This window comes from Stenotrophomonas sp. YJH_SMC_120, assembly GCF_059368675.1.
The window spans coordinates 169,482-227,152 of record NZ_JCAFRY010000003.1; the positions used below are offsets into that span (position 1 = coordinate 169,482).

Annotated in this window: 40 protein-coding genes and 3 pseudogenes (2 of these 43 cut by a window edge); 20 read left to right on the forward strand and 23 right to left on the reverse strand. The window is 66.6% G+C overall.

All coding sequences use genetic code 11. The features are described from left to right. Positions 1-277, forward strand: the final stretch of a protein-coding gene (locus tag AC5P60_RS06825) for a glutathionylspermidine synthase family protein (RefSeq protein ID WP_012481554.1). 902 nt of this gene lie to the left of the window's left edge; only the last 277 of its 1,179 coding nucleotides appear in the window; its start codon lies beyond the left edge, outside the window; the stop codon is at positions 275-277. Continuing rightward, positions 277-924, forward strand: coding sequence for a hypothetical protein (locus tag AC5P60_RS06830; protein WP_049403677.1), 648 nt, complete (start codon positions 277-279; stop codon positions 922-924). The genes AC5P60_RS06825 and AC5P60_RS06830 overlap by 1 nt, the downstream gene beginning before the upstream one ends. A gap of 153 nt (positions 925-1,077) precedes the next feature. On the opposite strand, the gene AC5P60_RS06835 is transcribed toward AC5P60_RS06830, so the two are convergent. The 10 genes from AC5P60_RS06835 to baeS all read right to left on the reverse strand — a co-directional run bounded on the left by AC5P60_RS06835 (position 1,078) and on the right by baeS (position 11,690). Further along, positions 1,078-2,376, reverse strand: coding sequence for a DUF58 domain-containing protein (locus AC5P60_RS06835; protein ID WP_483693386.1), 1,299 nt, complete (start codon positions 2,374-2,376; stop codon positions 1,078-1,080). Then, the gene (locus AC5P60_RS06840; RefSeq protein WP_483693385.1) at positions 2,373-3,359 is read right to left on the reverse strand and encodes an AAA family ATPase; all 987 of its coding nucleotides are present in this window, start codon (positions 3,357-3,359) and stop codon (positions 2,373-2,375) included. Before AC5P60_RS06840 ends, AC5P60_RS06835 begins: the two co-directional genes overlap by 4 nt. Then, positions 3,356-4,540: a DUF4350 domain-containing protein gene (locus AC5P60_RS06845; RefSeq protein ID WP_483693384.1), complete on the reverse strand. Its 1,185-nt coding sequence runs from the start codon at positions 4,538-4,540 to the stop codon at positions 3,356-3,358. The genes AC5P60_RS06840 and AC5P60_RS06845 overlap by 4 nt, the downstream gene beginning before the upstream one ends. Continuing rightward, positions 4,537-6,159, reverse strand: coding sequence for a DUF4129 domain-containing protein (locus AC5P60_RS06850; protein ID WP_483693383.1), 1,623 nt, complete (start codon positions 6,157-6,159; stop codon positions 4,537-4,539). The genes AC5P60_RS06845 and AC5P60_RS06850 overlap by 4 nt, the downstream gene beginning before the upstream one ends. Then, positions 6,149-7,141, reverse strand: coding sequence for a stage II sporulation protein M (locus tag AC5P60_RS06855; RefSeq protein ID WP_049403679.1), 993 nt, complete (start codon positions 7,139-7,141; stop codon positions 6,149-6,151). Before AC5P60_RS06855 ends, AC5P60_RS06850 begins: the two co-directional genes overlap by 11 nt. Beyond that, a complete protein-coding gene (locus AC5P60_RS06860; protein ID WP_005414811.1) occupies positions 7,138-7,827 on the reverse strand; it encodes an RDD family protein in 690 nt (229 codons plus the stop codon). The genes AC5P60_RS06855 and AC5P60_RS06860 overlap by 4 nt, the downstream gene beginning before the upstream one ends. A 123-nt stretch (positions 7,828-7,950) precedes the next feature. After that, positions 7,951-8,481, reverse strand: a complete 531-nt coding sequence (locus AC5P60_RS06865; protein WP_033833769.1) for a gamma carbonic anhydrase family protein — start codon at positions 8,479-8,481, stop codon at positions 7,951-7,953. Positions 8,482-8,647: 166 nt separating this feature from the next. After that, the gene (locus AC5P60_RS06870; RefSeq protein WP_483693382.1) at positions 8,648-9,469 is read right to left on the reverse strand and encodes a nucleotidyltransferase domain-containing protein; all 822 of its coding nucleotides are present in this window, start codon (positions 9,467-9,469) and stop codon (positions 8,648-8,650) included. Between the two features lie 131 nt (positions 9,470-9,600). Then, on the reverse strand, positions 9,601-10,290 hold the full coding sequence (locus AC5P60_RS06875) for a response regulator (protein ID WP_005414809.1): 690 nt from the start codon (positions 10,288-10,290) through the stop codon (positions 9,601-9,603). Further along, positions 10,287-11,690, reverse strand: coding sequence for a sensor histidine kinase efflux regulator BaeS (gene baeS / locus AC5P60_RS06880; protein WP_033833768.1), 1,404 nt, complete (start codon positions 11,688-11,690; stop codon positions 10,287-10,289). The genes AC5P60_RS06875 and baeS overlap by 4 nt, the downstream gene beginning before the upstream one ends. 117 nt (positions 11,691-11,807) lie before the next feature. Between baeS and smeA the strand changes: the two genes are divergently transcribed. Genes smeA through smeC form a run of 3 tightly spaced genes read left to right on the forward strand, consistent with a single transcriptional unit; the run spans position 11,808 to position 17,578 of the window. Beyond that, positions 11,808-13,004, forward strand: coding sequence for a multidrug efflux RND transporter periplasmic adaptor subunit SmeA (gene smeA, locus AC5P60_RS06885; protein ID WP_049403680.1), 1,197 nt, complete (start codon positions 11,808-11,810; stop codon positions 13,002-13,004). A 12-nt stretch (positions 13,005-13,016) separates the two neighbouring features. Further along, positions 13,017-16,166 carry a multidrug efflux RND transporter permease subunit SmeB gene (smeB, locus tag AC5P60_RS06890; RefSeq protein WP_088470439.1) on the forward strand — a complete coding sequence of 1,050 codons (3,150 nt, stop codon included), beginning with the start codon at positions 13,017-13,019 and terminating at the stop codon, positions 16,164-16,166. Continuing rightward, positions 16,163-17,578 carry a multidrug efflux transporter outer membrane subunit SmeC gene (gene smeC, locus AC5P60_RS06895; protein WP_495201718.1) on the forward strand — a complete coding sequence of 472 codons (1,416 nt, stop codon included), beginning with the start codon at positions 16,163-16,165 and terminating at the stop codon, positions 17,576-17,578. The genes smeB and smeC overlap by 4 nt, the downstream gene beginning before the upstream one ends. A gap of 170 nt (positions 17,579-17,748) precedes the next feature. Here smeC and mnmG read toward each other — a convergent pair whose 3' ends face one another. Both mnmG and AC5P60_RS06905 read right to left on the reverse strand, forming a co-directional pair. Continuing rightward, a complete protein-coding gene (gene mnmG / locus AC5P60_RS06900; RefSeq protein WP_483693380.1) occupies positions 17,749-19,638 on the reverse strand; it encodes a tRNA uridine-5-carboxymethylaminomethyl(34) synthesis enzyme MnmG in 1,890 nt (629 codons plus the stop codon). 548 nt (positions 19,639-20,186) lie between these two features. After that, positions 20,187-20,678 (reverse strand): hypothetical protein, encoded by a 492-nt coding sequence (locus tag AC5P60_RS06905; protein ID WP_483693379.1) that lies wholly within the window; start codon positions 20,676-20,678, stop codon positions 20,187-20,189. Between the two features lie 159 nt (positions 20,679-20,837). On the opposite strand from AC5P60_RS06905, the gene AC5P60_RS06910 reads away from it, so the two are divergent. Together AC5P60_RS06910 and AC5P60_RS06915 are read left to right on the forward strand one after the other, a co-directional pair. Then, on the forward strand, positions 20,838-21,800 hold the full coding sequence (locus AC5P60_RS06910) for a pyridoxal-phosphate dependent enzyme (protein ID WP_033833763.1): 963 nt from the start codon (positions 20,838-20,840) through the stop codon (positions 21,798-21,800). Then, positions 21,785-22,429 carry a YdcF family protein gene (locus tag AC5P60_RS06915; protein WP_024958800.1) on the forward strand — a complete coding sequence of 215 codons (645 nt, stop codon included), beginning with the start codon at positions 21,785-21,787 and terminating at the stop codon, positions 22,427-22,429. Before AC5P60_RS06910 ends, AC5P60_RS06915 begins: the two co-directional genes overlap by 16 nt. Positions 22,430-22,799: 370 nt before the next feature. On the opposite strand, the gene bioC is transcribed toward AC5P60_RS06915, so the two are convergent. From bioC to bioB, 5 genes are all read right to left on the reverse strand, one after another. Further along, positions 22,800-23,684 carry a malonyl-ACP O-methyltransferase BioC gene (gene bioC / locus AC5P60_RS06920; protein ID WP_005414800.1) on the reverse strand — a complete coding sequence of 295 codons (885 nt, stop codon included), beginning with the start codon at positions 23,682-23,684 and terminating at the stop codon, positions 22,800-22,802. 12 nt (positions 23,685-23,696) lie between these two features. After that, complete coding sequence (locus AC5P60_RS06925) at positions 23,697-24,476, reverse strand: SDR family oxidoreductase (RefSeq protein ID WP_049453741.1); 780 nt, start codon at positions 24,474-24,476, stop codon at positions 23,697-23,699. A gap of 29 nt (positions 24,477-24,505) precedes the next feature. Further along, a complete protein-coding gene (gene bioH, locus AC5P60_RS06930) occupies positions 24,506-25,285 on the reverse strand; it encodes a pimeloyl-ACP methyl ester esterase BioH (protein WP_033833757.1) in 780 nt (259 codons plus the stop codon). 17 nt (positions 25,286-25,302) lie between these two features. Further along, entirely contained in the window at positions 25,303-26,526 is a 1,224-nt protein-coding gene (gene bioF, locus AC5P60_RS06935) for an 8-amino-7-oxononanoate synthase (RefSeq protein ID WP_483693378.1), read from the reverse strand. Between the two features lie 67 nt (positions 26,527-26,593). Continuing rightward, entirely contained in the window at positions 26,594-27,637 is a 1,044-nt protein-coding gene (gene bioB / locus AC5P60_RS06940) for a biotin synthase BioB (RefSeq protein WP_049404388.1), read from the reverse strand. A 204-nt stretch (positions 27,638-27,841) separates the two neighbouring features. Between bioB and AC5P60_RS06945 the strand changes: the two genes are divergently transcribed. The 6 genes from AC5P60_RS06945 (at position 27,842) to AC5P60_RS06970 (ending at position 32,963) form a co-directional block, all read left to right on the forward strand. Beyond that, positions 27,842-29,212 carry a chloride channel protein gene (locus AC5P60_RS06945; RefSeq protein ID WP_111173393.1) on the forward strand — a complete coding sequence of 457 codons (1,371 nt, stop codon included), beginning with the start codon at positions 27,842-27,844 and terminating at the stop codon, positions 29,210-29,212. Positions 29,213-29,280: 68 nt separating this feature from the next. Beyond that, on the forward strand, positions 29,281-29,736 hold the full coding sequence (locus AC5P60_RS06950; protein WP_483693377.1) for a hypothetical protein: 456 nt from the start codon (positions 29,281-29,283) through the stop codon (positions 29,734-29,736). Positions 29,737-29,930: 194 nt separating this feature from the next. After that, positions 29,931-31,100, forward strand: coding sequence for an L-dopachrome tautomerase-related protein (locus tag AC5P60_RS06955; RefSeq protein ID WP_033833762.1), 1,170 nt, complete (start codon positions 29,931-29,933; stop codon positions 31,098-31,100). A 96-nt stretch (positions 31,101-31,196) separates the two neighbouring features. Beyond that, on the forward strand, positions 31,197-31,886 hold the full coding sequence (locus AC5P60_RS06960) for a ComF family protein (RefSeq protein WP_033833761.1): 690 nt from the start codon (positions 31,197-31,199) through the stop codon (positions 31,884-31,886). Between the two features lie 58 nt (positions 31,887-31,944). Beyond that, positions 31,945-32,496 carry an HdeD family acid-resistance protein gene (locus AC5P60_RS06965; protein WP_033833753.1) on the forward strand — a complete coding sequence of 184 codons (552 nt, stop codon included), beginning with the start codon at positions 31,945-31,947 and terminating at the stop codon, positions 32,494-32,496. Beyond that, a complete protein-coding gene (locus AC5P60_RS06970) occupies positions 32,493-32,963 on the forward strand; it encodes a SecDF P1 head subdomain-containing protein (protein WP_483693376.1) in 471 nt (156 codons plus the stop codon). Before AC5P60_RS06965 ends, AC5P60_RS06970 begins: the two co-directional genes overlap by 4 nt. 52 nt (positions 32,964-33,015) lie before the next feature. On the opposite strand, the gene AC5P60_RS06975 is transcribed toward AC5P60_RS06970, so the two are convergent. From AC5P60_RS06975 to AC5P60_RS07000, 6 genes are all read right to left on the reverse strand, one after another. After that, positions 33,016-34,794, reverse strand: a complete 1,779-nt coding sequence (locus AC5P60_RS06975; RefSeq protein ID WP_483693375.1) for an MFS transporter — start codon at positions 34,792-34,794, stop codon at positions 33,016-33,018. Between the two features lie 123 nt (positions 34,795-34,917). Beyond that, entirely contained in the window at positions 34,918-36,045 is a 1,128-nt protein-coding gene (nagA, locus tag AC5P60_RS06980) for an N-acetylglucosamine-6-phosphate deacetylase (protein WP_483693374.1), read from the reverse strand. After that, complete coding sequence (locus tag AC5P60_RS06985; RefSeq protein WP_005414783.1) at positions 36,042-36,818, reverse strand: DeoR family transcriptional regulator; 777 nt, start codon at positions 36,816-36,818, stop codon at positions 36,042-36,044. The genes nagA and AC5P60_RS06985 overlap by 4 nt, the downstream gene beginning before the upstream one ends. 33 nt (positions 36,819-36,851) lie before the next feature. After that, on the reverse strand, positions 36,852-38,186 hold the full coding sequence (locus tag AC5P60_RS06990) for a D-tagatose-bisphosphate aldolase, class II, non-catalytic subunit (RefSeq protein WP_483693373.1): 1,335 nt from the start codon (positions 38,184-38,186) through the stop codon (positions 36,852-36,854). 16 nt (positions 38,187-38,202) lie between these two features. Beyond that, positions 38,203-39,141 carry an ROK family protein gene (locus AC5P60_RS06995; protein WP_024958683.1) on the reverse strand — a complete coding sequence of 313 codons (939 nt, stop codon included), beginning with the start codon at positions 39,139-39,141 and terminating at the stop codon, positions 38,203-38,205. Continuing rightward, positions 39,134-40,288 carry an SIS domain-containing protein gene (locus AC5P60_RS07000; protein WP_483693372.1) on the reverse strand — a complete coding sequence of 385 codons (1,155 nt, stop codon included), beginning with the start codon at positions 40,286-40,288 and terminating at the stop codon, positions 39,134-39,136. The genes AC5P60_RS06995 and AC5P60_RS07000 overlap by 8 nt, the downstream gene beginning before the upstream one ends. A gap of 322 nt (positions 40,289-40,610) precedes the next feature. On the opposite strand from AC5P60_RS07000, the gene AC5P60_RS07005 reads away from it, so the two are divergent. From AC5P60_RS07005 to AC5P60_RS07035, 7 genes and pseudogenes are all read left to right on the forward strand, one after another. Next, complete coding sequence (locus tag AC5P60_RS07005) at positions 40,611-43,970, forward strand: TIM-barrel domain-containing protein (protein WP_483693370.1); 3,360 nt, start codon at positions 40,611-40,613, stop codon at positions 43,968-43,970. Between the two features lie 133 nt (positions 43,971-44,103). After that, entirely contained in the window at positions 44,104-47,079 is a 2,976-nt protein-coding gene (locus AC5P60_RS07010; RefSeq protein ID WP_483693369.1) for a TonB-dependent receptor, read from the forward strand. 65 nt (positions 47,080-47,144) lie between these two features. Next, positions 47,145-48,500, forward strand: a complete 1,356-nt coding sequence (locus AC5P60_RS07015; protein WP_005411496.1) for a Gfo/Idh/MocA family protein — start codon at positions 47,145-47,147, stop codon at positions 48,498-48,500. A 316-nt stretch (positions 48,501-48,816) separates the two neighbouring features. Further along, a pseudogene (locus tag AC5P60_RS07020) lies at positions 48,817-53,487 on the forward strand (RHS repeat-associated core domain-containing protein). A 23-nt stretch (positions 53,488-53,510) separates the two neighbouring features. Beyond that, the gene (locus tag AC5P60_RS07025) at positions 53,511-53,786 is read left to right on the forward strand and encodes a hypothetical protein (protein ID WP_049418016.1); all 276 of its coding nucleotides are present in this window, start codon (positions 53,511-53,513) and stop codon (positions 53,784-53,786) included. 62 nt (positions 53,787-53,848) lie between these two features. After that, positions 53,849-55,084: pseudogene (locus tag AC5P60_RS07030) on the forward strand (RHS repeat-associated core domain-containing protein); the annotation flags it as partial. Between the two features lie 1,279 nt (positions 55,085-56,363). Continuing rightward, positions 56,364-57,671, forward strand: a pseudogene (locus tag AC5P60_RS07035) (RHS repeat domain-containing protein) (its annotated part continues 9 nt past the right edge of the window); the annotation flags it as partial.

Sequence of the window (57,671 nt, forward strand, 5' to 3'; positions counted from 1 at the left end):
GCCGCTGTTCTCGCGCGAAGGCGCGAACATCGAGATGCATCTGGCCGATGGCAGCACCCAGCGCAGCGACGGTCCCTACGATGGCCCGGCGATCATCCAGCGCGCCCATCCGCTCACCCGCTTCGAAGGCGGCTATCCGCTGATCGGCAGCTGGGTGGTGGGTGACCACGCCTGCGGCATTGGCATCCGCGAGGACGACAGCGCGATCACCCGTGACAGTGCGCGCTTCGTGCCGCATGCGATCGTTGACGAGGCGCCGACGCGGATCTACGTCTGATGACGGTGCGGCGTTGGCCTGGCCGGCATGGGCGTCCCACGCCCGTGCCGGGCCGGCATTTCGATGACGGGCGCAGCCTGCAGGCCTTCGCGGACCGCGTCGCGGTGCGTTGCCATCGCTGCGATACCCCCGGCTGGGTGGTCGCCAGCTGGAAACCCTACCGGTGGACCGCGCGATTCCGCTGCACCGGCTGCAGTTCTGCACTGGACAGTGGTGACTGGGTCGGTGCGGTCTACATGCTGGGCCGCCAACCTTGTGGATTCTGTGGGCATCAGTGGCTGCACGTGCGTCGTCGGGTTCCCGCTGGCATCCCTGCGCCGGCGTCCTTCGCTGCTCGATGTGCGCAATGTGATCGCAGTACCGATGTTTCGGTCTCGGTGCGTCCGTTGCGTGATGCCGAGCCTGCCGATCCGCACTTCGGATTGCCGCTGTGCCTGGTCGAACCGACCCGCGCAGGCCTGCTCTGGGCCTATAACGCTGAACATCTGCAGGCATTGCACGAGTACGCGAGCGCGACATTGCGCGAAAGCCGCGGCCATCACCGATCCATGTTCTCGCGCCTGCCGCAGTGGATGAAGCTGGCCCGCAATCGGGTGTTGCTGCAGCGCGCGGTGGAGCGATTGCAGCGGCGATTGTTGCAGGGGTAGTGCCGGCCGCTGGCCGGCAACCGCCGTTGGTAGATGCCGACCCTGGTCGGCGCCGTGAGTTTCGTGCCAACCAAGGTAGGCACCCACCAGGGCGATGTGGCGGTTGTTACAGGGGGGGTAGTGCCGGCCGCTGGCCGGCAATCGTTCCTGGTATCAGAGCAACCCTTCGCGCTTCACCGCCAGATAGCGCTCCACCAGTGCACCGGGCAGGGCGTCGGCGGTCACGTCCAGAACCATCACCTTCTCGCTGCGCAGCGCTTCATGCGCTTTCGCGCGCTGCTGCAGGTACAGCGCCGCGGCGCCGGCCTGTGCCGCGTCCTCCAGCGACTGCACCTCATCATCGAGGACAGCATCCAGTTCGCGCTCGCGCAGGCTGGCCACGCACACCAGGTGGCGTTTCTGCAGCAGGCGCACCGCCGCCAGCAGGTCTTCGATGTCCTCATCGCGTACGTTGCTGACCAGCATCACCAGCGCGCGCCGGCGCTGGCGCAGCGACACTTCGGTGGCGGCGGCCAGGTAGTCGGTGGCCACCGCGCGCGGCTGCAGGTCGTAGCTGGCACGCAGCAGGTGCTCGACCGTGCCCATGCCACGCTGCGGTGCCACCCAGCGGCGCTCGCCACCGGTGGCGAACAGGCCGGCAGCATCGCCCTGGCGCAGCGCCAGGTAGGCCACCACCAGAGAGGCGTTCAATGCATGATCGAAGTGCGAGAGCCCGCCTTCGCTGGCCAGCATGCGGCGGCCACTGTCGAGCATCAGCAGCAGCTGCTGGTTCTTCTCGTCCTGGTACTCGCGCGAGACCAGCTTGCGCGCACGCGCGGTGGCCTTCCAGTCCAGCTGGCGCAGGCTGTCGCCGATGCGGTACTCGCGCATCTGGTGGAAGTCGGTGCCTTCACCGCGGCGGCGCTTCACGTGTGCACCGACCAGCCGCGAGGCCTGGTCGGCACTGAACAGGGCGAAGCGGGTGAGCGGTACGAAGTTCGGATAGACCCGCACGTCCAGCGCGGGAGGCAGCGTGCGTTGCTGCCACCACAGGCGCCATGGCGAGCGCATGCGCAGATGCACGCCGTCGAAGCGGAAGCGCCCACGCTGCAGCGGCTGCAGGTGGTAGTGCAGGGTGGAGGCGCTGCCGGGCTTCAGGCGCACGCGCTGCGGCAGCGATTCCAGCGGCCAGCCGCCGGGGACCAGGTCCAACACCTGCACCGTCATCGATGCGTCCGCCTGCAGCCGCAGCGCGGCCTCGCGGCGCACGCCCAGTGCCAGTGCTTCGGGCAGCTCACGCTGGATCTGCGGCGATGGACGCCGCGTCTGCCGCCACAGATCCATCAACGCTGGCACGGCAATCGCCACCGCGGCCAGCGCCCAGCTCCAGCGCGGCAGCATGCCGCCCAGCACCAGGCCACCCAGGGCGGCCCAGGCCAGCAGCAGCGCCAGCAGCAGCGGGGCCGGCCTCATCGGCGCGGTGCTTCCACCTTGGCCAGCAGTGCACCCAGCACGTCGTCGGCGTCCTGGCCTTCGATCTGCAGTTCCGGTGCCAGCGCGATGCGATGGCGCAGCGCGGGGCGCGCGATGTCGCGCACGTCGTCGGGGGTGACGAAGTCACGGCCGGCCAACACCGCCTGCGCGCGCGAGGCACGTACCAGCGCGATGCTGCCACGCGGGCCAGCGCCGACCGCGATACCCGGCCACTGCCTCGTGGCCGCCACAATCCGCACCGCGTAGTCGATCACTTCGTCATCGACGGTGATCGCCGCCGTGGCGCGCTGCAGTTCCAGCAGCTCACCGGCGCCGAGCACGCGCGGCACCTGGCTCAGGTCGAAATCGCTGGCGGCGCGGCCGCTGGTGATCGCGGTCACCATGCGCTTCTCGTCCTCCAGCTGCGGGTAGTCGATCAGCAACTTCAGCAGGAAGCGGTCCAGCTGCGCTTCCGGCAGCGGGTAGGTGCCTTCCTGTTCCAGCGGGTTCTGCGTGGCCAGCGCCATGAACGGCGGCGCCAGGGTGAAGGCCTTGCCTTCGATGGTCACCTGGCCTTCCTGCATCACTTCCAGCAGCGCCGACTGTGTCTTGGCCGGTGCGCGGTTGATCTCGTCGGCCAGCAGCAGGTTGGTGAACACCGGGCCACGACGGATCTTGAAGCTCTCGGTCTTCGGGTCGTACACCGCGTGGCCGCTGACGTCGCTGGGCATCAGGTCGGGGGTGAACTGCACGCGACCGTAGTCCAGCTCAAGTGCCTGGGCCAGCGCGCGCACCAGCAGGGTCTTGCCCAGCCCGGGCACGCCCTCGATCAGCACGTGGCCACCGGCCAGCAGGGCCACCAGGATCTGGTCCAGCACATCAGCCTGGCCGATGAAGGCGTGGCCGACGGCATCGCGGATGGCATCGACGCGTTCGATCAGGCGGGCGTTGGCGGCCGCCGGCAGCTCGGGGACTTCGGTCATAGCAGGGATCTCATCTGGAGCAGCAAGCGGATGCGCTCGCGCAGGGCGGAGGAATCGTGCGGCGGAGGGGGCGTGAGCGCGCTGGCAACGCGGCCTTGCGGCCACTTCAGCAGCTCGGCGATGGCCTGATCGCGCGGCGCGCCATCGAGTGCGGCGGCAACCGGTGCGCGCAGGCGCAGGCGGTGCAGGAACAGGGCGAGTACGGCCTCGTACAGGCGCGCGCCGTGGCCGAAACGCAGCAGCAGTTCGCCACTGGCGCGCACGTGCTCCAGCAGCGAACGGCGTTCCAGAACCGGCGACGGCAGCAGGCTGCCGAAGCGCTGCGAGCGGCCCCACAGCCAACCCAGCAGGGCCAGCAGCAACGGTGCCCACAGCGGCCAACCCTGATAGAACATGCGCGACCACAGCGACGGCGGGCGGCTGGCATAGACCAGCCAGACCGCACCCTTGCCGTAGTTCGGATCGAGCAGGTAGCGGGTCAGGTCGCGATGCGACGCGTCGTGCAGGCCGTCGCTGGCCTTGCCCCCTGCGGAGGCCAGGCGCGCCGCCGGTGAGTCCACCTCGCTGCGCATGAACTCCATGTCGGCCAGCACGCTCACCTTGCCCTGGCCATGGCGCAGGCGCGCGAACACCAGGTCGCGATCCGTGCCCCAGCGACGTTCGGCCTGCGCACTGGCGGCAAAACCCAGGGTGAAGCGACGGCCACCGCAGAATTCGACGTGGCGAGGATCGTCGTCGACATGGAACGGCTGGCAGTCGCTGCGCTGGAACAGGCTGTCCACGCCCAGCCGGTCCAGCAAGGGGCCCTGCGTGCTGCCGGCATCGTCCTCGGCCGGCGGCGGTGTACGTACCAGCAGGTGGCCGCCACCTTCGACCCAGTCCAGCAGCGCGCTGGCAACGGGCGGCGGCAGTTCGCTGCTGTCCTGCAGCAGCACCACCGTATCGTTCGGCCCCAGTGCCATCTGCTGCAGTTCCAGCCGTGGCCGCGAGTGCACGTCAATGCCATCGGCGCGCAGGGCCTGGCCGAGTACGTACAGCGGGTTGTAGGCGGCTTCGCCCTGTGGCGGCAGCCGGATCGTCTCGGTCACCCGTTCGTGCGTGCGCAGGTAGAGGATGGTCAGCGGTACACCGAACAGCACCAATGCACCGAGCAGCAGCGACCAGAACAGGCGCGGACTCATGCCTGCCACCCGTACTGCTGGCGCAGGGTATCGGCCAATGCATCGAAATCGGCGCGGCTGGGCAGGCGGCCACCGTAGGCGGCGTACTGCCACATGCGCACGATGCGCGCGAACAGGTCACGATCGGTGGCATCAGGCATGCGCCGCGACGCGCGCAGGCATTGCGCTTCGGTGGCACCAGGTGGAAGCGCGATACCGCTGCGCTCGCCCACCGTGCGCACACTGGCGCGGTACAGCAGGGCCAGCGCCTGCCGCGGCCGGCCCTGGTCCCAGAGCAGGCCAGCCTGGGTGGCCACGTCCGGCGGCAGCACCACCGGCAACTCCACCTGTTCCTCCAGCACCTTCGGTGCAGCGTCGGCCTTGCGCCGGCCACTGCCACGCAGCCATGGCAGCCACAGCCGCGCGGTCAGCAGCAGCACCAGCAGCAGGATGCCGAGCAGGCCCCACAGGCCCCATTCGGCCAGCCGTGCCAGCCAGGCGATGCCGTCCCTGCGCGCTTTGCGTTCACCTTTGCTGTTGGTGTCACGCTGCAGCTGCTTGTCTTCCTTCTTTTTTTCCTCGGCCTGCTCGATCGGCTTCCAGCGGGTGACCTCGCGGGTCGGGCGCTGCAGCGGGTCCTCATAGGCGCGGTTAACCGCTTGACGGAAACCGGCGGTGTCCACCGGCGTGCCACCGAAGATGGTGGCCGGCGTGTTGGCCGGGTCGATGGTCGGTTCATCGTCGTCGTCTTCGGCGGCGATGTTACTGGCGTTGGGCTTGCCCATTGCGCGCCCGGGCTCGGCATCTGCGTCCTGCGCATCCACCGGGGCGGAGACCAGCGGCAGTGCCAGGCACAGCAGCAGCGCCAGCGTCGATGCCGCCGGCAGCAGGCGATCGCGCAGGCGGCGCAGGGCGATTTCGACGTCCCAGGCTTCCATCTGCGTACGCCGGTTCAAGTACAGGCCAAAGCCCGCACCGACGAAGAACGGGCCGATCAGCGCCGAGGCCAGCCAGCAGGCCAGATTGAAACCGAAGCGTGCCCATGCCGGCGTGTCCTTGCCGATCATGTCCCACGCCGCACGCCAGGATTCGGACATCAGGTCCAGTGGCATGAACATGAACACTGCACCGATGGCACCAGATACCAGCACCGCTTCGAACGCCATGCAGGTCACGGTCAGCACTGTCGCCGCACCTGCGGCGCCGGCAGCCACCGCACGGCGGCGTGGACCGCGCTGGCCCGGTGCGTTGCCTTCCAGCAGGTTCACCGGCAGGCACAGGCTGCGCAGCACGCTGAAGCGACGCCAGCCCAGGTAGCCCCAGGAACCAGTGTTGCCCCAGTGGCGCTGCGCACGCAGGGCCGAAAGTGTGCTGACCGGTTCGCCGAAGATGCCGCGCGACAGCACATACAGCGGCGCACGCTCGAACAGTGGCTTGCACCACCACATCGCCAGCCAGGCCCAGCCGAAGGCATCCAGCCACCATCCCAGCGCGTTGAAGATCACGAACAACGGAGCACTGGCCAGCAGCCAGCTGCCCCACACGGCGCGCGCATGGCGGCGGGCGAGGGCACTGCCCAGCTCCATCGCTTCCCAGCCGCTGCGTGCACGCAGCACTACGTCCAGACGGTCAATGCGCATGGCCGCCTCCACGCCCGCCACGCCATAGCCACAGCAGCACGCCGGCCCAGAGCACTCCGGCGACGCCGAACTTGGTCCATGCGGGGACTTCCGCGATCGACGACCAGAACGCTTCGATGAAGGCTGCGACCAGCAGCATGAACGCCACGCCCAGGCACAGCCGCGCACCGATGCGGCCACCGTCGACCAGCGCGTCCAGGCGGCTGCGCCGGCCCGGTGCCAGCAGCTTCATGCCCAGCTGCAGGCCGGCACCGCCGGCGATCACGATCGCGGTCAGCTCGAACGCGCCATGGCCGGCCACGAAGCGCCAGAATGGTCCACCGTGTCCGATGTGCTGCAGGTGGCCGGCCACCGCGCCGATGGTGACGCCGTTGAACAGCAGCACCAGCAGCGTACCCAGCCCGGCCAGCAGGCCGCTGGCGAAGGTGCGCAGGGCAATGCTGATGTTGTTGAGGATGTAGTGGCCGAACATCATCCAGTCGGTACCGCTGTCGCGGCCCAGTCGTTCGGCGGCAGGGTCGTACATGCGCTCCATCGCGGCGATCTGGCGGTTGTCCATCAACGTGTGGATCAGGTCCGGGTAGACCTGTACAAGCACGAAGCAGGCGATTGCCGGCAGCGCGAACATCGCCAGCGCCACCCACATGCTGCGTGCCTGGCTGCGCACGAGCAGCGGGAAGTCGGCCACGAGGAATTCCAGCGCGGCGCGCCAGCGCGTCGGCCGTGTGCGGTACAGCACACTGTGGCCCTGCTGCATCAGCTGCTGCAGGCGCTGGAGCAGCTGCGGGCTGTAACCGCGCTCGCGGGCCAGCGCCAGCTGCTGGCACAGGCGCCGGTAGCGCTGCGGGACGGCGGTATCGTCCAGTGCCAGGCCGCTGGCCTTGCGGCGCGCGCGGCGCGAGGCGCCGGCACGCAGCAGCAGCCACTGTTCCAGCTCCTGCCATTCCTGCTGGTAGCGGGCGACGAACTGTTCCTGTTTCATCGCCGCCCCAGCAGCCAGTTGGCCATGGCGTACAGGCGCAGCACGGCGACCTGGCCGTGGGTACCGGTCAGGGGCTCGGCAATGCCGGCCAGCTCCTGCTGGCGAGCCGCCGACAGCCGTGGCGCGCGCTCGGCGAAGGCCATCAGCGCGGCCTGTTCCTCCGGCCGCAGTGGCTGCGGCGGGGCCAGCACGCTGTCGATGGTAGGTGGCGGCGGCAGGTACAGCACAGGCGCGTGCACCACCACGGTGCCGGCCACCAGGTCGCCGAGGCGGCGGCCGTGCGGATCGAACAGGCTGCTGACCAGGCCCAGTGCATAGCCGAACGGCAGCATGTCCACCGTGCGCAGCAGGTTGCGGGTGATCGCCGCCATCCAGCCCACGGGCGCGCCATCGCGGGACAGCACGCGCAGGCCCAGCGCGCGCTTGCCCAGTGTGCGGCCCCACAGTGCCTCGCACACGATCGGGTAGACCCAGTAGACCAGGAACATCAGCACCAGGTTGAGGCCGGAGCCGAATTCGTCCAGCACCGCCAGCGGAATCGCCATCAGCACCAGTACCGCGATGCGCACGCCAAGATCGACCAGCCAGGCCATGGCCCGCGGCAGCGGTCCGGCTACCGGCAACTGAAGCAGCACACCCTCTGGCGTCACCACCTCACGGTAGGTATCGAGCATCGGTGCGGCCATCAGCGCGGTGGCCTTCGTTGTGGGCGCCGGAGTCCTCTCCGGCTGGCAACCACAGGCATGGGGGTCTCGACAGATCCTGGTCGGGCCCAGACTTTAGCAGAGCCGCGCGGCAGCGTTGGCTGCTCAGCCCCGGTATTCGTCCTTCAGCCGCACGTAGTGGTCGGCCGAGTACTGCAGCGACTCGATCTCCTTGTCGCTCAGCGTGCGTGCCGGCCGGGCAGGGTTGCCGACCCACAGCTCGCCTTCGCCCACCACCTTGCCGGGGCCGATCACCGCACCGGCGCCGACGAAGCCATGGCGCTCCACGCGGGCACCGTCGAGGATGCAGGCGCCCATGCCGATCAGGCTGTAATCGCCGATCGTGCAGGCGTGGATGATGCAGCCGTGGCCGACGGTCACGCCTTCGCCGATCAGGGTCGGGTAGCCGGCCTTGTTGTACGGGCTGTGGTGGCTGACGTGGATGATGGTGCCGTCCTGCACGTTGGTGCGTGCACCGATGCGTACGTAATTGACGTCACCGCGGATGACCGTGCCCGGCCACACCGACACGTCGTCGCCCAGTTCCACGTCGCCGATGATCGTGCACGACGGGTCGATGTACACGCGCTCGCCGAGGACGGGCATCTTGTCGCGGAAGGGGCGCAGCGGGTTCATCGGGGTCTCCGGAAATCAGGGCGTTCGCGACGATGATACCCGCGTGGTCCGCACGCCGCGTGCCTGCCGCGGGTAGTGCCGGCCGCTGGCCGGCAACCACGGAAATCCAGGCGTGCCGCGCGGTTGCCGGCCAGCGGCCGGCACTACCAGAGGCAGGTGCGGCTCTTCATTCAGGCGCGTGCTCGGCCAGCATCTGCCGGAACAGCTCATCCAGCCACGCAGCATCACCTCGTCCGGCGGGCAGCTGTGGCGCCTGCGCAGTCCGGATGGCCAGTTCACGATCGATGTAGTCGCTGATCGCCGCAATGCGCGGCCCGGCGGCGACCTCGGCGCTGGCCCGCTTGACCGCCAGCAGGGCATCGATGACTTCACGCACCGCACCGTCTGGCAGCAGCCGGTCCAGCAGATCCTCGAAGGCCATCGGCGGGGGTGTCTGTTCGTGCTCTATCCACTGGCAGGCCAGCAGTGGGCGCAGCACGTACAGGTACTTCTTGGTGCGCACCGTTTCGCCACGCAGGTAGCCGCGATGGTTCGAGCGCGCCATGTTGAAGTAGTGCCACCAGGTGCCCAGCGGTGAATGGAACGCTTTCGCTGCTTCCCACAACTGTGACACCGCCGCCTGATCCTGCTGGTAGACGATCGGCGAGCGCAGCCACTCGATCAGTGTCGGATTGGATTCTGAAACCAGTCGCAGTGCCTTGCGCAGGTCCCAGCCGCTCACGTCGAGCTCATCGTCGATCGGCAGTTCGATCACATCGCGCTGCGCTTCGCCGGGACCGGTGCTCTCGTTGACGCTGAGATACCAAGGCTGGCGATGCACGTAGATGAAGCGCGCGTCGTAGTCGCTGTCGGGCGAGGAAAAGCCCCAGCCGCGGCTGCCCGACTCGCACGCCAGCAGCACGCGTACGTCGTAGCGCTGTTCGATGTCAGCCAGGGTGGAAAGGATGGCGGCGCGCTTGTCCGGCGCGATCGGGTGGATGTCGTCCATGCAGTTGTGTTCGTAATGTCGAGCGTGCTCGACTGTAACGCAGGTGCGCACCGGTAGTGCCGGCCGCTGGCCGGCAACCACGGAAATCCAGGCGTACCGCGCGGTTGCCGGCCAGCGGCCGGCACTACCGGCTAGGGTTCGTAGCTGTAGCCCATGCCGTACACCGAACGGATCGGCTCGCCTTCCATGCCGGCGTCGGCCAGCTTGCGGCGCAGGTTGCGCACATGGCTGTCGACGGTGCGGTCGACCACCACGCGATGGTCCAGGTACAGCCGGTCGAGCAGTTCATCGCGCGCCCAGATCCGGCCCGGGGTGGCCAGCAGCGTGCGCAGCAGGCGGTACTCCACCGGCGTCAGGTCCAGGCCCTTGCCGTTCCAGGTGGCGCGTGCGGCCGGCTCGTCGATGTGCAGGCCACCGTTGGCGCGCGCACCCGGGTCCGGGCGATAGCGGCGCAGCACCGCCATTACCCGCGCGACCACTTCGCGCGGACTGAACGGCTTGCAGATGTAGTCGTCGGCGCCGATCTCCAGGCCCAGCAGGCGGTCGATCTCTTCCACCCGTGCGGTGACCATGATGACCGGTACATCGCTGCTGGCACGCAGTTCGCGGCACAGGTCCACACCGTCGCGCTGCGGCAGCATCAGGTCCAGCAGCACCAGGTCGGGCTGGTAGCGCGCGAATGCGTCGATCACCTGGCCACCGTCGTCCACCCACTCGCTGGCCATGCCGGCGGCGGCCAGGTAGTCGCGCAGTACCGAGGCCAGGCGCGGCTCGTCCTCGACGATCAGGATCTTCGTGGACGTGGCGGGCGACGTGCTCATGCAGGCTCCGGCAGGCTGATGACCACGCGCAGCCCGCCCAGCGGCGAGGGCGCGGCGTGGATGACGCCGTGGTGGGCGAGGATGATGTTGTGGCTGATGGCCAGGCCCAGCCCGCTGCCGCCACTGGCGCGGTTGCGCGAACTTTCCACGCGGTAGAAGCGTTCGAACAGCAGTGCACACTTGTCGGGCGGAACGCCCGGCGCGGTGTCTTCCACGACCAGCTGCACGCCGGCAGGCACGCGCGCTGCCTGCACGCGTACGCGGCCACCGGCATGGGTGTAGCGCAGTGCGTTTTCCAGCAGGTTGGCCAGCACCTGCTGCAGGCGCCGTTCGTCACCGGACACCTGCAACGGCGTGGCGGGCAGGTCTTCTTCCAACGCCAGGCCTGCATTGGCGAAGCGCACGCGCATGCCATTGAGTTCGCTGCGCAGCAGCGCCACCAGGTCCAGTGGCGCGAAGCGGTACGCCAGGCCGCCGGACTGGGTCATCGACAGGTCGTGCAGGTCGTCGATCAGCTTGCCCAGCTGGCGGATCTCGCCCTGCAGGCCCACCAGGTTGGCCCGGTCCAGCGGACGGATGCCATCTTCGATCGCCTCCAGCTCGGCGCGCACCACGGCCAATGGCGTGCGCAGCTCATGCGAGATGTCGGCAATGAAGGCGCGGCGGTTGCGTTCGGTATCGTCCAGCGCCTGCGCCATCCGGTTGAAGTCGTTGACCAGCGCGTCCAGCTCATCGTCACTGGTGCGCTCGATGCGGGTGGCGTAGTCACCGGCGGCTAACCGGTGGGTGGCAGCGGCCAGCTTGGCAAGGCGCTGGCGCAGCGCACGCGATACCAGCCAGGCCAGCAGTACCGTCACCAGCAGTAGCGCGATGCCGATCACCCACCAGGCGCGCACCTGGGTGTTGTAGAAATTCAGGTCGTTGGTGGCGATGACGGTCTGGAACGGCACCATGCCCAGCCAACCGACGGTCTGCCCGTCCACCTGCACCGCATGCGGCTCGTCATCGCTGGTGGCGTCGGGGTTGCCGGCCACGAAACGGTGCTGCGCGTCGAACAGGCCCAGGCGCGACGGCACGCCGGTCTGGTCGGACAGCGACGGCACCGGTCCTTCGTGCCCATGGGCCAGGTCCGGGCGCAGCAGCCGCGCCCAGCGGTCGCCATCACCGTGCAGATGCTCCCAGCCACCGTGCTCGCGGTACTCGCGCTGCAGGTGTGGCATCAGCCGCTGCATGCGCAGGTCGCCCTGGTCGTTGAGGTAGTCCAGGAAGCCGGTCTGGAAGGCCACGCGGCTGGCAACACCGTTCACTGCCAGCACCAGCAGGCAGGCGGTGAAGATCGCGAGGAAGGTCTTCGCGGTCAGGCCGAATTTGAGTTGGAACTTCGCCATCGCGAAGGCCATTAGCGGCGCATGCGGCGCCGAAAGCAAGCGCCAGCTGAGCCCGTCGCACAATCTCCATATTCTCTTCACAGTTTCACGGCAGCGTGCACGGGTCAACGCAAGGCCCCCACGCCCCCCATGTCCCTCCTGCGCCCGCTGTCCCGTTCCCCGCGTCCCCTGCTGTTGCCCCTGCTGCTGGCCCTGGCGGCCTGTTCGGCGGGCAGGACCGATGCCCCGGCCATGCCCGAAGTGGGCGTCATCATCGCCCGCGCGCAGCCGCTGGCACTCCAGCAGACCTTGCCCGGCCGTGCCGTGCCGTTCGAGATCTCCGAGGTGCGGCCGCAGGTCGGCGGCCTGATCCGCCAGCGGTTGTTCACCGAAGGCCAGCAGGTCAAGGCAGGGCAGCTGCTGTACCAGGTCGACCCGGCACCGTACCAGGCGGCCTTCGATACCGCGCGCGGGCAGCTGGCGCAGGCCGAGGCTACCGTGTTGTCGGCACAGCCGAAGGCCGAGCGTACCCGCGCGCTGGTGAGCATGGATGCAGCCAGCAAGCAGGACGCCGACGATGCCACCTCGGCATTGAAGCAGGCGCAGGCCAACGTGATTGCCGCGCGCGCTGCATTGCAGGCTGCCCGCATCAACCTCGACTACACCCGGGTGACCGCCCCCATCGACGGCCGCATCGGCACCTCCAGCGTCACCGCCGGCGCGCTGGTCGCGGCCGGCCAGGATACGGCACTGGCCACCATCCAGCGGCTGGACCCGGTGTACCTGGATGTCACCCAGTCCAGCACGCAGATGCTGGCGCTGCGCAAGCAGCTCGATGCGGGCCTGGTGAAGGCCATCGATGGCAAGGCACAGGTAAAGGTGCTGCTGGAGGACGGCAGCACCTACGCGCATGAAGGCACCTTGGAGTTCGTCGGCAGCGCAGTGGATCCGGGCACCGGCAACGTGAAGCTGCGCGCGGTCATTCCGAACCCGGACGGCCTGCTGTTGCCGGGCATGTACCTGAAGGCGGTGCTGCCGATGGCCACCGACGCGCGTGCCCTGCTGGTGCCGCAGAAGGCGGTGGTGCGCAACGAACGCGGCGAACCGCTGCTGCGCCTGCTCGACGCCAAGGATCATGTGGTCGAGCGCCGCGTCAGCACCGGCCAGGTGGTCGGTAACCAGTGGCAGATCACCAGCGGCCTCAAGGCTGGCGAACGGGTGATCGTCAGCAACGGCAGCGCGGTATCGCTCGGCCAGCAGGTGAAAGCGGTGGCGGCCACGACGGCGCAGTTGGCGGCGATGCCGGCGGTCGATCCGAACGGCAACACCGACGAAAAGTCGCACTGAGGCCTGGCCCACATGGTTCGTTTCTTCATCGACCGGCCGATCTTCGCCTGGGTGATCGCCATCGCGGTCAGCCTGCTCGGCCTGCTCGCGATCCTGATCCTGCCGGTGGACCGCTACCCGCAGATCGCCCCGCCCACCATCACCATCCGCGCCACCTACACCGGCGCCTCGTCCCAGACCGTGGAAAACGCGGTCACCCAGGTCATCGAGCAGTCCCAGCAAAGCCTCGATCACCTGATGTACATGACCTCGACCAGTGCCTCCGACGGCTCGGCGCAGGTCAACCTGGTGTTCGCCACCGGTACCAATCCGGATACCGCGCAGGTGCAGGTGCAGAACCAGCTGCAGGCCGCCATGGCCACGCTGCCGCAGGCGGTGCAGCAGAACGGCCTGACCATCACCAAGTCCAGTGGTTCGATCTTCGAGGTGCTGTCGTTCACCAGCGAAGACGGCAGCATGGACAACTTCGATGTCGCCAACTTCATGGAAGCGCGCATCGATGACCAGATCAGCCGCGTCAGCGGTGTCGGCAACATCCAGCCGATCGGCCAGGAATACGCCATGCGCATCTGGCTGGATCCGGAGAAGATGCGCCAGTACGCGCTGATGCCGTCGGACATCGAGACCGCACTGCAGGCACAGAACACCGATGTCTCCGCCGGTGAGCTGGGTGGCCAGCCGGCGCTGAAGGGCCAGCAGCTCGACGCCACGGTAACCGCGCGCAGCCGCCTGCACACGCCCGAGCAGTTCGCGCAGGTGGTGCTCAAGGCCGATGCCAACGGCAGCGTGGTGCGTCTGGGCGACGTGGCGAAGATCGGCCTCGGGCCGGAAAGCTACGACAGCATCAGCACCTTCAATGGCAAGCCGTCGGCGTCGCTGGGCATTGAACTCAATGCCGGTGCCAACGCGATCGCCGTCTCCAAGGCCATCGATGCACGGCTTCAGCAGCTGCAGAAGTACTGGCCGCATGGCTACACCGCCCACGTGGCCTTCACCACCACGCCATTCGTGACCATTTCGCTGAAGGAAGTAGTGATCACCCTGATCGAAGCGATCATCCTGGTGGTGCTGGTGATGTACCTGTTCCTGCAGAACTGGCGCGCCACGCTGATCCCGACCATCGCGGTGCCGGTGGTGCTGCTGGGCACGTTCGGCGTGCTGGCTGCATTCGGGTATTCGATCAACACCCTGACCATGTTCGCACTGGTGCTGGCCATCGGCCTGCTGGTGGACGATGCCATCGTGGTGGTGGAGAACGTAGAGCGGGTGATGACCTTCGAAGGGCTGGCGCCGAAGCCGGCCACGCTGAAGGCGATGGGCCAGATCACCGGCGCGCTGGTCGGCATCGTGCTGGTGCTGACCGCGGTGTTCCTGCCGATGGCGTTCTTCAGCGGTGTAACCGGGGTGATCTATCGCCAGTTCTCGGTGACGATCGCCGCCGCGATGATCCTGTCGGTGCTGGTGGCGATGACCATCACCCCGGCACTGTGTGGCAGCATCCTGCACCAGATTCCCAAGGGCGGCCATCCGCATGGCGACCACGGTGGCGAGCCGAGCCTGCTGGGCAAGTTCTTCATCTGGTTCAACCACCGCTTCGAGCGTACCTCCAACGGCCTGCGTCACCGCGTGGATCGTTTCCTCGGCCGCCGCTCGCTGGGCGTGCTGTTCTACCTGGTGCTGAGCGTGGCCACCGGCCTGTTGCTGTGGCACCTGCCGGGCGCGTTCCTGCCCGATGAAGACCAGGGCATGCTCAACGCGCTGGTGAAGCTGCCGGCCGGTTCCACGCTGGAGCAGACGCGGGCGGTGATGGATCGTCTGAGTGCCGTCGCGGTGAAGGACGACGGCGTGCTCTCGATCCAGGCCACCGCCGGCTTCAGTGTTACCGGCAGCGGCCAGAACGTCGGCCAGGCCTTCATCCGCCTGAAGGACTGGGATGACCGCAAGGACGACGCCGATACCATCGCCGCACGCTTGACGCGGGCGATGGCCAGCGTGCCCGATGCGCAGGTGTTCATCACCTCGCCACCGGCCATCCTGGGCCTCGGCGATGCGGGTGGCTTCACCCTGGAACTGCAGGACGAAGGCGGTGCCGGCCATGCCGCCGCCGTGGCCGCGCGCAACACGCTGCTGAAAGAAGCCGCCAAGGACCCGAAGCTGGTCAACGTGCGCTACGCCAGCCTGGAAGACGCGCCGGTATACGCGGTGAAGGTGGACGACGCCAAGGCGCAGGCGATGGGCGTGAACCCGCAGGACGTCAATGACACCTTGAACGCGGCGTTGGGCGGCGACTTCGTCAACAACTTCATCTACAAGGGACGCATCAAGAAGGTGTTCATCCAGGGCACCGCCGAAGCACGCATGCAGCCGCAGGACATCGAGCGCTGGAGCGTGCGCAACCAGGCCGGGCAGATGGTGCCGCTGTCGTCGCTGATCAGCACGCATTGGACCAGTGCGCCGGCCGCACTGCAGCGCTACAACGGCGTATCAGCGATGGAAATCACCGGACAGCCGGCGCCGGGCGTCAGCTCCGGCGAGGCGATGGCCGAGATCGCGCGGCTGGCCGACACACTGCCGGAAGGCTTCAGCCATGCCTGGTCGGACATGGCCTACCAGGAACAGTTGTCGGGCAACCAGGCGCCAATGCTGTACGCCATCTCGCTGCTGTTCGTGTTCCTGTGCCTGGCCGCGCTGTATGAAAGCTGGGCGGTGCCGTTCGCGGTGATGCTGGCGGTGCCGGTGGGTGTGTTCGGTGCGGTGCTGATGATGAACCTGCGTGGCCTCAACAACGACGTGTACTTCCAGGTCGGCCTGCTGACCACGATTGGTCTGGCAGCGAAGAACGGCATCCTGATCGTCGAGTTCGCGCGCATCCTCGAACAGCAGGGCAGGGACACCCGCGACGCAATCCTGCAGGCGGTCTACCTGCGGCTGCGGCCGATCGTGATGACTTCGCTGGCGTTCCTGATGGGCGTGTTGCCGCTGGTGTTCGCCACCGGGGCCGGTTCGGCCGCGCGCCGTTCGCTGGGTACCGGCGTGGCCGGTGGTACGGTGGCCTCGATGGTGCTGGGCATGTTCTTCGTGCCGTTGTTCTACCTGCTGGTGCGCCGCCTGTTCCCGGGCCGCGCGCCGGCCGACGCCACTGTCCCGGAGACAAGTCCATGAAGCCGATGCTGCTGCGCGCCCTGGCGGCCGCAACGATGACCGCCGTGCTGGGCGGCTGCGTGAGCATGGCCCCGCACTACCAGCGACCCGAGGCGCCGGTGCCGGCACAGTTCGGCAATGCCGCCATCGGCGCGGCCGAACCGGCACTGGCGATGCCGGCCTGGCGCGACGTGTTCCTGGAACCGCGCCTGCAGCAGGTCATCGCGCTGGCGCTGCAGAACAACCGCGACCTGCGCGTGGCGGTGCTGCAGGTGGAGAAGGAGCGCGCGCAGTACCGCATCCAGCGCGCGGCACTGCTGCCGTCGGTGGATGCCAGCGGCAGTGTCACCCGTTCGCGGGTGAGCGATGCCAACAGCGAGACCGGCGTAACCCAGGTGACCGAATCCGATGCCGTGCAGGTGGGCATCAGCAGCTGGGAGCTGGACCTGTTCGGGCGTATCCGCAGCTTGAAGAACGAGGCGCTGCAGAACTGGCTGGCCAGCGCCGAGAACCAGCGCGCTGCGCGCACCAGCCTGGTGGCTGAAGTGGCGACGGCGTGGCTGGCGCTGGCGGCCGACGAGCAGTCGCTGGCATTCACGCAGCAAACGCTGGACAGCCAGCAGCAGACCCTTCAGCGCACCGAGGCCCGCCATGCACAGGGGCTGGCCTCGGGCCTGGACCTGTCGCAGGTGCAGACCAGCGTGGAAGCCGCGCGCGGTGCGCTGGCGAAGCTGCAGGCCCAGCAGGCGCAGGATCGCGATGCATTGCAGCTGTTGGTGGGGGCACCGCTGGATCCGGCCCTGCTGCCAACCGCGCAGGCGCTGGGTGGCAGCGTCGCATTGGCGCCGCTGCCCGCCAACCTGCCGTCCAGCGTGTTGCTGCAGCGCCCGGACGTGCTGTCCGCCGAGCATGCATTGCAGGCGGCCAACGCCGATATCGGTGCCGCGCGCGCCGCATTCTTCCCGACGCTGGCGTTGACCGCCAACTACGGCCACAGTTCCACCGCGTTGTCGACGCTGTTCTCGGCCGGCACCCGTGGCTGGTCGTTCGCGCCCAGCATCACCGCGCCGATTTTCCATGCCGGTGCACTGAAGGCCTCGCTGGATGCCTCGAAGATCGGCAAGGACATCGGCATCGCGCAGTACGAGAAGGCGATCCAGCAGGTCTTCAGTGAGGTGGCCGATGCGCTGGCCACGCGCGATCACCTGACCGCGCAGCTGGACGCGCAACGCGCGTTGGTGGCTGACAGCCAGCGCAGCTACACCTTGGCCGATGCGCGCTACCGCACCGGACTGGATGGCTACCTGCAGTCGTTGGATGCGCAGCGCAGCCTGTATGCCGCGCAGCAGGACCTGATCGCCCTGCAGCAGCAGGAAGCGGGCAACCGGGTGAAGTTGTTCAAGGTGCTGGGTGGTGGCGCCGACGCGCGGTAACGCGCCCGCCAATGTGGGTGTGTCTTCCGCTCCGGTAGGTGCCGACCTTGGTCGGCACAAATGCATGCAGCATCGCGATCTGATGATTCGTGCCGACCAGGGTCGGCACCCACCAGGGCAGACTCATGTGCCGACCCAGGTCGGCACCCACCAGAAGCAGGTGCGACCGCTTATGCCACGCGGCCGCGGCGCGCCCGCTCCAGATGCACCAGCAGCAGCGAGATCGCTGCCGGGGTCATGCCCGGGATGCGCTGCGCCTGGCCGATGGTCTGCGGGCGCACGCGCTCCAGCTTCTGCAGCGCTTCGGCCGACAGCCCGCGTACCGTCGCATAATCGAAGGCTTCAGCGATCGGCGTGGCTTCGTGCCGCTGCTGCCGCTCGATCTCCTCGCGCTGGCGATCCAGGTAGCCGGCGTACTTCACGCCGATCTCCACCTGCTCGGCCACCTTGGCGTCGGCCACGGCCGGGCCCAGCGATGGCACCTGCATCAGCTGCGCGTAATCCAGCTCGGGGCGCTTGATCAGGTCCAGCACATTGGTTTCGCGGCTGACCGCCACGCCTAGCGTGTCCTGTACCTCGCGGCCCAGTGCATTGGCCGGGGTCGCCCACAGTGCGCCCAGGCGCGCGCGCTCGGCGGCGACGGCGGCCTGTTTGGTCTCGAACGCGCTCCAGCGATGGTCATCCACCAGGCCCATTTCGCGGCCGGCGGGGGTCAGGCGCTGGTCGGCATTGTCCTCGCGCAGCTGCAGGCGGTATTCGGCGCGGCTGGTGAACATGCGGTAGGGCTCGTTGGTGCCGTGGGTGATCAGGTCATCCACCAGCACGCCCAGGTACGCCTCGTCGCGGCGCGGGCACCAGCCATCCAGTCCACGTACCTGGCGTGCGGCGTTGAGGCCGGCCAGCAGGCCCTGCGCGGCCGCTTCTTCATAGCCGGTGGTGCCGTTGATCTGGCCGGCGAAGAACAGGCCGTTGACCAGCTTGGTCTCCAGCGAGGCCTTCAGCCCGCGCGGATCGAAGAAGTCGTACTCGATCGCGTAGCCGGGGCGGGTGATGTGCGCGTTCTCGAAACCACGGATGCTGCGCACCATCTCCAGCTGCACGTCGAACGGCAGCGAGGTGGAGATGCCGTTGGGATAGATCTCGACGATGCCCAGGCCTTCGGGTTCGACGAAGATCTGGTGGCTGGCCTTCTCGGCGAAGCGCACCACCTTGTCCTCGATGGACGGGCAGTAGCGCGGGCCGATGCCTTCGATCTGGCCGCTGTACAGCGGCGAGCGATGCAGCGCCTCGCGGATGATCTGGTGGGTCTGTTCGGTGGTGTGGGTGATCCAGCAGCTGACCTGCTGCGGATGCTCGTCCACCGAGCCGAGGAAGGACATCACCGGGCGCGGCGAATCACCGGGCTGTTCGTCCATCACGCTGTAGTCCAGCGAGCGGCCATCGATGCGCGGCGGCGTGCCGGTCTTCAGGCGGTCCACCTGGAACGGGCGCTCGCGCATGCGCGCGGCCAGCGTGGTGGCCGGCGGGTCGCCCATGCGGCCGGCGGCGTACTGGGTGGGGCCCACGTGGATCTTGCCGGCGAGGAAGGTACCGGCCGTCAGCACCACGGCCCCGGCGTCGAAACGCAGGCCGGTCTGGGTGATGACGCCGCGCACGGCGTCGCCTTCGATGACCAGATCGTCCACTGCGGCTTGGAACACGGTCAGGTTGGCCTGGCCTTCGACGATGGCGCGGATCGCCATGCGGTACAGGTTGCGATCGGCTTGGCAACGGGTGGCACGCACGGCCGGGCCCTTGGAGGCGTTCAACGTGCGCCACTGGATGCCGGCGCGGTCGGCGGCATGCGCCATCGCACCGCCCAGGGCGTCGATTTCCTTGACCAGGTGGCCCTTGCCGATGCCGCCGATGGCCGGGTTGCAGCTCATCGCGCCCACCGTTTCGATGTTGTGGGTCAGCAGCAGGGTGCGCACGCCGGTGCGGGCCGCGGCCAGCGCGGCTTCGGTGCCAGCGTGGCCACCGCCGATGACGATGACGTCGTAACGATGGAAGGACGGATTCATGGGGGCTGTTCAGCTGGGGGCGGGCGCGGCCGGGGGGCGGCGCCGGGGTGGCGATTTTAGCGCCATTCGGGTCCGGGACGTCGGCACCGGTCGGCCGGCGCCGAAATCAGCCCTAAAGTTGGCAGGATTTTTGCAGATAACCCAATAGCACCCACCGTGGCTGGCGCCGTAGGCGCCCGTGACCGGAATTGGAACAGGGGCCGGTACAGGCGCACGGTGGGGGAGCAGAGGGCCGGCAGTCGGGGACTGTCCGGCCCTGTTTTTTTGGGGTGCCGGGAAAGGCCCTGTCCACGCATGGCGTGGATCTACTGACGCTGGGTCTCTCGCCGGTTGGCGGCCCGGCAAAACAAACGGCCCCGCATTGCGGGGCCGTCTGCCTTCAGAGGTGCCGACATCCGACAGGGCCGGAACAGGGGGGATCCAGATGTTCCTGTCGGATATCGACGTAGAGCTTTTTGCGGCGGCCCGTGTCGTTTTTGTCACTTTGTGACGCGGGCCGTCACTGTCCGCGTAGATTGCGGCTTGGACCGTGTGAAATGCAAGACGGTTCAGCGCTCAACTGTGCGCTGCGTCGCACGATCCATGTTGCGCCAGGGGGAACCGTTCATCCTCGGCGCACTCGGTGCCGGGGACGGGCGGGCCTGCGGCGCGGGCGCCGGCGGCTGCATGTTCGATTGCGGCGGGCGGCGCATCGAATCCATGTTCCGCCACGGGGAACCGCCGTTGTACGACGGCCGCGGCGGCGGCGGCGGACGGTTCTCGCCACCGTTGCCGGGCGGACGCGGCGGCGGGCGGTGGTTGTGCGGCGGGCGGTAGATCGGGCGCGAGTAGTACGGGTTGCCATAGCCGCCGTAGTAGCCGCCATAGCCACCGTAGTACGGGTAGCCGTAGTTGTAGGGATAGCCGGCCGGGTAGCGGTACTCCACCGACGGCGCGCCGTGGTAGTAGCCGCCACCGCGGCCACCGCCTACATAATCGTAGGTGGTGCAGCCAGTCAGGCCCAACAACAGGCCACCGGCAAGCAACAGGCGCATTTTCATGGTGGGTCCCCCCAGAGGACGGATGTGCAGCCAGCTTCGTGCGCGGGCATTGAATCGGCCCTTAATTCGGCTGGCCAGGATGAATGGAGGCGTAGGCCTGCATGCTGGCATGACCTGTGCCCCGGTCGCCAGCGCGGGGGCATACGTTAATCTTGCGTCATGAGCGATTCACTGTTGCCCCGCGCCGATGATGTCCTGCTTGCTGCTGCGAGGATTGCCCCGCATGCCAGCGTGACCCCGGTGCTGCGCTCGCGCACCCTCGATGCAATGACCGGCGCGCAGTTGGCCTTCAAGGCCGAGCACCTGCAGCGTGGTGGCGCATTCAAGTTCCGTGGTGCCTGCAATGCGGTGTGGTCGCTGGATGCCGATCGCGCCAGTGCTGGCGTGGTGACCCATTCCTCCGGCAACCACGGCGCCGCGCTGGCCCTGGCCGCACGCACCCGGGGCATCCCCTGCCATGTGGTGGTGCCGGAGGGGGCGGTGGCCGCCAAGCTGGCCAACATCGCCCGCCACGGCGCCACGCTCTGGCGCTGCCCGCCGACCATCGCCGACCGCGAGGCCACCTGCGCCAGGGTGCAGGCCGATACCGGCGCAACCCTGGTGCATCCCTATACGAACCCGGCGGTGATGGCCGGGCAGGGCACCGCGGCCCTGGAACTGCTGCACAGCGACGGCCCGTTCGACGCGCTGGTGGTGCCGGTGGGCGGCGGTGGCCTGGCCAGCGGTACCGCGCTGGCCCTGCAGCATGCCAGTCCGCAGACCCGGCTGATCCTGGCCGAGCCGGCCGGCGCCGATGACACCGCGCGCTCGCTGGCCATCGGCGAGCGCCAGGGTGCGTTCACCCCGGACACCATCTGCGATGGCCTGCGTACTCTGATCGGCGCGCCCAATTTCGAGTTGCTGCGCGCCGCCGGTGCCGAGGCGATCGTGGTCGATGACGCCGCGACGCTGGCGGCGATGCGCCTGCTGTGGGACGTGCTCAAGCAGGTGGTGGAGCCCTCTTCGGCCACCGTGCTGGCTGCGGTGCTGGCGCAGCCGCAGCGCTTCGCCGGCCTGCGCGTGGGCCTGGTGTTGTCCGGCGGCAACGTCGACCTGCCAGCGCTGCGCTGGGGGGCGGCGTGAGCCGCGGGCGGCACCGCGAACGCACCGGCCTGCTGGGCTGGTTGTGGCGGCTGTTCGTGCTGCTGGTGATCTGGCTGCTGGGCGTGACCGCCTGGATCGTCTGGGTGGGTGAACGCGACCAGGCCGCCAAGGCCGACGCCATCATCGTGCTGGGTGCGGCCGCCTATGACGCCAAGCCGTCACCGGTGTTCGAAGAACGCATCCGCCACGGGCTGGATCTGTATGAAGCACGCTATGCGCCGCTGCTGATCTTCACCGGTGGCTATGGCGGCACCGGTGCGCGCTTCTCCGAGTCGCAGGTGGCGCGGCGCTACGCGCTGAAGCATGGCGTGCCGGACGATGCGATCCTGATCGAAACCGCTTCGCGCAATACCGTGCAGAACCTGGTTGAAGCCAAGCGGCTGATGGACCAGCGCGGCCTGCACCGGGTGATCGTCGTCAGCGATCCGCTGCACATGGCGCGCGCGCTGCGCCTGAGCAAGGCGCTCGGCATCGATGCGCTGGCCTCGTCCACGCCCAGCACGCGCTTCCGCAGCTTCCATACCAGCTGGCGCTTCCTGGTGCAGGAAATCTATTTCTTCCACCGCGACCTGGTGCGCCCGCCGTTGAGTTCGCCGGCCAATACCTGAGGGCGGAAGCCTGCGTTGCGCACGGCGTCGCATTGGGTAGTGCCGGCCGCTGGCCGGCAGATGGCCATCATGGAATCGTGAGGTTGCCGGCCAGCGGCCGGCACTACCAGACGATCAGGTCTGCTTGCGGCGGATTGGAATCGCCGACACCGCTCGAATTTGGTGGGTGCCGACCTTGGTCGGTACAACCTGTCAGATCGCGATGCTGCCGGCATTGTGCCGACCAAGGCCGGCACCTACCAGAGTGACGGCCGGCGCCTACCAGAGCGATTCGCGTATGGCGTCGCATTGGGTAGTGCCGGCCGCTGGCCGGCAGATGCCCACCATGGAATCGTGAGGTTGCCGGCCAGCGGCCGGCACTACCAGACGATCAGGTCTGCTTGCGGCGGATCGGAATCGCCGACACCGGCACCGAGGCGACGTCATGCCCGCCTTCGCGGATCGGCGCGCCCGGATCCGGTGCCCAGGCGTGGGCGTAGATCACTTCCCAGCTGCTGGGTAGCTTGCCGTCGGCACGGCGCATCGGCTCGTATGCGGCGGCGGCAGCGGCGAAACGACCACGCCCGGTCAGCGTATGGCGGCGGTCCACCCGCGCGTTGGTCGCACCCATCGCGCGCAGCTCGCGCATCAGCGAGGGCAGGTCGTCGTAGGTCAGGGTGAACAGATCGCGGTCCAGCACCGGGTCGCGGAAGCCGGCCATCATCAGCGCGTCGCCGAACTGGGCGATCTGCGCGAAGCGGCTCACGTGCGGACGATCATCGGCGGCGGCGAACGCTTCGTTGAGTTCCACCAGGGTTTCCGGGCCGAAGGTCGAGCACAGCAGCAGGCCACCGGGCTTGAGCACGCGACGGAATCCGGCAAACACCGCCGGCAGGTCGTCCACCCACTGCAGGCACAGGTTGCTGAAGATCACATCCACGCTGTTGTCGGCCAGCGGCAGCGCGGCGGCATCGCCGCACAGGCGCTGGAACGGCTTCCACCACCCGGCCTGGCGCTTGGCCTGGTCCAGCATCGGCAGCGCCACATCCAGCGCGATCACCTGCGCCTTCGGCCAGCGCTTCTTCATCAACGCACTGGCATGGCCGGTACCCGCGCCGATGTCCAGCACCACCTCGGGCTTGCGTGCCTCCAGGTAGTCCAGCGATTCGATCAGTCGCGACTGCACCTCGCGCTGCAGGGCGGCGGCGGCGTCGTAGCTGCTGGCGGCACGCGCGAACGCGCGGCGGACGTGGCGGGCATCGAAGTGGGACGGCATTGCGAAAGTCTCTTAGAACGTACCGGGGTAGGCGCCGCCGTCGATCAGCAGGTTCTGCCCGGTGAGGTAACCGGCCTGCGCACTGCACAGGAAGGCGCAGGCGGCGCCGAACTCGTCCGGCGTGCCGAAGCGGCCGGCGGGAATCTGCTGGCGGCGGCGCTCGGCCACTTCGCCAGCATCGCCGTCCTTGCCCGCACTGTGGGCGAAGTTGGCGCGCAGGCGGTCGGTGTCGAACTGGCCGGGCAGCAGGTTGTTGATGGTGACGTTGTGGGCCACGGTGCGGCGCGACAGGCCGGCGACGAAACCGGTCAGGCCGCTGCGCGCGCCGTTGGACAGCGCCAGGATGTCGATCGGGGCCTTCACCGCCGACGAGGTGATGTTGACGATGCGGCCGAAGCCGCGCTCGATCATCGCGTCGACGGTGGCGCGGATCAGCGCGATCGGCGCCAGCATGTTGGCGTCCAGCGCGGCAATCCAGTCGTCGCGCTCGAAACTGCGGAAATCACCGGGCGGCGGACCACCGGCGTTGTTGACCAGGATGTCCACCTGCGGGCATGCGGCCAGTGCCGCAGCACGGCCGGCCTCGGTGGTGACATCGGCGGCAACCGCGCGCACCTCGGCAGCGGCGGGCACGGCACGCAGTTCTTCAGCGGCGGCCTGCAGCGCAGCGTCACCACGGGCCACGATCACCACGTTCACGCCCTCGCGCACCAGCGCACGCGCGCAACCCAGGCCCAATCCCTTGCTGGCGCCGCAGACCAGTGCCCAGCGGCCGTTGATGCCCAGATCCATGCGTCAGTCCTGCGGAATTCGGAAGGTGTTCATTGTCCGCCATCAGCCGGCGACAGGGCGGCAACGAAGTGTTGCAGGGCGGCGGCCACTTCGTCGGCATGGCCAAGGAACGGCGCGTGGCCGCCGTGGGCGATGGTCAGCGCCTGCGCACCCGGGGCCAGTGCTGCGGCGGCCTGCATCGCCACCGGAGACACCAGCCGGTCACGCTGGCCGGCGATCCACAGGCTGGGCTTGCCCAGCGTTGGCAGTGCGCCGCGCAGGTCAGTGCTTTCGAGCAGGCGCAGGCCTTCCAGCAGGGCGCGTTCGGTGGGCGCACCGCGCTCGACCAGGCGCTGGCGCAGGGTGCGCAGCTCCTCGCGGGCGTGTGCCGAGCCCATTACGTCCAACGCGAGGAAGCGTTCCAGCGTGCCGCCGAAGTCGGTCGCCAGCTCGCGGCCGAACTGCTCGAACACCGCCGGCTCCACCGCGTGCGGCCAGTCATCGCCTCGCACGAAGCGCGGCGTGGCGGCGATCATCGCCAGCCCGCGCACCTTTGGCAGCGTGGCCGCCGCGTGCAATGCGAACAGGCCGCCCAGTGACCAGCCGCACCACACCGCCGGCGGCGTAGCCGCGGCAATGGCACCTACCACGAACGGCAGGCGCAGCGGCGTGGTGTCCTCGCGGCTGTGCCCATGGCCGGGCAGGTCGACCAGATGCAGGGTGAACTGGTCCGCAAGCCGCTGCACCAGCGGCGCGAACACGCCGCCCTGCAGGGCCCAACCGTGGATCAGCACCAGGTCCGGCCCACGGCCGGTGACGTCAATATGCATGGGCAACGACACGGAACTCAGGCAAAGACAGGCAGCGGCGGTGGCGCGGCTTCACGCACGGCCAGGGCCACGCGTTCGCGCGCGCTGGCGATGGCCTCGACCAGCCCCCGCACCTGTTCCGGCGTGTGCAGCGCAGACAGTGTCACCCGCAGGCGCGCCTTGCCTTCCGGCACGGTCGGCGGGCGGATCGCACCGACCAGCCAGCCGGCCTGTTCCAGCGCCGTGGACATGGCTACGGCGGTGTGGTCATCGCCGCACAGCAGCGGTTGGATCGGCGTGTCCGAAGCCATCAGGTCCAGCCCATGGCGGCGTGCTTCGCTGCGGAACAGCGCGATCAGGTCTGCTAGTTTGGAACGGCGCCAGTTGTCCCTGCGCGCCAGGCGCACCGCTTCAAGCGCAGCGGCGGCCATCGCTGGTGGCAGGGCGGTGGTGTAGATGTACGGGCGTGCGGTCTCGGCCAGATGCTCGATCAGGTCGTCGCGGCCCAGCACCAGTGCACCGGAACCGCCCAGTGCCTTGCCCAGCGTGACCAGCTGCAGCGGCACATCGTCCACACCCAGCCCGGCGGCGGCCACGGCACCCCGGCCATCACCGACCACGCCTACACCGTGCGCATCATCCACATAGAACAGCGCCTGCTGCAGGCGTGCCACAAGCGACAATGCACGCAGCGGTGCGATGTCGCCATCCATGCTGAAAACACCATCGGTGGCCAGCATTGCCGCGCCATCGGGCGCATGCTTGAGCTGACGCATTGCGCCTTCCGCATCCAGATGCGGATAACGGCGCAGGCGTGCACCGGCCAACCGGGTGGCGTCGAGCAGGCTGGCGTGGTTGAGCTTGTCCTGTACGCAGACATCGTTCTCTTCGCTCAGCAGCGCCTGCTGCACCGCCAGGTTGGCGGCGAAGCCACTGCCGAACAGCAGCGCACGCGGATAGCCAAGCCATTCGGCCACCTCGCGTTCCAGCGCCTCATGCAGGGCATGATGGCCGCAGACCAGGTGCGAGGCACCGGCGCCAGCGCCTTCGCGTGCGGCGGCGTCCTGCAGCGCGTTGACCACGCCGAACTGCTGGGCCAGGCCGAGGTAGTCGTTGCTGCAGAAGCCGGTCAGCCACTGGCCGTCCACTTCCAGACGCACGCCATCGCGACGGGTGACCGTGCGTCGCGTGCGGCGACGGCCTTGGGCATCGCGCAGGGCGCGCTGGGCGTGGAGGCGGGCGGTCAGGTCGGGGCGGGCCATGGTGGCTGAATGCGTCGACGGGGCGGCTAGGGTAGCGCGTTGCCGCGGCGGCTGCTTGCGGCCCGTCTCAGGCCGCGTGAGCGCAGCCACAGCCGGGCGTATCGGCACTGATATCGGCGTGCACGGTGCCGCCGTGGTCGTGGCCCTCGGCATCCACCTGCACCGCCATCGGCTGCAGGCCCAGCCGGGCGAACAAAGCCAGGTCGCGCTCGCTCTCCGGGTTGCCGGTGGTCAGCAGTTTGTCGCCGTAGAAGATCGAGTTGGCACCGGCCAGGAAACACAGTGCCTGCAGTTCGTCACTCATCGCCTCGCGCCCGGCCGACAGCCGCACCATCGAGCGCGGCATGGCGATGCGCGCCACTGCGATCATGCGCACGAACTCGAACGGGTCCAGCTCGGCACTGCCATGCAGCGGCGTGCCCGGCACCTGCACCAGCTTGTTGATCGGCACCGAATCGGGATGTGCCGGCAGCGAGGCCAGCGCCAGCAGCAGGCCGACGCGCTGCGCGCGCGTCTCGCCCATGCCGACGATGCCACCGCAGCAGGTCTTCAAGCCGGCATCGCGCACGTGCTCCAGCGTATCCAGACGGTCCTGGTACTGGCGCGTGTGGATGATCGAATCGTAGTAGTCCGGCGCGGTGTCGAGGTTGTGGTTGTAGTAGTCCAGGCCCGCATCCTTCAGCGCACGCGCCTGCTCGCCGCTGAGCATGCCCAGCGTGGCGCAGGTCTCCAGCCCCAGTGCCTTCACCCCGGCGATCATCGCCGCCACCTTCGGGATGTCGCGGTCCTTCGGCGATCGCCACGCGGCGCCCATGCAGAAGCGCGATGCACCGGCGGCCTTGGCCTGGCGCGCCTTGGCCAGCACCGCGTCGGTCTCCATCAGCTTCTGCGCGTTCACCCCGGTGCTGTAGCGCTGCGCCTGCGGGCAGTACGCGCAGTCTTCCGGGCAGCCTCCGGTCTTCACCGACAACAGCGTGGACACCTGCACCTGCGCCGGATCGAAGTGCTCGCGGTGCACCGCGGCGGCGCGGAACAGCAGCTCGGGAAACGGCAGATCGAACAGCGCCTGCAGTTCGTCGTGTTGCCAGTCGTGGCGGATGGCAGCAGCCATGGCGGGACCTTGGGTACGAGTGGAGCGAGGGCGGCAGTGTGGGTGGGCGCGGGGAGGCTGTCAACCATTTGTATTTTAATTTGGTTTACAGATCGTCGGTGCAATAGAGCATCGAGCGAAGCGCCGCATTTCACCGCATGCTGCAAGGCGTCCAGCCACAGTGCCTGCTGCACAACGCAAGTGCTGGCGCGCAGACTCTTTCCCATGTTTGATCTTTACCACCTTCGTGGGCGCATCACCGCGCTGGTCCTCAGCGAGGCCTGGCGCCGCCGCGCCGCGCTGTGGGGCGGCGCGGTGGCCGTGGCACTGGTGGCGATCCTGTTTGCCAAGGCCAGCGATGCGGCCTTCCATCTGTTCCAGCGCATCACCTCGCACTCGCCGTGGTGGGCCCTGCTGCTTACGCCCGGCATCTTCGCGCTGCTGGCGTGGCTCACTTCCGGCGTGCTGAAGCCCACGCGGGGCAGCGGCATTCCGCAGGTCATCGCTGCGCTGGACAAGGCCGATGAGCCGTTCCGGAAAACCAACCTTTCCCCAGCGGTTTCGGCCGGCAAGCTGCTGCTGACTTCGCTGTCGCTTCTGGGGGGCGCATCGGTCGGGCGCGAGGGGCCCACCGTGCACGTAGGCGCAAGCCTGATGTATCTGTTCGGCCGCTGGTTCGGCTTCAAGGATCCCCGCGAGCTCTCGCACTTCCTGTTGGCCGGTGGCGCTGCCGGTATTGCGGCGGCGTTCAACACGCCGCTGGCCGGCATCGTCTTCGCCATCGAGGAGCTCAGCGGCCGTTTCGAACATCGCTTCTCCGGCACCCTGTTGACCGCGGTGATCGTCGGTGGCGTGGTATCGCTCGGTCTGTTGGGCAATTACACCTACTTCGGCCATGTGAGCGCGCGTCTGCCGCTCGGCCAGGGCTGGCTGGCGATCCTGCTGTGCGGCGTGGTGGCGGGCCTGCTGGGCGGGCTGTTCGCACGTGCGGTACTGGCCAGCGCGGCGGGCCGTCCGCGTTGGCTGGGCCAGCTGCGGCAGCGGCATCCGGTATTGCTGGCCGCGGGCTGCGGCCTGGTGGTGGTCATGCTGGCCCTGGTGTTCGGCGAAGGCGCGTTCGGCACCGGTTACGAACAAGCGCGCAGCCTGGTGCAGGGCCAGGCGCTGGTCGGCCATGAGTTCGGGTTGATGAAGCTGCTGGCCAACCTGGCCTCGTACGTGGCGGGCATTCCCGGTGGCCTGTTCTCACCTGCGTTGGCGGTCGGCGCGGGACTCGGCCACAACCTGTCAGTGCTGATGCCGGGCGTGGACCCGCGCGCGTTCGTGTTGCTGGGCATGTGCGCCTACCTGACCGGTGTGACCCAGGCGCCACTGACCTCGGCGGTGATCTCGCTGGAGCTGACCGACAGCGGCGACCTGCTGTTGCCGATCCTGGCGACGGTGCTGATCGCGCGTGGTGTGTCCGGGCTGGTGTGCAGGGTACCGATCTATCGCGGGTTGGCGGAGCTGTTGATGGTGCCGAAAACGGCTGAAGATGTGGCTGTCGAGGCGCCTGCTGTGCGAACGTCCCGCACCCGCGAAAATGGAGATGGCTAGGAGCAATGCAGCCTGGAGCAGCAATTCTCCTCCCAGAGGAGGTGTTGGCGACGTTACGGTGCTACTTCGTGACCGATGATGGCTCGCTTCCGGAAGTGGAGCTCGCCTACCGTGAGGCCGCCGGAACGGCCGATGCGTTCGCCTATCTGTTTGCCTGCGGTGCCCGCGTCGCGGGTTCTGGAAGCGTGCAGCTCTGGCACCGTGCGGAAGATCTTGGTCAGCCGTTCATGGGACCGGGCGACGCGCGACGCGTTCTCCAGGACGAAGTGGAACCCTTCCATGTCGGCCTTGCAGACATTGCCTGCGGCGGCGTTCTTCTGCCAGAACTGGGTGTGCTCGTCATGCGCCATGGGTTGACGCGGGATTACCGCATGGGAGCGTCATGGGGCCAGCGGGAGGTCCAGGCCTTCCTGCTCCTTCTGCACCAGTTGCAGCGGCGGGGGGGCGTGATGACCGTTCCCTGGTGGGGTGAAGAGGGCCAGCACAGGTTCGAAACCGCGTTGGCAGCCGTTGAGATTTCTTGACCGGGTTTGCCGCAAGGCAGGCACGCAACGGATAGACAACGATCATTGCTTCAATCAACGCAATCAATCAGCCCTCCATCTTCACTCCAGCAGTGAAGCTGATTCCGCGTTGCACCGTCTACCCGATGCCACGCGCGACGCAGAAGATGCGTCGACGCCGGGGCTGCACCCGGACCTGCATCGAGAGCGCGACCATGATCAACTGCCGTATCCGCAGCCTGGCGGCTGCCGTCCTGGCCCTGGCCAGTTCCCCCGCGCTGGCGATGTCCGGCGCGCCCCTGCTGCCCAGCGAGCGCAGCATCGGCACCCTCGAACCGGTGGCGCGTTTCGATGGCGCCATGCCCACCAGCGTGGCGGTATCTGAAACCGGGCGGATCTTCGTCAACTTCCCGCGCTGGGGCGATGAGGTGGCCTACAGCGTGGCCGAATGGCGCGACGGCCGCGCCGTTCCCTATCCGGATGCGCGCATCAACCGCAAGGACGGTCCCGATCCGGCGGCCCATTTCATCAGCGTGCAGAGCGTGGTGGCCGATGGCCAGGGCCGGTTGTGGGTGCTGGATACCGCCGCGCCCGGGTTCTCTGCGCCACAGGCCGGCGGTGCCAAACTGGTGGCGATCGACCTTGCCACCAACACCGTGGCCAGGACGCTGGTGTTCCCGGCCAACGTCATCGACGCGCGCACCTATGTCAACGATGTGCGCTTCGATTTCCGTGTTGGCCGCGAGGGCGTGGCCTACGTGACCGACTCGTCGCTGAGCGGTATCGGCGGCATCATCGTGATCGACCTCGCCACTGGCGCCGCGTCCAAGCGACTGGTCGGCCACGTATCCACCTCGGCCGATGCCGCCTTCGTGCCGATCGTGGAAGGGCAGCAGATGCGGCTGCGTAACGCCGACGGTTCGTCGGCGCCGTTCACCGTGGCCGCCGATGGCATCGCCCTGTCGCCCGATGGTGGCACCCTGTTCTACACGCCCTTGTCCAGCCGTCATCTGTACAGCGTGCCGACCGCGCTGCTGCGCGACCCGAAGCTGAGTGAAGCGGAACTGGCGGCGGCGGTGGTCGACCTGGGCGACAAGGGCGCCTCCGATGGCATGGAGATGGACGCCAACGGGCGGCTGTATGCCAGCGACTACGAGCACAACGCCATCCATGCCCGCGACGCGCAGGGGCGATGGACGACGGTGGTGCACGACCCGCGCATCCTGTGGCCGGATACGCTGTCGATGGGGCCGGACGGCTATCTGTATTTCACCGCCAACCAGCTGCATCGACAGGCCGGCTTCAATGGTGGCGTGGATCGCCGGCAGACGCCTTACATGGTGTATCGCACGCGTGTGGATGCCGCACCTGCGCCGACGCGGTGAAGTGATCGGGGCAGGAGGCGGGCGATGAAAATGCCTACGGGTCGTTGAGGGCGCCCCCGATAGCAACCCGCTGAGGGCGGTGACATGCTGAAGTGCATGCCTGCCTTCTTCGACCCAGTCCGCCACGTGCAGGCCGCACTTCGCGTGCTGCTACCACTTCGTTGCCTGGTCTGCGGTGACGCGGGCCACGATGGACTCGATCTCTGTAATGCCTGCCTGGCCGGACTGCCTTGGGCTGGCCGTGCCTGCCTGCGCTGCGCGTTGCCGTTGCCCGAGACCGCGTTGATCGTCTGCGGCACCTGCCGCGAGGAGGTGCCGCCACAGGCCGCAACGCATGCGAGCCTGCTGTACCTGCCGCCTGTGGATCAGCTGCTGGTGCGCTACAAGTTCCATCAGGATCTTTCGGTCGGGCGCCTGCTGGCGCAGTTGATGCAGCGCGCAGCGCCGCCGTGGTGGTGTCAGCCGCTGGTGCCGGTGCCGCTGCATAATCGTCGGTTGCGCCAGCGCGGCTACAACCAGGCGGGCGAGCTGTGCCGGTTGCTGCCGATGCCGGTCTGGCAGGGGCTGTACCGGCGGCGGCATACCGCACCACAGTCCGAGCGTACGGCCGAACAGCGCCGGGAAAATCTGTTCGACGCGTTTGCGGTTCGTGGTCCGGTGCCCACGCGGCTGACCGTGGTCGATGACGTGATGACCACCGGCAGCACGGTGATGGAGGTTGCCGAGACGCTGCGCCTGGTCGGCGCTGCGGAGGTGCGCGTCTGGGTCTGTGCGCGGGCGCCGTGATCCCCCTCTTCATCACAACGGGCTACGATGAACCCGATTCCGGATCGATGGAGAAGCCATGAATTCCCCCTTGTCTCCCCTGTTGTCGGCAATCGGCCGTAGCTGGTGGATCCTCCTGCTGTATGGCCTGGTCGCTCTCGGCTTCGGCATCATCGCCATCGGCTGGCCCTTGTCGGCGGCCATGGCATTGGCCTGGACGCTCGGCGTGATGGCCATCGTCGAGGGCGTCATCAGCCTGTTCGCCCTGATCAGTGGCGGTAGCGGCGCGTCGCGCGGCTGGCTGGCGCTGTACGCCCTCGCCTCGCTGGGCTTCGGCATCCTGGCGGTGATCAATCCGCTGGCCACCGCCAGCGTGCTGGTGCTGTTCCTGGCGGCGTGGCTGCTGGTGGCCGGCATCTATCGCATCGTGTTCGCGATCCGCGTGCGCAAGCAGATCCAGGGCGAATGGTTGCTGATCCTCAGCGGCGTGCTGGCCGTGGTGCTGGGCCTGTTGTTTGCGGCCAACCCGTATGCCGGCGTGGCGGTCACCACGCTGTGGATCGGTATCGGCAGCCTGCTGTACGGCCTGCTGCAGGTGCTGGTGGCGTTCAAGCTGCGGAACCTGAAGTGAGAACGGCGCTTCCGCTGCTGCTGGGCGCGGCACTGGCCATCGCCGGATGCACGCCGGGTGCAACCCCCGCGGTGCAGACGGTCGAGCGCCACGCGCCGCGCCCCGGTGTGGATGTGCGCCTGAGCGCGGTCGATGCGGACGGCAAGGGCACGCAGGCGCAGTGGCAGGGCGAGACCCTGGCGCTGCGCGAGCCGCCGATTGCCGGCAGCGAAGATATCGCCGACGTGCGCTACGTGCTGGATGAGGCCAAGCAACCTGGCCTGCAGATTCGCTATCGACCCGAAGCGCACCAGCGCATCCACGATGGCACGGCAGCACTGGTGGGCCAGCGAGCAGCGATCAGTGTGGATGGCCGCGTGCTGATGGTGGCGACGGTGAAAGGCCCGTTCGGTGAATCGATGATGCTGAGCGGGCTGCCGAGCATTGCCGAGGCACAGGCGTTGGCGAAGCACATCACCGGTCAGTAACGGGCGCGCCAACACCACCGCGCTTCGCGCGGAGGTCGACCAAGGTCGACCGCTACCGGGCGAACCGTGCCTCGATCTCCTCCAGTGACTTGCCCTTGGTCTCCGGCAGCCAGAACGCGGCCACCAGGAAGAACACAAACGTGCACGCTGCCCAGAACACGAACATGCTGGCGTAGCCGTAGTGGCCCACCGTGGGCAGGAAGATGGCGGCGATGGTGGTCGACACGAACTGGTTGATCAGCAGTGCGATGCTCATGCCGTTGGAGCGGATGCGGTTCGGCATCAGCTCCGACAGTGCCAGCCACACGCACACGCCGGGGCCGACCGCGAAGAACGCGACGAACACCAGGATGCAGGCGGCCACGGCCAAGCCATGTGCCGGCGGCGGTACCGGGCCGATGCGGGCCTGTTCGATGCGTAGCGGTGCCCGCGCGGCACTGGCCGGGTCGGCGAACGGATTCAGATGCAGCTTGCGGAAGAACGCACCAATCACGCTGTCGGGCTGCACGGTGCCGGCGCGCTCGATGCGCAGTTCGCGATCAGTCAGGTTGTCGCTGCGCAGGGCGCGAACATTGGTGAAGTCACCATAGGCGTACGACACGGTCAGCTGCATCGGTCGGCCCTGGCTGTCGATGCCATTGCTCAGGCGCTGCCACTGCGCGTCATCCAGCACCAGCTGCAGGCCATCGCCGCTGACCGCCGCCTGCAACTGCGGCTGCACATCGGCGCGGCCACGCTCGGCCTGGAAGAACAGCGTGGCCGCGGCCAGCAGGGCCACGCAGATGCCGCCACTGCCCAGCATCAGCAGGAACTTGCGGCCCTTGCGGTCGACCAGCAGCAGCGCGACCACGGTCATCACCGCGTTGAGCAGCTTGATTGCCACGTCGGCACCGTTGGCCACCGAACCGGACAGGCCGGCCTGGTTGAGGATGTTGACCGCGTAGGCCAGCACCGAGTTGATGCCGGTGGCCTGGGTGCAGGCCAGCACCACGCACGCGAGCACGAACGGCACCACGTAGCGGCGGCTGAGCAGCGGGTCGCGCTTGCCGTCGCTGCTGCTCGATTCCGGCGCCTGGATCTGGGCCAGCGTGGGCTCGACATCTGCGGCGGGCAGGACGCGCTGGAGGCTGCGGCGGGCTTCATCGATGCGACCGCGCCGCACCAGCCAGCGTGGTGATTCGGACAGCCAGAAGATGCCGGCGCAGAACAGCAGGCCCGGCGCCAGGCAGGTCCAGAAGATGGTGCGCCAGGCGTGGTCCTTCACCGTGAACAGTTCCTGCGCCTGCTGCGCGACCGGCAGCGAACGCACGGCTTCGGCGGCGGCATCCACGGCGTGGGCGTGGTACAGGCCGATCAGGGCTGCCAGCACCAGGCCAACGGTCAGCAGCAGCTGGAACATCGCCGCGCCGCGCCCACGTCGCTCGGGGCTGAGCACTTCGGCCAGGTACAGTGGAATCACTACGCCGATCAAACCGCCACTGATGCCCTGCAGGAGGCGCCCCAGCAGCAGCGGCGTGTAGCCGGAAGCCAGTGCCATGATCGGAATCGAGGCAGTGAACAACAGGCCGGCCAGCAGCATCGCGCCGCGGCGGCCGATCAGGTCGGCAACCATGCCGGCGAACAGCGAGGACAGCACGCTGCCCAGCAGGACCGCTGCCACCACGAAGCCGAGCTGCTGGCTGCTGAGCTGCCAGGCGTGGCTGGCAGTTGCTTCGAGATAGGGCAGGGCGCCGGCGATGATGCCGATGTCGATGCCGTACAGCAGGCCACCCAGGCCGCCGATGAAGAGCAGGTAGCGTACGGGCCAGCGCGGAGCGGTGCGTGCAGTCATCGGCATATCCCAGAAGGTGTTTCGGTGCGGATTGCTTTCTGTAGAGTCGAGCCGGGCTCGACTGACCGCGCATGGCGCGGCAGAGCAGTCGAGCATGGCTCGACTCTACAAAGGCGCGGTGCGTCAGGCTGGTGTTGCGTTCAAATCGACCACGCGCCCACCCACCACCACCTGCTCCAGGCGCAGTTCGGCGTCCAGCACCACCAGGTCGGCGCGGGCGTCGGGCGCGATGCGGCCGCGATCATCCAGGCCCAGGTAGTCGGCGGGGAAGGTGGAAACACGCTGCGAGGCATCGGCCAGCTCCAGGCCCACCTGCATCAGGTTGCGCAGCGCCTGGTCCATGGTCAGCGCGCTGCCGGCCAGTGAACCGGTAGCCAGACGCACGCAGCCGCCGCACTTGTGCACGCGCTGCTCGCCCAGTGCGTACTCGCCGTCGGGCATGCCGGTGGCGGCAGTCGCGTCGGTCACTGCGTACAGGCGCGGGATCGCACGCGCGGCCAGGCGGATCACGCCGGGATGGATGTGCTGCAGGTCGGGAATGATTTCGGCGTACTGCGCATGCGCGAGTGCCGCCGCCGCGATGCCCGGGCGATAGTGATCGACGCCGGTCATGCCGTTGAACAGATGGGTGAAGCCGGAGGCACCGGCCTGCAGCGCAGCAACACCTTCTTCGTAGGTACCGGCGCTGTGGCCGAGCTGCACGTGGATGCCCATTGCCGAAAGCGCGGGAATCAGCGCGGTGTGCTCGCCGATCTCCGGCGCCAGCGTCATCACCCGGATCGGCGCCAGCGCGTGCAGCCGCTGTACCAGCGCCAGCGTCGCCTCGATGGTGCGGTCGGGCTGTGCACCCAGGCGCTGCGGGCTGATGAACGGCCCTTCCAGGTGCACGCCGACGATGCTGGCGGCGTCGGCATCGGGCGCCGCCATCGCCGCAGCCACGCCGTGCAGCGCGTGCTCGATCTCATCCAGGCCGGCGGTCATGGTGGTCGCCAGCAGCGTGGTGGTACCGAAGCGCAGATGGGTGCGGGCGATGGTGCGCGCCACGTCGCCGCCCTGCATCAGGTCCACCCCTGCAGCGCCGTGCACATGCAGGTCGATGAAGCCGGGCAGGATCACCGGCAGCTGCAGATCGTCAGCGCCGCTGTGGTCGTCCACCTGCAGCTGGCGCACGTGGGAATCGAAGTGGACGTGGCCACGCCGCCAACCCAGCGGGGTGAGGATGCGGCCATGCAGGGAACGGGTGTCGCTCATGCGGTGGGCTCGGCGATGATCACCTCGATGCCCAGCCGCTGCAGTCCCTCGCGGGTTGCGTCGTCGATGCCGGCATCGGTGATGATGGTGTGGATCTGATCCAGCAGGGCGATGCGGTGCAGGCTGACGCGCCCGAACTTGGAGGCGTCGGTCAGTACCACGATGCGGCGTGCACGCTCGACCATGCGATGGTTGAGGCGGGCTTCGGCTTCGTCATGGGTGGTCAGGCCGAACTGCAGGTCCAGGCCATCCACGCCCAGGAACAGCGTGTCGAAGCTGTAGGAGTTGAGGCTGGCTTCGGCCTGGCTGCCCTGCAGCGACAGCGACTGCTGGCGCAACAGGCCGCCGGTCAGCAGCACGTTGATGCCGGCCGCGTTGGCCAGTTCCCAGGCGATGTTCAGCCCGTTGGTCATCACCGTCACGTCGCGCTGCGTGCGCAGGTGGCGGGCCAGGGTCATCGTGGTCGAGCCGGAGTCGATGATGATGTTGTCACCAGGCCGTACCAGGCGCGCGGCACACGCGCCGATCGATTCCTTCAGCGGCAGGTTCAGTGCGTCCTTTTCGTGGATGTCCTGTTCCTGTGGCGGCGTGCGCACCAGCGTGGCGCCACCGTGGGTACGGTTGGCCAGGCCCTGCGATTCGAAATGGGTCAGGTCGGCACGGATGGTCACCGCCGATACGCCGAAGCGCTCGACCAGATCGGCCACCTGCACCGAGCCGTGCTCGATCAGCAGCTGCAGGATCTGTTGCCGGCGGGAGCGGGTGTTGCGCATGGCCATTCTCGGTGTCGCGGGGAAAGGTAGAGATTATCCGTTCGAAGCAACGGCGGCAGCCGAACCTGCGTGGTGAGTGCGGGTTCCGGCCTGGTTGGCGCTGCAGGCACGGGCGTACTCGCCCAGGCACAGGCCGATACGGTGCTGCACCAGTGCGGTGGGGGTGTTGGCCAGGGCGCCTTCGCGCACGGCGCGGTACTGTTCCGGCAGGTACTGGCTGAGCAGCACCAGCGGCGGCGCGTGCTGTTCCAGGTTGGCGAACAGGGTCTGCACCGCCTGTACCAGCGCCGGCTCGCCCCAGTAGTAGCGGCAGCGGTCGCTGAAGGAGTAACTGCGCAGCAGGCGCAGCGCTGCCTCATCGCCCTGGTAGTAGGACTGCCAGTACTTCGGCTGCGCCACCATCACCTCGTCCAGCACCTGCGGCAGGCGCGAGCATTGTGCGGCCGGCAGCAGTTCGGCCTCGATCGCGGCCAGCGCGAACAGCGCTTCGCGGTAGGCGAAGGTCGCCGCCGGGCCGACCTTGAGGATGGCGAAGTGGTCGCGCACCAGCGCGTGCAGGCCGCTTTCGCGCTGGTAGTCGGTGGAGTGCGCCTCGAACACGATGCGTGGCTGCTGTTCCAGGAAGTCGGCCAGCGTGCTGGTGGCGGCCGGGTCGTATTCGTGCACGCTGCTGTGGTCGAAGTCGACGCCCGGCTGCACCACCATCGCGATCACGCGCTGCCACGCATCACGCAGCTGCGGCGTGTCGAACGCCTGCTGGTGGATGGCCAGGGTCTGCGCGGCGGCGGCCGGCGTGGTCACCTGCAGGCCCTCGGCAAGCGAGGCTTCTCCACCGGGAATCGGCACCTCGGTACCGATCACGTAGACCGGCGGCGGCAGGCCGTGTTCGGCGGCGGTGCGTTCGGCGATCTCGGCCAGCTCGGCCGAGCGTGCGGCAACGATGGCATCGGGCAGCGGCACCGGGTCATCGGCGCAGGACATGCTGCAGTCGAGATGGATCTTGTGGAAACCGGCGGCGACGTAGGCTTCGATCAGCACGCGCGCGTGGGTCATCGCTTCGGCAGCCGGGCGCTTCTGCCAGGCATTCGGGCCAAGATGGTCACCGCCGAGGATCAGCCGCTCGCGCGGGAAGCCTTCCTCATCGGCCAGGGTACCGACGTAGTCGCGGTACTGCGGCGGGGTCATGCCGGTATAGCCGCCGAACTGATCGACCTGGTTGGAGGTGGCCTCGACCAGCAGCACGGTGCCGTGTGCCAGCGCCACGTGCATGGCCGCGCGCAGCACCTGCTCGTTGCTGCAGCAGACGCTGTACAGGCCGACGTTGGCACCGGCGCGGTGGGAGGCAAGCAGGGTCTGCAACGGGGACATGGTCAGGCTCCGGACATCAGGAAAACGAGGGTTGGCAGGCGAGCAGGGCGGCACCACGTGCGCCACCGGCATCGCCGAAGCGCGGCGGCACGATCGGCGGTACCTGCACGCCGTTGAACAGATGGGCAGCGATGGCCGACGGCAGCTGCTGGTACAGCGGCGCGTACTGCGAGAGACCACCGCCGAGCACGATCACGTGCGGGTCCAGCGCCAGCACCAGCGCGGCCAGGCTGTGGCCAAGCAGATCGCGGTGGATGTCCAGCGCCTTGCGCGCACGTGCATCGCCGGCTTCGGCCAGGGCGATCACGGCGCTGGCGTCGGCGGCGCTGCCACCGAGGTGGCGCTCGATCATCGCCACACCGCTGCCGGACACATAGCGCTCCACGCAGCCCTGCAGGCCGCAGCCGCAGTCCAGCAGCGGCAGGCCGTGGCGCTGCAGCAGGTGGCCGGGCACGCTCCAGTGGCCCCATTCGCCGGCCAGGCCGTTGAAGCCGGACAGCAGCCGGCCGTGCAGGCAGAAGCCGCCGCCGGCACCAGTGCCGAGGATGGCGCCGAACATGCTGGGGTAGCCGTCAGCCGCGCCGCCGTGCGCTTCAGACAGGGCAAAGCACTGCAGATCGTTGCCGAAGTGGAGCGGGCGCTGCAGGCGTGCCTGCAGATCCTGCGCCACGCATTGGCCGGTCAGTGCAGGCACGTTCGCGCTGAGCTGGCGGCCGCTGCGGCGGTCACGCACGCCGGGCAGGGCGATGCCGATGGCCGCATCGCTGCGGCCGAGGGCGGCGTCCGCCTCGGCCACCAGCGCCACCACCGCCTGCAGGAAGCCGTCGTAGTCACCCTGTGGGGTGGCCACGCGGCGGCGCCAGGTGACCTGCATCGCCGCATCGCACGCCACCAGCTCGATCTTGGTGCCGCCGATGTCGATGCCGTAGCAGGCGTGGGCGATCAGCTCAGCCATGGTGGATGGTGACGCCCTTGACGACGCGGTTGACGGTGCCATCCGGGAACGGGTTGTCCGGGGTCAGGCCAAGCGCGGCCGAGCGCTGCAGCGCGAACAGCTGCGCGAAGCCCAGCCACACCGGCGCCAGCCACGGGTCGTCCAGTGCCGGCACGGTGAGGGTGTATTCGTCATCGGCGCCGATGTCCGAATGCGGGCCGATCGCCAGCACCTGGCCGGCCACGCCGTCGCGGCGCAGTTCTTCCAGCAGGTCCTGTTCGTAGCGGCGCGCCAGCGGCTGCACGCTGCGCAGCACCACCACCAGGGTGTTGCCATCCAGCGTCGACTTCGGCCCATGACGGAAGCCCAGCGGGGTGTTGGCCAGCGCCAGCACGCGGCCAGCGGTCAGTTCCAGCACCTTCAGCGCGCACTCGCTTGCCAGCGCTTCCAGCGGGCCGCTGCCGAGGTAGATGATGCGGTTGAACGGGCGCTGCGCCAGCGCCGCCACCGGTGCGTCCCACTGCGCCTGGCCTTCGCGGGCCAGCGCGGCGATCTGCTTCAGGCGCGCCACGCGCGCATCCCACGGCGAACGATCGAACACGGTCAGCGCGGCCAGCAGCATGCAGGTCAGGCTGCTGGTCATGGCGAAGGCGCGGTCGCAGCTGGCCGACGGCATCAGCAGGGTGCAGGTATCGGCACGGCCGGCCCCACGGCGGGCCAGTTCGCCATCGGCGTTGCAGGTGATGTCGAGGAAGCGCGCGTCATCCACGTCGCTGCGCACGCGGTCAACCGCCGCCACGCTTTCCGGGCTGGAACCGCTGCGGCCGAACGAGACCAGCAGGGTCGGGCGGTCGCGCTGCAGGTACAGCGCCGGGTGGGTCAGCAGGCTGGTGGTGTGCACCACGCGCACATCGGCTGGCCACTGCGCGTTGATCGCGTCGGCCACCATTTCGGCGATGAAGCCGGAGCTGCCGGCGCCGGTGAACAGCACGCGCTGGTTGGGATCGTTGAGGCTGTCGCCGAGGAAGGCCTGCAGGCGGTCGCGGGCACGCGACAGGTCCTGTGCAAGGGCTTCCCACAGCGCAGGCTGCTGGGCGATTTCGGTAGCGGTATCGGCTCCGCCAAGGCGCTGCCAGGCGGACACATCGGAAAGCAGGGTGACGTCCATTCGGAGGTTCCAGTTGGGCCAGCGCACCATCTGCGTTTTCTTTCGAAATGTCAAATAGCGAAAGTAAAAAGAAAGAAAATGTGACGCCGACTTCGCTCCGCCCAGAGCACGTCGGAAAACGCAAGAATCCGCCGGATGCCGTATCGCACAATGCTTAACAGGCGTCTGCAAGCGATTACACAAAGTATTGCGGCGCAGCAACTTTCGTTTCAATGGAATATATCTTCCTTTTTCCTTTCAATTTGTTGACATCTTTCGAATCGCTGCCCTAGAGTCGGCCCAATCGCTTTCGAAACGCCCGGTGAACGGGTTGGGAGTCCGCGTGGAAAACTGCGTTCGTCGCTCGCCGCTGATGCTGGCCCTGTTGCCGGCATTGATGCTGGCGTCCATGCCGGCCCAGGCCGAGCCGGTCGGCAACCTGCGTTCGGTCGCCGCCAGCGCCAGCGGCGACGGCGTGCAGGGCTGGGACCTGCAGACCGACAAAGGCGCGCGCATCCGCATCGAACTGCCGGCCACCGACATCATCCGCGTGCAGGCCGGCCGCAACGGCAAGCTGACCGGTGCCGGCGACAAGGCCGCACCGATCGTGCTGCCGCAGCCCAAGGCGAACGTGAAGGCGCAGCTGGAAGAAGACGCACAGGAAATCCGCGTGCGCACCGATGCACTGGTCCTGCATGTACAGCGGCAGCCGCTGCGCATGCGCCTGGAACGCCTGGACAACGGCCAGCCCACCGCGCTGTGGCAGGAACTGCAGCCGCTGGACCTGGATGCCACGCAGAGCGTGCAGGTGCTGTCCTCGCAGGCTGATGAGGGCTACTTCGGTGGCGGCCAGCAGAACGGCCGTTACCAGTTCAAGGGCCGCGAGCTGGACGTGTCCTACTCCGGCGGCTGGGAAGAGGGCGACCGCCCCAGCCCTGCACCGATGCTGCTTAGCAGCCGTGGCTGGGGCATGCTGCGCAACACCTGGAGCGATGGCAGCTACGATCTGCGCGAGGCCGACCAGGCCACGCTGCTGCACCGCGAAGACCGCTTCGATGCCTATTACTTCGTCGGCGCCGACCTGCCGAAACTGATCGAGCGCTACACCCAGCTGACCGGCCGCCCGAACATGGTCGCGCGCTGGGCGCTGTCCTACGGCGATGCCGATTGCTACAACGACGGTGACAATGCCAAGAAGCCCGGCACCGTGCCCGAAGGCTGGAGTGACGGCCCGACCGGCACCACGCCGGATGTGATCGACTCGGTGGCCAAGCAGTACCGCGCCCACGACATGCCCGGTGGCTGGATCCTGCCCAACGATGGCTACGGCTGCGGTTACAAGAAGCTGCCGGAAACCGTGCAGGGCTTGGCCAAGTACGGCTTCCGCACCGGCCTGTGGACCGAGAACGGCGTCGACAAGATCGCCTGGGAAGTGGGCAAGGCCGGCAGCCGCGTGCAGAAGCTGGACGTGGCCTGGACCGGCAAGGGCTACCAGTTCGCGATGGACGCCAACCGTCAGGCGTTCAACGGCATCCTCGACAATTCCGATTCGCGCCCGTTCCTGTGGACGGTGATGGGCTGGGCCGGCATCCAGCGCTACGCCGTAGCGTGGACCGGCGACCAGAGCAGCAGTTGGGATTACATCCGCTGGCACGTGCCGACCCTGGTCGGTTCGGGCCTGTCCGGCATGGCCTACGCCAGTGGCGATGTGGATGCGATCTTCGGCGGCAGCGCCGAAACCTTCACCCGCGACCTGCAGTGGAAAGCCTTCACCCCGGTGCTGATGGGCATGAGCGGCTGGTCGTCGAACGCACGCAAGCACCCCTGGTGGTACGACGAGCCCTATCGCAGCATCAACCGCGATTACCTGAAGTTGAAGATGCGCCTGACCCCGTACATGTACGGGCTGGTGCACGAGGCCGCGCAGACCGGTGCACCGCCGGTGCGCGGCCTGATGTGGGACAACCCGCGCGACCCGCATGCGCAGGATGAAACCTACAAGTACCAGTTCCTGCTTGGCCGCGACCTGCTGGTGGCGCCGGTGTACCGCAGCCAGGCCGCCAGCCGTGGCTGGCGCCGCGACATCCACCTGCCGGCCGGCGGCTGGATCGACTACTGGGATGGCCGCCGCGTGCAGGCCGGCGCCGACGGCCGCCAGCTCGACCGCCTGGTGGACCTGGCCACGTTGCCGGTGTTCGTGCGTGCCGGTGCGATCCTGCCGATGTACCCGTCGATGCTGTTCGACGGCGAGAAGCCGCTGGATGAAGTGACGTTCGACCTGTACCCGCAGGGCGAGTCGCAGTACACGCTGTACGAAGACGATGGCAACACGCGCCGCTACCAGCAGGGTGAGTCGAGCACGCAGCAGATCCGAGTGCAGGCGCCGGTGCAGGGCAGTGGCCCGGTGCAGGTGCAGATCGATCCGGTGCAGGGGCAGTACAACGGCCAGCTGGCGCAGCGCCGTTATGGCCTGCGCGTGCTCAGCCGCCAGGCGCCGCGTGCGGTGCAGGCCGGTGGCCGCGCGTTGCCGGCGCTGGCCGATGCGGCGGCGTTCAACGGTGCGGCTGAAGGCTGGTACTTCGATGCCAAGGAGCGCCGTGGCACGCTGCACGTGCGTACCGCTAACCAGGACATCCGCCAGCCGCTGCAGCTGCAGCTGGACTTCGCGGTGGCCGCTGCGGCCGCCGACGATGCCTATCCGGCTGCGCCGGTGCTGGGCCGCGAACTGCCGGCCGACAGCCTGCTGGTGGTCAACCGCCCGGCCGAAGAGCCTGGCCATGCGCTGGAAAATGCCCTCGACGACGATCCGGCCACCTGGTTCCGCAGTGTGCGCAACCAGGCCGTGCGCACCGGTGCGCATGAGTGGGTGATCGGCTTCGGTGAGCGCAGGATGATCGACGGCATCGACATCGCGCCGCGCAACGACAAGAACTGGAAGCACGGCCAGGTGCGCGACTACGAGGTGTACCTGGGCGACAGCAATGGCGAGTGGGGCGAGCCGATCGCACGTGGCCGCCTGCAGTTGAAGGAGGGCGTGCAGCGCATCGCGTTCCCGGCCCATGCCGGGCGCCTGCTGCGCTTCCGCGTGCTGAGCGTGCAGAACCCCGAAGGCGACGGCGCCAGCAGCACCGACCCGATGGTCACCGCCGCACAGGGCAGCGCCCGCGCATTCGATGCACTGCAGCCACGCGACGTCGGCCCGATCGCCCTGTCCACCTTCCACATCCTCGAACACCAGGAACCGGAGCGACCGGCCCGGCAGCGCTATCTCTCCGAGCTGCCGGTGCCGGCCGCGCTGGCCAGCCAGGTGCGCACCGACCAGTCCTTCCGTGGCGACGCCGGCATGCGCATGAACGGCCTGCAGTTCCGCCGTGGCCTGGGCGTCGGCGCCAACAGCCGCATCGACCTGCGCCTGCAGGGTGGCTGGCACCTGCTGCGTGCCGACCTCGGCATCGACGACGCCTGCCGCACCGCCGGTGGCCTGCAGTTCCAGGTCTGGGGTGACAACCGCCTGTTGTATGACAGCGGCCTGGTGAAGGCACCCGGCGTGGTCAAGCCGGAGCTGGACATCCGAGGCCTTTCCACCCTGAGCCTGCGCACGCTGGGTGCGCAGGGCAGTCAACCCGCCCAGGTCTGCGCCAACTGGGCCAATGCCGTACTGATCGGCCAGGAGGGCGACTCCGCCAGCATCGTCGCCCCATGACCCCCTCGTAACACCGCTCCTCCCCCCGCCCATTCCGACTACGGCCCTCGTGGCCGTGGCCCGGGAGCGTTTTGCCCGCCGAACGCCCACGCGCTCACTTATTGCGCTGCACCCCTGCCAGGAGAGAACCCCGATGTTGCCCGCCCGCCACCACCGCCCCCCCTGTCGTTCGATCGTTCCGCTGTCGCTGGCCATCGCCGGCGTGCTGCTGTCGGTCGCCGTTCCTGCCTTCGCCCAGGAGAGCAAGGACAAGGCCACCGACCTGGCCCGCATCGAGGTCACCGGTTCCAACATCCGCCGCACCGACGTTGAAACCGCCTCGCCGGTGCAGGTGATCAGCAAGCAGGATATCCAGAACATGGGTGCGCGCACGCTGCTGCAGGTGCTCGACAACCTGCCGGCCGCCCGCCCGGCGCAGCAGGACGCGCGTTCGCTGTTCACCGGTTCCGATGGTGCCTCGCAGGCCAATCTGCGTGGCCTCGGTGCCCAGGGCACGCTGGTGCTGCTGAACGGTCGCCGCCTGTCGTACTACGGTGCACCGGCCGGCTTCCAGACCCAGTTCGTCAACATCGATGCGATTCCGGCCGCGGCCATCGAGCGCATGGAAGTGCTGACCGACGGCGCCTCGGCGGTGTACGGCACCGACGCGGTGGCCGGCGTGATCAACGTGATCACCAAGCGCAACTTCCAGGGGGCCGAGGTCAGCTTCACCAACGACACCTCTTCGCGCATCGACTCCTACGGCGAACGCCAGGCCAGCATCACCGCCGGCTTCGGTGACCTGGCCGAGAACCGCTTCAACATCTACGGCGCGGTGAACATGTACCGCCGCGACGCGATCCCGCTGAGCGATTTCTACGACAAGCGGCCCGACCAGTACTACGTCAACAATCCGAACTACCTCAACAACCTGCGCCTGGGCGTGGGCAGCAAGCCGGGTGAATTCAATCCGGGCACTTACTTCGCCTTCGATCCAGTCACCGGCCGCCGTGTGCAGGAAGCTGCGCCGGGTTGCAGGAACGTGCTGACCAGTGAAGCGGCCGGTCCGCGTTGCGTCTGGGAAACCTGGATGAACAACGAGATCGACGCCGGTGCCAAGTCCGAGCGCAACACCGCCTACCTCAACGGCACCTTCCTGGTCGGTGACAGCACCGAGATCTTCGCCGAGGCGACCTACACCGACATCGACCTGCGCGCCAACGGCGGCACGCCGCGCACCTACGGCACCACCACCGGCAACCCGACCAGCTGGTTCTCGCGCAATACCGGCAACACCGTCAACCAGTTCCTGTACCCGTTCCTGGGCCCGAACAACGAATACAACCACGCCAGCCCGCAGATGAAGGCGATGATGGGCGGTGTGGTCGGCCTGAACTACCTGCTGCAGGATGCCGGCCCGAACTATTTCGGCCAGCGCAATACCGACAAGAGCTACCGCGTGCTGGCCGGTGCGCGTGGCAACCGGGGCGACTGGAACTGGGAAACCGCGTTCGCCAGCGCCGGCACCCACTCCACCACCTACCAGACGATCAACGTCAACACCAAGGGCTTCGAGAAGGCCTTCGGCCCGTACACGATCGATCCGGGCACCGGCCGCGTGATCATCTCCGACCATCCGGCGTACAAGTTCGGCGAGATCAGCGAAGCCAACGCCGCGCTGATCCGTGAAGCGTTCCCGACCTTCGACATCCAGTCGTGGACCCGCCTGCACACCCTCGACGGCAAGATCGAAGGCCCGCTGTTCCAGCTGCCGGCCGGTGAGATGCGGGCGGCATTCGGCTTCAACGCCAGCCGCGAAACCTTCTACACTCCTGGCAACGCCGACGCCGCCAACGGTCTGATCACCCAGCAGGGCGGTTCCTGGTTCGACGGCAAGCGCAACACCTACGCGCTGTTCGCCGAAACCGTGGCGCCGATCACCGACAAGCTGGAACTGGATGCGGCGGTGCGCGTGGACAAGTACCCGAACTTCAGCGCCAACGTGGCACCGAAGATCGGCTTCAAGTACCAGGCGTTCGACCAGCTGATGCTGCGCGGTACCTACTCCACCGGCTTCCGTGCACCGAGCCTGGCCGAGTCCGGCAATGGCGGCGTGTTCGCGCAGCTGGGCGGCTTCCGCGACGAGCTGCGCTGCAACGAGACCAACGCCATCGCCAACCTGTTGCTGAAGTCGCAGCGGCCGGGTGATGTCGACCTGGGCAAGAACATGCTGAACGTCGACTGCAGCCGCACCGTGGCCCGCATGACACAGCCGAACAAGGACCTGAAGCCGGAGAAGGCGAAGATCGCCACCCTCGGCTTCGTCTACGAGCCGGCGAGCTGGCTGTCGGTGTCGGCCGACTACTGGTTCATCTACCGCAACAACGAAATCGTCGCGCCGGACTATCGCCGCATGGAAGACATCATCTCGATGTCGCGCTCGCCGATCACCGACAGCGACCGCGCCAACCTGGCGCAGCTGGCGGCCATGTGTGCCGACCCGGCCAGTGGCGTGAGCTGCCCGTCGGTGCTGCCGGGCTATTCGGCCGGCAACGTGGCCAGCGTGGTGGGCCAGTACAAGAACCGTGGCAAGACCCTGATCGACGGCTTCGACATCGATGCGCGCAGCCGCTTCTCGCTGGGCGACTGGGGCAACCTGAATATCGGCCTGGCCGCCACCATCGCCAACCGCAACCGCTTCTACATGGACGCGGAGAACGGCTGGTACTACGGCGACGTGGTCGGCTACTACAACAACCCGCGCCTGCGTGCCACGCTCAATGCCGACTGGACCTACAAGCAGGTGACCACCAGCATGTTCGTCAACTACGTGGGCGGCACCAAGTGGGCCACCGACCAGGTTGATGAGGTGAGCAACAACAAGGAAACCTGCACCGGCGGCTACCTGGCCCTGCAGAAGAGCAAGTGCGATGGTGCGCCGTCGTGGTGGACTGCCAACATGAGCGTCACCTGGCGCCCGGATGACGCGTGGAACCTGAGCTTCACCGTCAAGAACCTGTTCAACCGCCTGCCGTTCTACGATCCGAACAGCTTCCTGGGTGACTCCAGTGACTACGCCACCATCTTCGGTCGTGGTTACAGTGTGACCATCGGCTACCGTTTCAAGTAATTCCGTTTGCGTGACCCGGCGGGCCGGCTACGGCCGGCTCGCTGCCAAGAGGAGAGATGTTTGCCATGAAGCGTAGGGAATTCATCGCGGCCAGTGCCGCTGTCGCCGCCAGCAGCCTGCTGCCGCAGACCCCGGCGTGGGCACGCGGGCGCAAGGTGCGCCTGGCCATGATCGGTACCGGCATGCGTGGCCTTGTGCTGCTGAAGGAGCTGGTGCGCCGCGACGATGTCGAGGTGGTCGCGCTGTGCGACATCGAACCGATCATGCTCGGTCGCGCCATGGACATGGTGGCCAAGGCCGGCAAGCCGGCACCGAAGACCTACGGACAGGATCGCGACACCAATGCCTGGAAGCGCCTGCTGGAACAGAAGGGCATTGATGGCGTGATCATCGCCACGCCGTGGGAGTACCACGCACCGATGGCGATCGCCGCCATGCAGGCCGGCGTGGCCGTGGGCTGCGAAGTGGTGGCCGGCATCACCCTGCAGGACCACTGGGACGTGCTGAAGACCCAGCTGAGCACGGGCACCCCGTACATGCTGCTGGAGAACGTCTGTTACCGCCGCGACGTGATGGCCGCGCTGCAGATGGTGCGCCAGGGCCTGTTCGGCGAGCTGGTGCATCTGCAGGCCGGCTACCAGCATGACCTGCGCGGGGTGAAGTTCAATTCCGGCGACCCGAACCAGCCCTACGACAGCGGCGTGGAATTCGGCCCCAAGGGCTGGAGCGAAGCACGCTGGCGCACCGAGCATTCGGTGGAACGCAACGGCGAGCTGTACCCCAGCCACGGCATCGGCCCGTGCGCGATGTACACCGGCATCAACCGTGGCAACCGCTTCACCCATATCAATGCCTTCGCGACCAAGGCGCGTGGCCTGCACGAGTACACCGTTGCCAAGAGTGGTGGCACCACCCACCCCAGCACCAAGGTGAAGTTCAAGCTGGGCGACATCGTCACCACCACGCTGGCCTGCGAGAACGGCGAGACCATCCTGCTGCAGCACGACACTTCGCTGCCGCGCCCGTACTCGATGGGCTTCCGCGTGCAGGGCACCAAGGGCCTCTGGATGGACGTGAACCATTCGATCCACATCGAAGGCCGCAGCCCGCCGCACCAGTGGGAAGAGTTCAAGAAGTACCAGGACGAGTACGAGCACCCGCTGTGGAAGCAGAACGCCGACACCGCCGCGAGTGCAGGGCATGGTGGCATGGACTGGTTCGTCATCCATGCCTTTGTTGAAGCGCTGAAGGCGAAGGCTCCGATGCCGATCGACATCTACGACGCAGTGACCTGGAGCGCGATCACCCCGCTGAGCGAGCAGTCGATCGCCAACAGCTTCCAGACGCTGGAGTTCCCGGACTTCACCGCTGGCGCGTGGAAGCAGCGCAAGCCGATCTTTGCGTTTGATGGGAAGTACTGAGATTTACCCCTTCCATGCGGTGACGGAAACGCCGGGCGATGCCCGGCGTTTCTGTTTCTGGGGCATTCGCCTTGTAGAGCCGAGCCCACGCTTGGCTGCATTTCCGACACGCCCCCCCCCCCCGCATCAGAAAGTTCTGAAATTCGACTCATTCCACAGTTTTTTGACTTGAATGTGTAAACCACATCGGAGATAACGTCCCCATGCGGCCACGCCGCATTCCGGACCAGGGACGATCCGAAGCATGACGTGAGGAGGTTGCTGCCCACGTTCTCGTTCCCGCCGGCGCTGTGTCCGTCCAGGAAGGAGAACAGGGATGTTGAAGGCAAACTCTGGCACTTCGCTCATCAGTCTTGCGCTGTTCGTGCTGGCGTGCTCGACGTCCAGCGTGCAGGCGCAGGAGATCGAGAAGAAATGGGAAAGCTACTTCTCGATGGGAGAGCCCCGTTCCACGGAGGCGGCTGTCCAGAAAGACATACGGGCCTTCTTCGCCGAGTATGAGGTCGATAAGCCTTTCGTTTGGGAGGTCAAGCGCCAGAGGGCCCTTCCTAACAAGACGATCTATGACTATCGCGTCAAGCCCGAGAAGATCGTCACCACGGATTGGGTGTATGAGCAGAACCATCAGAAGTACGCCACGGAGGATGCCGTCCGCAGCATGTTCCTGTCGAAGAATGCGAGCGATCCGCGGTGCGCTGCCACCGTCATGACTGAAGAGGCCTGGGAGGAGGTTGGCGGGCTTGGAGTGGGAGATGACGGTAGCGTCATCAACGAAAGCAAGCGCTACAAATTCGCTAAGAACACTTATTTCGAGGGCATTAATTCCTGCAGGCAGACGGTCTTCTGGCAAAATGCATCTCGGAGTAGAACCGCAAAATGCATGAATCGCCCCATGATGATGTGGGACGATAACCTGGGCATGTGCGCCCTGATCCAGCAGGACGACCCAAACATGGCAATGCTGCTGGCCTACTGGACTTCTCCGCTGCCGCCGCAGCAGTGCAAAGTCGGTAATCCATGCGACCCTACCACCGGCGACAAGTCTCAGCCGGAAGCGGACCTTGATTTCGGGTGGGTCCGCTTCGATCGCCAGTATCATTCCTTGACCAGCACCAGCGGCGGAGCCATTGGCCAAGGTTGGACGCACTCGCACAATATTCACCTGACGCTCGGCATTGATGACACGGGCTATCCGCCGAGTTCGGAAGTCCAGGTGGGTTTGATTGACGCTGAGGGTGGCCAGCTCGCCTTCAAGAAGGTGGGAGCGGTGTATGAGGCAATGGATGGCAGTGGGGACCGCGTGGCTCAACAGGGGAGCCTATGGTTGTTGTCGCGGGCTCAGGAGCGCATTCAGTTCGATGCCGGCGGCCTTATGCAGCGCCGCGATTTCGAAGACGGAACCTCGCTAACCTATGCACGCGACAGCCATGGCTGCCTGCTCAGCATCACCCATTCAACCGGCCGGCGCGTGGACGTCCAGTATCTCGCGCCGGGTGACGATTCGCTGATCTCGGCCCTGGTGATCGCCGGCCAGCCCGTGGTGAGCTACGCCTATTCCCCGGCCGGGGAATTGATCAGTGCGACCTACGCAGACGGTGCCAGCCGCACGTATCACTATGAGGACGCCCGCTTCCCGGGCTACCTGACCGGCATTACCGCCGAGGGCAACCAGCGTTACAGCTGGTACGGCTACGACGCCAAGGGGCGGGTCACCTGCAGCCGCCATTCCGGCGATTGCAGTCAGGCCGACGTGGGCATTGATGGCGTGCGCCTGGAGTACACCCTGGCAGGCACCACGATCGTCACCGACGCACTGGGCAAGCAGAGCACCTACGCATTGACCGCCAGCGGCGCCAGCGGCCTTCCGCGCAAGGTCAACGGCGTCACCGAGAGCAACGGCAGCATCAGTCGCACCTATCTGCCCGAGGGCACCGATTTCCGGCGCCGGCTGCAGTCGGTGACCGATCGCCGAGGCGTTGTCACCCAGTATGCCTATTCCGAGGCCAGCGATGCTGCCACAGGCGCCATCAGCGTGACCACCACCACCGAAGCGGCCGGTACTCCGGACCAGCGCGTCAGCGAAATGCGCGTGGCCATGGACAGCAATCGGCTGGTGCAGCAGACCGTCGGTAACCGTGAGATCCGCATCGTGCGCAATGCACGCCTCCAGCCGACCACCATCGCCGTGCGCGACATGGTGACCGGTGACACCCGCGTCACCACGCAGACCTACTGTGAGGCAGAGGGCCCGGAGTGCCCGCTGATGGGACTGCTGCGTAGCGTGGATGGCCCGCGTAGTGATGTGGCGGATGTCTCCACCTATGCCTACTACACCGCGGATGACGCGGGGTGCGCGGCCAATGGTGCCTGCAGCTATCGCAAGGGCGACCTGCGCAGCGTGACCAATGCGCTGGGCCAGACGGTCGAGACCTTGGCCTACGACGCGTTCGGGCGGCCGTTGTCGGTCAAGGACGCCAACGGCGTGGTAACTGATTACACCTACCATCCCCGCGGCTGGCCGACCTCGATCACCGTGCGCGGTGCCACCACAGCCGAGGACCGGGCTACCCAGATCAGCTACTGGCCGACCGGCCAAGTGCAGCAGGTCACCGAGCCCGACGGCAGCAGCGTCACCTACGTCTACGACGCCGCGCAGCGGCTGACGGATATCGCCGACAGCGCTGGCAACACCATCCACTACACGCTGGACAATGCCGGCAACCGCCTCAAGGAAGACACGCTGGATACTGGCGGCACGCTGCGTCGCACCCTGGCGCGGACGTTCAACACGCTTGGCCAGCTGACCGCGCTGAAGGATGCGGGCAACCACGCCACCGGCTTTGCCTACGATGCCAACGGCAACCCGCAGACGATCACCGACGCACTGCAGCGCGTGACCAGCCAGCAGTACGACCCGCTCAACCGCCTGGCGCAGACCCTGCAGGATGTCGGCGGCGTGGCGGCGGAGATCCGCAGCCAGTACAACGCGCTGGACCAGGTCACCCAGGTCACCGACCCGAAAGGCCTGCATACGACCTATGCCTACAACGGGTTCGGTGATCTGACCGGGCAGGTCAGCCCGGACAGTGGCGCCAGCAGCTTCACCGTGGACGCCGCCGGCAACCGCAAGACGGCCACCGATGCACGCGGCATCACCGCCACCTATCACTACGATGCACTCAACCGCCTGATCGGCATCGCCTACCCGGACCCCAATCTGGACGTGGGCTACAGCTACGACGTGGCGCCTGCCGCGTGTACCGCCGACGAGCGCTTTGCCAAGGGGCGCCTGGGGCAGGTGCTGCACGCCAATGGCAGCACCCAGTACTGCCACGACCGCTTCGGCCAGGTCACCCGCAAGGTGCAGACCGTCAATGGTGTGGCCAGCACACTGCGCTATGCCTACAGCAAGTCGGGTCGCCTGACTGCGTTGACCTACCCCGACGGCAGCGTGGCCGACTACGTGCGCGATACCCAAGGCTGCATCAGCCAGATCGGCCTGACCCGCCCCGGCCAGGTACGGCAGATCGTGGTGAACAACGTGACCTGTGCGGCCTTCGGCCCGGCGACCGGCTGGACCTACGGCAACGGCCGCCAGCTGCAGCGTCCGTTGGATCTGGATTACCGCCCGCAGGCGGTACATGACTCGGCCGCAGGTGGCCTGTCGCTGGGCTATGGCTACGACCCGGTCGGGTCGATCACCGAGCTGAAGAACGGCGCAGGTTAGACGGTGCTGGCAAAGTACGCCTACGACGCTCTGGGCCGCTTGACCCAGACCCAGGACGGCGCAACTGGCACACCGATTGAGACCTATGCCTATGACGCCACTGGCAATCGGACCGCGCTGATCACCTCGACAGGCACCGCCAGCTACACCTATCCAGCAACCAGCCATCGCTTGACTGCAGTGGATGGTGAAACGCGCAACCATGACGCGGTGGGCAACACCACCAGCATCGGCGGCAAGACGTTCATCTACAACGATGCCAACCGCATGAACGCGGTGAAGCAGGGCAATGCCGTACTGGAAAGCTACGGTTACAACCACCGCGGTGAACGCGTTCTGCGTACCCCGGCCGGCGGCGCAGCGCAGATCACCTTGTACGACGAAGCAGGGCAGTGGCTGGGCAACTACTCGGCCACGGGGCTGGCGCAGCAGCAGGCCATCTGGCTGGACAACTACCCGGTGGCGCTGATCAATGTGCCGGATACCGGCGTGCCGGAACTGGCCTACGTGCAGCCGGATCATCTGGGCACACCGCGCGTGGTGATTGATCCGGTGAGTGATGTCGCGATCTGGGAGTGGAACAACAGGAGCGAGGTGTTCGGCAACCAGATTCCGAGTGCCGATCCCGATGGCGATGGTGTGGTGTTCGAGCTGGCGTTGCGCTTCCCCGGCCAGCAGGCGACGGATTCGAGTGGGTTGTTCTACAACTACCAGCGCGAGTACGACCCGGCGGTGGGGCGGTATTCGCAGAGTGATCCAATTGGGTTGGATGGGGGAATCTCAACCTTCAGTTACGCGGATCTCACTCCACAGGCTAAAGCGGACCCGCTCGGATTGGCGACATGGACTGGAACCATGACGTTTGCGGGCACTGGCGTAGGGATTGTAGGTGGTGTGGGTGGTGCAAGACTGACCCTTACGTCCGAATGTCTCAATGGACGTCAGGCGTCCGTCGAACTCGGCTTTGCTGGGGTTGGCGTCGGCACTGGATCTCCCATCTCCGTCACCGTCTCTAATGTCACTCTCACTGGAGGCAACCTGATGTATGTCGATCCAAGCGAATTGCTCGGAGCTTCTTCCATTCTTTCGTTGGGAGCAGCGGCCGGTGGGGGGGGCTCTCTGTCAACCCTGAGGATTGGCGATGTATCTTCATTTGGAATTGGGGGACAGGGGGGGTGGGATGCCTCGGCGAGCTACCTGATTGGGCGAAGCAGATTCATGGGGAATGGAGTTACCTGGAGCGACTGCGAATGTCATTAGAATCAGTTTTTGAAGCCCTTTGCATGCTCGCTATCGCAACGTTGTTGATAGCTTTCGTTTCGCGAATTTTTCTGGTTTGGGAGTTAAGGAGAAATTCCCCTGAACTGTGGGACACCCTTGGCAGGCCTGCGATCCTGGAGCGAGATCATTTCTTAACCAAGTATCCGATCTGCGGATGGAAGCGGGTTCATAACGGCGCATCAGGAGTGCGCAAGTTGTTCCTCTTGGTGTTCTGGTTCTCGTTCCTTGTGTATCTCATATCGCTGATTCCCCTGATCGTGATCTGGATTATGCGCTGATCCTCTTCCGTTGGTCTGAAGCCATTGCGCTATGCTCTGTCCCGCGGGCCAATTGCGATTGCGACACGCTGGGCCGCCTGACCCAGACCCAGGACGGCGCGACTGGCACGCCGATCGAAACCTACGCGTATGACGCCACCGGTAATCGCGCTTCGCTGACCACCTCGGCAGGCACCGCCAGCTACACCTACCCCGCAACCAGCCATCGCCTGACTGCGGTGGATGGCGAAGCGCGCACCCATGACGCAGCGGGCAATACCACCAGCATCGGCAGCAAGACCTTCACCTACAGCGATGCCAACCGCATGAACGCGGTGAAGCAGGGCGATGCCGTGCTGGAAAGCTACGGTTACAACCATCGCGGCGAGCGCGTGCTGCGTACTCCAGCCGGTGGCGCAGCTCAGATCACGCTGTACGATGAGGCCGGGCAGTGGCTGGGCAACTACTCGGCCACGGGGCAGGCGCAACAGCAGGCCATCTGGCTGGATAACCACCCGGTGGCGCTGATCAACGTGCCGGGCACCGGCGTGCCGGAACTTGCCTACGTCCAACCAGATCATCTGGGCACGCCGCGCGTGGTGATCGATCCGGTACGGAATGTCGCGATCTGGGAGTGGAGCAACAAGAGCGAGGTATTCGGCAACCAGATTCCGAGTGCCGACCCGGATGGGGATGGTGTGGCGCTCGAGCTGGCGCTGCGATTCCCGGGCCAGCAGGCGACGGATTCGAGTGGGTTGTTCTACAACTACCAGCGCGAGTACGACCCGGCGGTGGGGCGGTATTCGCAGAGTGATCCGATCGGTTTGAGAGGCGGAGCTTCAATCTACGCGTACACAGGAAATGATCCGTTAGACTTTGTCGATCCATTAGGACTTCTCCGCTATCACTCCTGGGTCAGCAAGAAGTACCCCGCGACGACGGAATTCTTGAATGGAACGAAAGATCGAATGACCAGTCGCAAATATGATGGATTCCAGCGATACGGAAACATCGGACAGGGGCATCTTGATCAGCTTCTATCGAAATGCGATGGGCCAGTCATTACGCCAAAATACATGAGGCATGGCGATGGTGGTTACGCGCCTGGCTCGGGTGAGATATTTATTCATGAGACCTATTTTGACCGCTTCGAATCGGGTGACCGAAACCCAGAACTCCTGCAGAAGCTGGAAAGAACACTGGAGCACGAGTTGGTTCACTTCTCGGAGTATTTCTGGAACAAAAATCAGTACAAGGGCGAGGAGGGTTGGAGCTATGAAGAGTATGTCTATGGGATCAGAAGGCCTGCTTCACACTAACCTCTTTCGCGTTGGCTTGTGCTTGATAATTGCATTTACCCTATTTGGATGCGCAAAGTCATCCAGTGAAAGAGGTGCTCCCTGTAGTCATGATCCAGTGGCAATCATCCAGGCGGCATCCTCGGATTCAGCGCTTTCTGCATACGGAGGAGATGGATGGGGATCTTCACGGATAAACGTTCTATGGGATGGCGATGAATCGTCATCTTCATTGCCGTTGTGCGAAGCCAACGGCGGGAGATTTCAGTTCGTAAAGTCGTCGTCATATGATCGCACTTCGCCATTCATTGCCATTGAGAAGTTGTACTTTGATGACGATGCTGCTTTCATGGAAATCGGATTCCCTCCGACAGGAAAGAACGCAGATGTGTTCTTGAGAAAAGAGGAAGGAGTATGGCGGGTCAAGAAGACACATCTATGGGAGAACTAGCCCCATCCACATCGGGTCTCTACGTTTGCTCCGTCTGCCCTAGCATCCCGTGCGTCGGACCCGAGCTGATTCTTCTCGAACGCTACCTCCATGATCGCCATTGTTCGGTAGCACACGCCGCATGTGCGGCGTGTGTTCCATAACATCCGCATCGGGCCTGTGTGGCGTGCGGCAGCTCTCACTGGACGAGAACACTGGTGGGGCCAAGGGACTCAACAGGAAGCAATCAGTACCCATACTCAACTGAACGCCGTGCTCTCCCAGGTATCCTCGCCCCCTGGTCAGACCGCGACGGCAGTCAGTGCAGTAGCATCCAAGTATCCCGTACAGCTACTGAGCCGCGCTGCCTCGGGTTTCGGTGTCAGTTGTATATTTTCACCAGCGGTAAGGATCCCGGTATCCGGCTCGCTGTCTATGTTCATCCTTTAGAGTTACCTATCAGCATCCTGATGCTGTCGCAGCGGCGGCAATAGTTGGCGCGGAGGTTTGCCGGTGAGGTCGATACTTTCATTCACGTGCTCCTCCTGCGGGGCACGTGAACAGAGCTTCTCTACATTCAATTCACTTAACAAGTCGGTGCGGAAGTATTGCGGGCGTTGCGGATTCGGCGTCGAGTCTGTACAGATATGTGCTTCTTCTACTCTATGCTCATGTACTGGCCGTCATCGCTGCATTCCCTTCGTGCTTGCGGTTACAGGCAATAAATGGTGGCTGGCCCTGACAGTTGTAATAGTGTTCGCACTCTTGGTCCTCGCTCCTGCCATGGTAATTCACGCCAAAAACGCGGTGCGTTGCGCGGGTACGGAATCGTAGAATTGCCATGCTTGGACTCAATCGGCCGCAACGACCTCTGAACTGAAGACCGGCACATGCTCGACGGTGCTGGCCAAGTACGCCTACGACACGCTGGGCCGCCTGACCCAGACCCAGGACGGCGCGACCGGCACGCCGATTGAAACCTATGCGTATGACGCCACCGGCAATCGCATCGCATTGACCACCTCGGCAGGCACCGCCAGCTACACCTATCCCGCAACCAGCCACGGGCTGACCGCCGTGGACGGCGAAGCGCGCAACCATGACGCGGCGGGCAACACCACCAGCATCGGCAGCAAGAAGTTCACCTACAGCGATGCCAATCGCATGAACGCGGTGAAGCAGGGTAATGCCGCACTGGAGAGCTACGGTTACAACCATCGCGGCGAGCGCGTGCTGCGCAGCCCGGCCGGTGGCGCTGCTCAGATCACCCTGTATAACGAAGCAGGGCAGTGGCTGTGCAACTACTCGGCCACGGGGCAGGCGCAGTTGCAGGCCATCTGGTTGGACAACTATCCGGTGGCGCTGATCAATGTGCCGAGTACCGGTGTTCCGCAGCTGGCCTACGTGCAGCCGGATCATCTGAGTACGCCGCGCGTGGTGATCGATCCGATGCGCGATGCGGCGATCTGGGAGTGGAACAACAAGAGCGAGGTGTTCGGTAACCAGATTCCGAACGCTGATCCGGATGGGGATGGTGGGGCGTTCGAGCTGGCGCTACGATTCCCGGGCCAGCAGGCCACGGATGCGAGTGGGTTGTTCTACAACTACCAGCGGGAGTATGACCCGGCAGCGGGGCGCTATTCGCAGAGTGATCCGATGGGATTCGACGGAGGGGTATCTACCTTCTCCTATGTATCAGCTGATCCAGTGCAGGCGGTTGATCCGCTCGGACTGCTGGCCAATTGCACTTGCGTGGACGGTGGAGTTCATATCGACATCCCTATTCGCTTCAGTGGTGAGGGAGCTACTCCTGAGACTTTGAGAAAAATGATAAATGCAATTGAATCGACCTGGTCTGCGCCCGGATTTACAGTGACTGTTAGCCAGCCGGAGAAAGGTCGGTTAAACCGTGTTGAGGTTCCGCTGGGGAGGGGGGCGACCGTAACTGGAGGCAGTGTCGGTAAATGGTATGCAGGAAACACTGAGTGGACGGCTGCGCACGAAGCAGGGCATTTGATGAAATTCAAGTACGATGGTCGTTTTGATATGTACGATGTGGTGTCGCAGGCGCCATCTCGTTCTACCAAGCCCGTTCCGGGGTGGGAGGGAAACATCATGGCAGAGCATCTTGGCGTTCCAGACGATAGGGTTCGGGATGCTATCAAGAAGCGGTTGGGG

Excerpts from the sequence above, each read along its gene's own strand:
- AC5P60_RS06840 (WP_483693385.1), bottom strand. The coding sequence starts at position 3,359 with ATGACCGAAGTCCCCGAGCTGCCGGCGGCCGCCAACGCCCGCCTGATC.
- AC5P60_RS06830 (WP_049403677.1), top strand. The coding sequence starts at position 277 with ATGACGGTGCGGCGTTGGCCTGGCCGGCATGGGCGTCCCACGCCCGTG.
- bioF (WP_483693378.1), bottom strand. The coding sequence starts at position 26,526 with ATGGCCCGCCCCGACCTGACCGCCCGCCTCCACGCCCAGCGCGCCCTG.
- AC5P60_RS06975 (WP_483693375.1), bottom strand. The coding sequence starts at position 34,794 with ATGACTGCACGCACCGCTCCGCGCTGGCCCGTACGCTACCTGCTCTTC.
- bioC (WP_005414800.1), bottom strand. The coding sequence starts at position 23,684 with ATGCCGTCCCACTTCGATGCCCGCCACGTCCGCCGCGCGTTCGCGCGT.
- AC5P60_RS06850 (WP_483693383.1), bottom strand. The coding sequence starts at position 6,159 with ATGCGCATTGACCGTCTGGACGTAGTGCTGCGTGCACGCAGCGGCTGG.
- smeA (WP_049403680.1), top strand. The coding sequence starts at position 11,808 with ATGTCCCTCCTGCGCCCGCTGTCCCGTTCCCCGCGTCCCCTGCTGTTG.
- bioH (WP_033833757.1), bottom strand. The coding sequence starts at position 25,285 with ATGCATATTGACGTCACCGGCCGTGGGCCGGACCTGGTGCTGATCCAC.
- nagA (WP_483693374.1), bottom strand. The coding sequence starts at position 36,045 with ATGAGCGACACCCGTTCCCTGCATGGCCGCATCCTCACCCCGCTGGGT.
- baeS (WP_033833768.1), bottom strand. The coding sequence starts at position 11,690 with ATGGCCTTCGCGATGGCGAAGTTCCAACTCAAATTCGGCCTGACCGCG.
- AC5P60_RS06855 (WP_049403679.1), bottom strand. The coding sequence starts at position 7,141 with ATGAAACAGGAACAGTTCGTCGCCCGCTACCAGCAGGAATGGCAGGAG.
- mnmG (WP_483693380.1), bottom strand. The coding sequence starts at position 19,638 with ATGAATCCGTCCTTCCATCGTTACGACGTCATCGTCATCGGCGGTGGC.
- AC5P60_RS07025 (WP_049418016.1), top strand. The coding sequence starts at position 53,511 with ATGCTCGCTATCGCAACGTTGTTGATAGCTTTCGTTTCGCGAATTTTT.
- AC5P60_RS06960 (WP_033833761.1), top strand. The coding sequence starts at position 31,197 with ATGCCTGCCTTCTTCGACCCAGTCCGCCACGTGCAGGCCGCACTTCGC.
- AC5P60_RS06835 (WP_483693386.1), bottom strand. The coding sequence starts at position 2,376 with ATGAGGCCGGCCCCGCTGCTGCTGGCGCTGCTGCTGGCCTGGGCCGCC.
- bioB (WP_049404388.1), bottom strand. The coding sequence starts at position 27,637 with ATGGCTGCTGCCATCCGCCACGACTGGCAACACGACGAACTGCAGGCG.
- AC5P60_RS06905 (WP_483693379.1), bottom strand. The coding sequence starts at position 20,678 with ATGAAAATGCGCCTGTTGCTTGCCGGTGGCCTGTTGTTGGGCCTGACT.
- AC5P60_RS06875 (WP_005414809.1), bottom strand. The coding sequence starts at position 10,290 with ATGAGCACGTCGCCCGCCACGTCCACGAAGATCCTGATCGTCGAGGAC.
- AC5P60_RS06865 (WP_033833769.1), bottom strand. The coding sequence starts at position 8,481 with ATGAACCCGCTGCGCCCCTTCCGCGACAAGATGCCCGTCCTCGGCGAG.
- AC5P60_RS06955 (WP_033833762.1), top strand. The coding sequence starts at position 29,931 with ATGATCAACTGCCGTATCCGCAGCCTGGCGGCTGCCGTCCTGGCCCTG.
- AC5P60_RS07000 (WP_483693372.1), bottom strand. The coding sequence starts at position 40,288 with ATGGACGTCACCCTGCTTTCCGATGTGTCCGCCTGGCAGCGCCTTGGC.
- smeB (WP_088470439.1), top strand. The coding sequence starts at position 13,017 with ATGGTTCGTTTCTTCATCGACCGGCCGATCTTCGCCTGGGTGATCGCC.
- AC5P60_RS07015 (WP_005411496.1), top strand. The coding sequence starts at position 47,145 with ATGAAGCGTAGGGAATTCATCGCGGCCAGTGCCGCTGTCGCCGCCAGC.
- AC5P60_RS07010 (WP_483693369.1), top strand. The coding sequence starts at position 44,104 with ATGTTGCCCGCCCGCCACCACCGCCCCCCCTGTCGTTCGATCGTTCCG.
- AC5P60_RS06985 (WP_005414783.1), bottom strand. The coding sequence starts at position 36,818 with ATGCGCAACACCCGCTCCCGCCGGCAACAGATCCTGCAGCTGCTGATC.
- AC5P60_RS06965 (WP_033833753.1), top strand. The coding sequence starts at position 31,945 with ATGAATTCCCCCTTGTCTCCCCTGTTGTCGGCAATCGGCCGTAGCTGG.
- AC5P60_RS06925 (WP_049453741.1), bottom strand. The coding sequence starts at position 24,476 with ATGGATCTGGGCATCAACGGCCGCTGGGCACTGGTCTGCGGCGCCAGC.
- AC5P60_RS06990 (WP_483693373.1), bottom strand. The coding sequence starts at position 38,186 with ATGTCCCCGTTGCAGACCCTGCTTGCCTCCCACCGCGCCGGTGCCAAC.
- AC5P60_RS06995 (WP_024958683.1), bottom strand. The coding sequence starts at position 39,141 with ATGGCTGAGCTGATCGCCCACGCCTGCTACGGCATCGACATCGGCGGC.
- AC5P60_RS06945 (WP_111173393.1), top strand. The coding sequence starts at position 27,842 with ATGTTTGATCTTTACCACCTTCGTGGGCGCATCACCGCGCTGGTCCTC.
- AC5P60_RS06910 (WP_033833763.1), top strand. The coding sequence starts at position 20,838 with ATGAGCGATTCACTGTTGCCCCGCGCCGATGATGTCCTGCTTGCTGCT.
- smeC (WP_495201718.1), top strand. The coding sequence starts at position 16,163 with ATGAAGCCGATGCTGCTGCGCGCCCTGGCGGCCGCAACGATGACCGCC.
- AC5P60_RS06845 (WP_483693384.1), bottom strand. The coding sequence starts at position 4,540 with ATGAGTCCGCGCCTGTTCTGGTCGCTGCTGCTCGGTGCATTGGTGCTG.
- AC5P60_RS06860 (WP_005414811.1), bottom strand. The coding sequence starts at position 7,827 with ATGGCCGCACCGATGCTCGATACCTACCGTGAGGTGGTGACGCCAGAG.
- AC5P60_RS06870 (WP_483693382.1), bottom strand. The coding sequence starts at position 9,469 with ATGGACGACATCCACCCGATCGCGCCGGACAAGCGCGCCGCCATCCTT.